Source organism: Phycisphaerae bacterium (assembly GCA_035384605.1).
Lineage (GTDB): Bacteria > Planctomycetota > Phycisphaerae > UBA1845 > PWPN01 > JAUCQB01.
This window is the reverse complement of the sequence record DAOOIV010000020.1, coordinates 1-57,671: the sequence shown is the minus strand read 5'-3', so window position 1 is coordinate 57,671 and position 57,671 is coordinate 1. Positions and strand designations below refer to the sequence as shown.

35 protein-coding genes (1 of these 35 running past the window's edge) are annotated in these 57,671 nt (G+C 61.8%); 23 read left to right on the top strand and 12 right to left on the bottom strand.

Annotated elements, in window-relative coordinates; all coding sequences use genetic code 11:
* Both PLL20_07145 and PLL20_07140 read right to left on the bottom strand, forming a co-directional pair.
* Window positions 1-1,956, bottom strand: partial view of a DUF5696 domain-containing protein gene (locus tag PLL20_07145; GenBank protein HPD29754.1) — the 5' portion only. 393 nt of this gene lie to the left of the window's left edge; 1,956 of the gene's 2,349 nt are visible here — the first part of the coding sequence; it begins with the start codon at window positions 1,954-1,956; its stop codon lies off the left edge, out of view.
* Between the two features lie 211 nt (window positions 1,957-2,167).
* A complete protein-coding gene (locus PLL20_07140) occupies window positions 2,168-4,216 on the bottom strand; it encodes an alpha-galactosidase (protein ID HPD29753.1) in 2,049 nt (682 codons plus the stop codon).
* A gap of 478 nt (window positions 4,217-4,694) precedes the next feature.
* Here PLL20_07140 and PLL20_07135 point away from each other — a divergent pair, with 478 nt between their 5' ends.
* From PLL20_07135 to PLL20_07125, 3 genes are all read left to right on the top strand, one after another.
* Window positions 4,695-6,476, top strand: coding sequence for a cytochrome c biogenesis protein ResB (locus PLL20_07135; GenBank protein ID HPD29752.1), 1,782 nt, complete (start codon window positions 4,695-4,697; stop codon window positions 6,474-6,476).
* Window positions 6,476-8,281, top strand: coding sequence for a cytochrome c biogenesis protein CcsA (gene ccsA / locus PLL20_07130; GenBank protein HPD29751.1), 1,806 nt, complete (start codon window positions 6,476-6,478; stop codon window positions 8,279-8,281). The genes PLL20_07135 and ccsA overlap by 1 nt, the downstream gene beginning before the upstream one ends.
* Before the next feature lie 338 nt (window positions 8,282-8,619).
* Entirely contained in the window at window positions 8,620-11,181 is a 2,562-nt protein-coding gene (locus PLL20_07125; protein HPD29750.1) for a DUF4091 domain-containing protein, read from the top strand.
* A 70-nt stretch (window positions 11,182-11,251) separates the two neighbouring features.
* Here PLL20_07125 and PLL20_07120 read toward each other — a convergent pair whose 3' ends face one another.
* From PLL20_07120 to PLL20_07110, 3 genes are all read right to left on the bottom strand, one after another.
* Entirely contained in the window at window positions 11,252-12,121 is an 870-nt protein-coding gene (locus PLL20_07120) for a carbon-nitrogen hydrolase family protein (protein ID HPD29749.1), read from the bottom strand.
* Window positions 12,122-12,257: 136 nt separating this feature from the next.
* Window positions 12,258-13,733: a glycosyltransferase gene (locus tag PLL20_07115; GenBank protein ID HPD29748.1), complete on the bottom strand. Its 1,476-nt coding sequence runs from the start codon at window positions 13,731-13,733 to the stop codon at window positions 12,258-12,260.
* 258 nt (window positions 13,734-13,991) lie between these two features.
* Window positions 13,992-14,927 carry a hypothetical protein gene (locus PLL20_07110; protein ID HPD29747.1) on the bottom strand — a complete coding sequence of 312 codons (936 nt, stop codon included), beginning with the start codon at window positions 14,925-14,927 and terminating at the stop codon, window positions 13,992-13,994.
* A 563-nt stretch (window positions 14,928-15,490) separates the two neighbouring features.
* On the opposite strand from PLL20_07110, the gene PLL20_07105 reads away from it, so the two are divergent.
* From PLL20_07105 to PLL20_07070, 8 genes are all read left to right on the top strand, one after another.
* Window positions 15,491-16,504 carry a MoxR family ATPase gene (locus PLL20_07105; GenBank protein ID HPD29746.1) on the top strand — a complete coding sequence of 338 codons (1,014 nt, stop codon included), beginning with the start codon at window positions 15,491-15,493 and terminating at the stop codon, window positions 16,502-16,504.
* A gap of 288 nt (window positions 16,505-16,792) precedes the next feature.
* Window positions 16,793-17,743, top strand: a complete 951-nt coding sequence (locus PLL20_07100; protein ID HPD29745.1) for a DUF58 domain-containing protein — start codon at window positions 16,793-16,795, stop codon at window positions 17,741-17,743.
* A complete protein-coding gene (locus tag PLL20_07095; protein ID HPD29744.1) occupies window positions 17,740-19,956 on the top strand; it encodes a VWA domain-containing protein in 2,217 nt (738 codons plus the stop codon). Before PLL20_07100 ends, PLL20_07095 begins: the two co-directional genes overlap by 4 nt.
* A 27-nt stretch (window positions 19,957-19,983) precedes the next feature.
* The gene (locus PLL20_07090; protein ID HPD29743.1) at window positions 19,984-22,356 is read left to right on the top strand and encodes a hypothetical protein; all 2,373 of its coding nucleotides are present in this window, start codon (window positions 19,984-19,986) and stop codon (window positions 22,354-22,356) included.
* Between the two features lie 88 nt (window positions 22,357-22,444).
* Window positions 22,445-24,313, top strand: coding sequence for a hypothetical protein (locus tag PLL20_07085; protein ID HPD29742.1), 1,869 nt, complete (start codon window positions 22,445-22,447; stop codon window positions 24,311-24,313).
* Complete coding sequence (locus tag PLL20_07080) at window positions 24,313-25,362, top strand: terpene cyclase/mutase family protein (GenBank protein ID HPD29741.1); 1,050 nt, start codon at window positions 24,313-24,315, stop codon at window positions 25,360-25,362. Before PLL20_07085 ends, PLL20_07080 begins: the two co-directional genes overlap by 1 nt.
* A gap of 188 nt (window positions 25,363-25,550) precedes the next feature.
* A complete protein-coding gene (locus PLL20_07075; protein ID HPD29740.1) occupies window positions 25,551-25,874 on the top strand; it encodes a hypothetical protein in 324 nt (107 codons plus the stop codon).
* Window positions 25,875-26,099: 225 nt separating this feature from the next.
* Complete coding sequence (locus tag PLL20_07070; protein HPD29739.1) at window positions 26,100-26,474, top strand: zf-TFIIB domain-containing protein; 375 nt, start codon at window positions 26,100-26,102, stop codon at window positions 26,472-26,474.
* A 230-nt stretch (window positions 26,475-26,704) separates the two neighbouring features.
* On the opposite strand, the gene PLL20_07065 is transcribed toward PLL20_07070, so the two are convergent.
* Window positions 26,705-28,489, bottom strand: coding sequence for a hypothetical protein (locus PLL20_07065; GenBank protein ID HPD29738.1), 1,785 nt, complete (start codon window positions 28,487-28,489; stop codon window positions 26,705-26,707).
* A gap of 12 nt (window positions 28,490-28,501) precedes the next feature.
* Entirely contained in the window at window positions 28,502-30,286 is a 1,785-nt protein-coding gene (locus tag PLL20_07060) for a beta-galactosidase (protein HPD29737.1), read from the bottom strand.
* Window positions 30,287-31,015: 729 nt separating this feature from the next.
* On the opposite strand from PLL20_07060, the gene PLL20_07055 reads away from it, so the two are divergent.
* A complete protein-coding gene (locus PLL20_07055; GenBank protein HPD29736.1) occupies window positions 31,016-36,649 on the top strand; it encodes a hypothetical protein in 5,634 nt (1,877 codons plus the stop codon).
* A gap of 44 nt (window positions 36,650-36,693) precedes the next feature.
* Here PLL20_07055 and PLL20_07050 read toward each other — a convergent pair whose 3' ends face one another.
* Together PLL20_07050 and PLL20_07045 are read right to left on the bottom strand one after the other, a co-directional pair.
* Window positions 36,694-37,182, bottom strand: coding sequence for a DUF6125 family protein (locus tag PLL20_07050; GenBank protein HPD29735.1), 489 nt, complete (start codon window positions 37,180-37,182; stop codon window positions 36,694-36,696).
* Between the two features lie 261 nt (window positions 37,183-37,443).
* Window positions 37,444-38,535: a LacI family DNA-binding transcriptional regulator gene (locus tag PLL20_07045; GenBank protein HPD29734.1), complete on the bottom strand. Its 1,092-nt coding sequence runs from the start codon at window positions 38,533-38,535 to the stop codon at window positions 37,444-37,446.
* Window positions 38,536-38,986: 451 nt separating this feature from the next.
* Here PLL20_07045 and PLL20_07040 point away from each other — a divergent pair, with 451 nt between their 5' ends.
* From PLL20_07040 to PLL20_07030, 3 genes are all read left to right on the top strand, one after another.
* Complete coding sequence (locus PLL20_07040) at window positions 38,987-42,037, top strand: hypothetical protein (protein HPD29733.1); 3,051 nt, start codon at window positions 38,987-38,989, stop codon at window positions 42,035-42,037.
* A gap of 222 nt (window positions 42,038-42,259) precedes the next feature.
* Window positions 42,260-42,901: a hypothetical protein gene (locus tag PLL20_07035; protein HPD29732.1), complete on the top strand. Its 642-nt coding sequence runs from the start codon at window positions 42,260-42,262 to the stop codon at window positions 42,899-42,901.
* Window positions 42,902-42,912: 11 nt separating this feature from the next.
* The gene (locus PLL20_07030) at window positions 42,913-43,731 is read left to right on the top strand and encodes a nucleotidyl transferase AbiEii/AbiGii toxin family protein (protein ID HPD29731.1); all 819 of its coding nucleotides are present in this window, start codon (window positions 42,913-42,915) and stop codon (window positions 43,729-43,731) included.
* An 87-nt stretch (window positions 43,732-43,818) separates the two neighbouring features.
* On the opposite strand, the gene PLL20_07025 is transcribed toward PLL20_07030, so the two are convergent.
* Window positions 43,819-44,088, bottom strand: a complete 270-nt coding sequence (locus tag PLL20_07025) for a hypothetical protein (protein HPD29730.1) — start codon at window positions 44,086-44,088, stop codon at window positions 43,819-43,821.
* On the opposite strand from PLL20_07025, the gene PLL20_07020 reads away from it, so the two are divergent.
* The 3 genes from PLL20_07020 to PLL20_07010 all read left to right on the top strand — a co-directional run bounded on the left by PLL20_07020 (window position 44,087) and on the right by PLL20_07010 (window position 47,531).
* On the top strand, window positions 44,087-44,272 hold the full coding sequence (locus tag PLL20_07020) for a hypothetical protein (GenBank protein HPD29729.1): 186 nt from the start codon (window positions 44,087-44,089) through the stop codon (window positions 44,270-44,272). The genes PLL20_07025 and PLL20_07020 overlap by 2 nt on opposite strands.
* A gap of 26 nt (window positions 44,273-44,298) precedes the next feature.
* Window positions 44,299-46,125, top strand: coding sequence for a glycosyltransferase (locus PLL20_07015; protein HPD29728.1), 1,827 nt, complete (start codon window positions 44,299-44,301; stop codon window positions 46,123-46,125).
* 194 nt (window positions 46,126-46,319) lie between these two features.
* Window positions 46,320-47,531 carry an AAA family ATPase gene (locus tag PLL20_07010; protein HPD29727.1) on the top strand — a complete coding sequence of 404 codons (1,212 nt, stop codon included), beginning with the start codon at window positions 46,320-46,322 and terminating at the stop codon, window positions 47,529-47,531.
* 185 nt (window positions 47,532-47,716) lie between these two features.
* Here the strand turns inward: PLL20_07010 and PLL20_07005 are convergent, their stop codons facing one another.
* A complete protein-coding gene (locus PLL20_07005; protein HPD29726.1) occupies window positions 47,717-48,592 on the bottom strand; it encodes an MBL fold metallo-hydrolase in 876 nt (291 codons plus the stop codon).
* A 380-nt stretch (window positions 48,593-48,972) separates the two neighbouring features.
* On the opposite strand from PLL20_07005, the gene nrdR reads away from it, so the two are divergent.
* Complete coding sequence (nrdR, locus tag PLL20_07000; protein HPD29725.1) at window positions 48,973-49,470, top strand: transcriptional regulator NrdR; 498 nt, start codon at window positions 48,973-48,975, stop codon at window positions 49,468-49,470.
* Between the two features lie 378 nt (window positions 49,471-49,848).
* On the opposite strand, the gene PLL20_06995 is transcribed toward nrdR, so the two are convergent.
* Entirely contained in the window at window positions 49,849-50,607 is a 759-nt protein-coding gene (locus tag PLL20_06995) for a methyltransferase domain-containing protein (protein ID HPD29724.1), read from the bottom strand.
* A 395-nt stretch (window positions 50,608-51,002) separates the two neighbouring features.
* Here PLL20_06995 and PLL20_06990 point away from each other — a divergent pair, with 395 nt between their 5' ends.
* The 4 genes from PLL20_06990 to PLL20_06975 all read left to right on the top strand — a co-directional run.
* On the top strand, window positions 51,003-51,905 hold the full coding sequence (locus PLL20_06990) for a deoxyribonuclease IV (GenBank protein ID HPD29723.1): 903 nt from the start codon (window positions 51,003-51,005) through the stop codon (window positions 51,903-51,905).
* Between the two features lie 362 nt (window positions 51,906-52,267).
* Window positions 52,268-53,137 carry a PEP-CTERM sorting domain-containing protein gene (locus PLL20_06985; GenBank protein ID HPD29722.1) on the top strand — a complete coding sequence of 290 codons (870 nt, stop codon included), beginning with the start codon at window positions 52,268-52,270 and terminating at the stop codon, window positions 53,135-53,137.
* Between the two features lie 273 nt (window positions 53,138-53,410).
* A complete protein-coding gene (locus PLL20_06980) occupies window positions 53,411-56,368 on the top strand; it encodes a hypothetical protein (GenBank protein ID HPD29721.1) in 2,958 nt (985 codons plus the stop codon).
* A 280-nt stretch (window positions 56,369-56,648) separates the two neighbouring features.
* Window positions 56,649-57,671, top strand: a 1,023-nt coding sequence (locus PLL20_06975) for an FGGY family carbohydrate kinase (protein HPD29720.1), incomplete at its 3' end; no start/stop codon positions are given.

Below are 57,671 nucleotides of genomic sequence, written 5' to 3'. Positions count from 1 at the left end.
CTGGGGGCTTGCGTTGGGCGAGACATACGGGAGCCCGGCATTGAGGAGGCAATGCAGACGACCGGAGTCGCCCGACGGGATCCCCCAGCCGCCGTCCTCGGTGAGCTCCCAGGGCAACAGGATGGAATCGTGATAAACGAGGTTGAACAGCGGCACCGCGATGCCCTGACCTTGGCCTTGGCCGTAACCCTTGGGAAGCGTGGGGTACGGACCATGATGCACCAGGTCCAGAGAACGAACGAGGTAATCGGCGGGCTCTTCGGAACTGACGACGTAGCCTCGGGCCCGCAAGAGGTCGAAGCATTCGCGCCGGTGACGGGCGCAGTCACTGCGGGTAACGGGGTGGCTGGGCTGATAGCTTTCCTCGAGAGGAACGACCGCGAAGACGTCGAGATAAGCCCCCTTGATCTTGACGCCGTTCTCACCAAACAGATCGTGGTTCCGTCGCACATAGCCCGGCGCAAACCGCGGGCTCAGCAAGGTTTGTCGTCCTCCACTCCACTCGGCGTGCTCGGTGAGGGTGCCGTCGTGGTTGAGCAATGCCAGCTTGTCATCGTACGATGCGGCGCTGAAGTAAAAGTCGCGGTACTGATCGTGAACGGCCAGCAGGTAACCGAGCGAATCGCAGGTGTCTGCCAGCAGACGCATTCCGTTCCAGCCACCCTGCTCGGGTCCAGGCGGCAGCACGTCGGGGTGAGCATTGTCGTAGCCATAGAAGCCCCAGCCATCGAGATGGACGTAGGCCTCGGCAATGCCGGCTACCTTCAGGGCTCGCAGCGAAGCCGCCAGATTCTCGAAAGTCTGTACCCGGTGATTGCTCTCCATTCCAGTCGTGCTGTAGAAACGCGAGCCTTTCATATTGTGGTACAGCGCACCGATGTGAACCACCGGCTTGCCGATCACGCGTTCGAGGTTCGGCGTGCGAATCCGCTTCTCGGCGAGCGAGACGAACTGCCCCGTCTCCTGCACGTGCCGCCGGTATCGCTTGGCCATTCGCACGTAGCCGCCGTTGTCATCGAAGACATAGCGAACCAAGCGCGGATAGCGCAACCGTCCCATGCTCGAGTGCCAGAGCGGCTGAATCCGCGTCGGCTCGCCGGGCACATGAGCGTACTCCGCGCCCGCATCATCGCTGGTCTCCAGGATCGTCTGGACGCCCCTTTCGCCCGCCAGTTGACCCCACCAAGGCATGTACAGCGCGCGAGAGTTTGTGAGGTCGCGATAGCGGATCTCCTGCCGCCAGTTGCCGGGTATCAGAATTCCCTGCATGCGCGGTATCACCGCGACGTCTGTTTCTGTATTGCCGGTTTCGAGCACTTTGGGGAACGCCAGCGTCGCCAGATTGGAGATATCTTCGACCGGGACGATCTCGAACACCGCCTCGTTACCGATCAAATGGACCACCACGTCGATGCGGGCATTCGGGGCGGCAGGAAAAGCCGCGAGCATGATCCGCATGCCGGTGCTGAATCCGGTGTGAAACGCACCGGCTTCTTTGCGGCGCGCCTCCATCAGCGAGAAAGACTTCCCATTGCGCAGCTCGATATCCTTGTTGTCCGCCGGACGCCACCGCCATGCTGTTCCGGGGGTCTTGGCGCACATGGACAAGTCTTTCCTGGCAATCGTCAGGGTCAAGCTTGTGTTCCTCACGCCCCAGTCATTGCTCGTCTCGAAGAACTCGCCCCCGCCGGGCACCGGGCGATCGACGGCGTTGCTCAGCAACCATGTGCGAAGCTCGTCCATCCGGAGGTAAATCGCATCGATCTCTTCACGTGTGGCGGCGCCCTTGGCAATCGCGCCGGCCAGCTCGTTCAACTGCCCGGCCGCGCGATCCTTCAATTCGGGGGGCACCTGGATTGCTCGCAAACCATCCAACTGCGCTCGCAGCACGTTCAACCGTTCAGGAATACCCTGACCAGCCCCGAGCATGCAGAGAGAAAGCATGATCGCCCACATGGATGTCGACCTCCTTCAGGAGTATGCGCGGTCTCCTCGCACCCGGAGCTCTCCGGATGTCGTGCCTAACAACCGTCGGTGCCCGATACCCGATATCATCGTCAAACATGGCCCGCTTGGCCAGGAAGCAGCAATGATAAAGAGGTCGAGAACATAGCGGTCCGCAGAGCCAGCACCTGCCTCGCTCAGGGGGCCGACGAGGGCGTCGGCCCTACTTTGCCGTGCGATACGTGATCAGCTCCGACTTGTGCCTGTCCGGAATCGTCAACTGGTACTGCTTCATAAGGTCCGCGCCTTTGGCCTGCGTTTTCTGCCCGGTCGCCTGGCTGGTTAGTTCATAAACGGCATCCGGTTTCAGGCCGTCGAGGGAGACGTCGGTCGTGCGGTACGGACTCTCGGCCCGGCGGAACGCAAGGATCATGCCCTCATCGAGGTCCGGCCGGTGGTACTGCGAGGCGATCCATTCGTTGCCGCTCCGGGAGTACGGCAGCAACGGGTACCACGCCCCGATCAGCAGGTGCCGCAGGGCCAGGTACCTGTCGAGCAGCTTCTTGCCGCGAGCTTTGTCGAAGTCCGGGCCGTCAGCGATCCAGCCCATGCACAGCGACGAAGCCATCACCGAATGGAACGAATAATCATCCATCCGGTTGATGTGCCCGACGAAGACGTTGTTGGGCAGGTACTGGCTCAAGCCCCAGATCTGGGCCTGGTCGACGTCGTTGTCGAACCAGTAATCGCTGTCCTGGTGAAGGTGCATGCGCATGACCGTTTCGAGGTCGATCCGACGGCCGCCGCTGGCGCACTCCTCGCGAAGGCTGTCGGGCCAGGTGTGGGCGATGCGGTCCCAGTAGGCGTACAGCCCTTCGATGTACTTGATCTCGGTGATGCCCTGGCGGTCCGGCGCGTCGTTGTGCCGCCAGTAGGCCAGCGGATCCATGTTGAAGTCCTGGCGATAGACGCGGAAGCCGGGCAGGGCCATGAAGCCCCTCACGATGTTGAAGAAGTAGTCCTGCACCTCCTTGCGGCCGAAGTCGGCGAGGAAGGTGCGCGGATTCTCGCCGCCGGGGCTGAGCACCCAATCGGGATGCTCCTTGTGCAGCGACGTGCCCGCGACCACGCGTTCGGGCTCGAACCACAGGCCGTAGATCATGTTGTGGGCCTTGGCGGCCGCAGCCACAGGGCCCATGCCGTCGGGATAGGCGTCCTTGCGCGGATCCCAGTTGCCCGCGCCGTTGGGCCAGCCGCCGGTGAACCAGCCGGCATCGGTCAGCAGAGCCTCAAGCCCAAGCGGCGCGTAGGCCTTGATCAGCGAGATCTGGTTCTCGGCGTTGCACTCGTTGAGCCAGCCGCCGCCGCGAGTGAAACAGGTGTTGCAGAACAGCGTCGGCAGCGGTTTTTTGCCGGCCTTCATGGCCGCATAGTGCTTGTAGATGAGTTGGCGGAACCGGGCGTTGCTCTCGCGGGTATCGCCTTCCCAATGGAGCATCAGAATGCGAGGCATCCGCACTTTTTCGCCGGGGAGGAGCTTGAAATGTGTCTTCTCGATACCTGCCGTCAGGTGCAGCGAAGGTGCCTGCGGACTGCTGACGCAGGCGGCCCATTGCCCGGACCATCCGACCGCAACGATCAGCGAGCCGGCCTTCGTTTCGATCTTAAAGAACGGGAAATCCTTGTTCGACGATCGCCCGCCGCCGCCGGACATGGTTTGGGTGGAGCCAGGCGTCAACGTGATCGTGCGAACTTCGAAATCAGTCGGATTCGACGGGGCTCCGTTTGTCCGGCAAAGACGATAGGTCCCGCGATCATCAAGCGGCTGATTGAGGCTCACGTCCAGGGCCTGGATGTTCTCGATGATCGGCGTATCGGCCGTGCCGGTGTTCTCGAACGTCAGCAGCCACTCGATCGCGGGGAAATCTGAAAAGCGAGTCACCTGCCACGCAACCCGCAGGCCGGTGTTGGGATCGGTCCACGCGGTCGCCCGGCCGCGGAGGCAAGCCGGGTCGCTGCTGTTCCCGGCCACCGCCGGCAGCGATTCAGAGGTCCGGCTCTTCCAGACGCGCAAGAGATCGCCGCTCGGCCGATCGTCGTAGGTGAACGAGAAGGGGAATTGCGAACCTGCTTGGGCCGCCGTCTCGATGTCGTCAAGCCACATGGTCGACTCCGCCTTGAAATCCAGGCCGAAAAGGCGTGATCCACCTGCCATCAGCACTGCCATGCCGGCGCCCAGCAAAGGCAGTGGGCAGCGCAACCTGTCGTTCATGGGGTACCTCCTTCAACGATGCATCACTGATCGCCGGAATTCGTGTGACGAACACTCTTGCCGCACTAGCATATCCAAGGGGGCCAGGTTCGCCAGCGTGTGTGATGGGTTGGGCGGGTGCGTTCGCCGGCTGCTCCCTTTCTGCTTCGCCAAGGCTGCGCGGGAGGGGTACGGTCGCGGTTGTGAAAGAGTGATCAGCAATCAGCGCGTGGCCCCAGAAGGGATTCTGGGGCCAGCGAGATTCTGGGGCTAGCGAAAGGGATTCTGGGGCTCGCGAGATTCTGGGGCTAGCGAAAGGCATTCTGGGGCCGGCGAATCCAAGGGGGCTGCGGTCGCCATCCTTGCCTGACCGGCCCTATCGCTGATGGCAGATACGGACTATCATTGGGCATACGGCAGGCCGGATGTGAGACCCGTGGGAAGCAATATGGCCTCCACCGGAGTCGGCCTTGGTCAGAGGTTGCACGAGCGATTACGCATGAGCCATCTGAATCGACCGTACGTTGACGGCCTCTCCTGGCTGCGGGCAGCGGGATCGCTTTGGCTGGCCGCCGTGCTGTTATCGCTGATCAGCGTAGCGATGGCCTGCGCGACGGTGTTCGAATCAGTACACGGGAGCGAGAAAGCCCTTGCCTTTTTCTACAAATCCTGGTGGTTTGAAAGCCTTCTGGGGCTGCTGGCGATCAACGCGGTCGCGGCTCTGGCCGTCAGGTATCCCTTCTCCAGGCGGCAATTCGGCTTCGCCGTCGCTCATGGCTCCATCCTGCTGATCCTGGCGGGGGCGTGGGTGAGCCAGAAGTTCGGGATCGACGGCAGGGTAAGCATCGTCGAGGGCCAGTCCGTCGCCGACATCACCGTACCCCAGGACGTCTTTATCCTCGAAAACCAATCCTCGAAGTTTTCGGTTGAGATCAGCCCCCCACCGCTTCTGGGCGCGGGTACGGCGGAGGTTCCTGGGCAACCTGCGGTTTCCGCGGAATCGGTGCATGCCCAAGTGCTTCAATTCGCTTCGGACAGCGTCGCCCGCACCGAGATGCGCGACGACAACCCACATGCCGGTCTAGCGGTCGAGGTGTCGTTTTCGGAGACGGGCACGGACGAACCGGTGTGGGTGCCGGCCGGGCAGGTCGTCCAGGCAGGTGAAGTCCAGGTAGCGTGCATCGAGATCACCGACGAGCAAGAACTGAAGAAGCACACATCCACCGCTCCGGCAGCCGAGGAGGACGCGACACGCACGGTGAGAGTTGAGTACCGGGGCAACAGCTACGAGTTGAAGGTGGACGATTGCATCGCCGCGACGCAGCCGGTGGGAGACACCGGCATGACGTTGCGAGTTGTGCGGTACCTGCCTCACGCGACGGTCGCCGGCCGGGGCCAGATTACCAACGCGTCAGCCAAGCCGCTGAATCCGGCCATCGAAGCCGAGTTATCGGGTCCGCAGGGAATCGAGAGGCGATTCGCGTTCGCGCGCTTTCCTGACTTTCAGTCGATGCACGGGAATCTCAAGAATCCGGATGTCAAGCTGGTTCTGACAGCCAGGGTGGATGAGGACGTGCACGCGCCGGTCGAGATCCTCGTCGGCCCGGGCGATCGATTGCATGCGAGATTCACGAGCGGGCGCGACAGCCTCGTCCAAGAGCTGCAAGCGGGCACGCCGCTCCAAACGCCCTGGCCGCAGCGCAAGCTCGGGGTATGGCGCATCTTCAAGAATGCCCGTCAGCATCGGACCGTATCGCCTTCCGCGCATCTGCATCCCGAGCCGCGTCCCGCGATTCTCGTGCGACTGGACTCCGGCCAAGAGAGCATGGAGGTCTGGGTGCAGAAATACAGCGATCAGGCGGTGGTCTTCGCCGGGCAGACCTACCGCCTGGGATACGACGACAAAACCATCCCGCTCGGCTTCAAGGTTGCACTCGACGCCTTCAGAATCCGCAACTATCCGGGCACCAGCCGGCCTCGTTCGTACGAAAGCCGGATCACTATCACCGATCCGGCTTCGGGGCGATTGGAGAGTCGGGTGATCAGCATGAACCATCCGACGAGCTACGGAGGGTATACCTTCTACCAATCGAGCTATCGCCAGGCAGGCCAGCACACGGCGAGCGTGCTCAGCGTCTCACGGGATCCGGGGAAGGAAATCGTCTTTGCGGGCTACGGCTTGATGGTATTGGGTGTGCTGCTGGTGTTGATCGACCGGCTCAGGAACACGGCCGGTCAGGCTTCTGCGAGAGCCAATCGGGACGGGAAGGAGGCGGCCTGATGCGATTGCTGCAACTCCTTTTCCTGGCGTCGCTGGCTCAAACAACGGCCCCGGCCTCACCGACGATTCCCAAATCGCTTGACTTCAGCATCATCAGGGCAATTCCGGTCCAGCATGACGGCCGCTGGATGCCGCTGGACACCCTGGCCCGGGACATGGTTGAGTCGGTCACCGGAACAGCCCGATGGCATGGGCATGACCCGGTGGCCTTGCTGCTGGCGTGGACATTCGACTCGGGCACATGGATGGACCAGCCCCTGATCGAAATCAAGAACCCCAAGCTTCGGGAAGCGCTGGAGCTGCCGGGCAACCGAACCGTCTTCTCCTACAACGCGCTGGTCGGTCATCCGCGGTTTCGGCGGCTCATGGATGATCTGGCCATGGTCCAGGGGCGCAAGCTCGACCCGCTGGAATCCAAGGTTCGCGATATCCGGGAGCGGTTGAGCTGCCTGGATGTGGTTTTGGCCGGCCAGGCCATCAACCTGATTCCGCATCCGAATGATCCGCTGGGCGCCTGGAAGCCCATCGAGCTTGTCGCAGGGGATCAGGCCGCCGATGACCCTACCAAGACCGCCTGGGCATCGGTCGGCGGCGCCTTTTTGCGTGGCGACGGTCCCGCCTTTGTTGAGGCTTGCGAGCGCCTTCGTTCGGTACTTGCCTCGCTTCCCGCGGCCTACCGCCCATCGCCTGATCTGATCGCCGTCGAACTACGCTTTAACCGGCTTCACCTGCTGGGACTGTCGTGGAAGATCATGCTTGTCGGCGCCGTGTCTGGACTCGTGGCTCTGGTTCTTCGTAAGCGCACACCGGACGTGGCAGCCATCGCGGCACTGGTCGCGGGGTTTGCGGTACTGAGTTACGGCCTGTGGCTCCGCTGGCAGATTGCCGGGCGGATTCCGGCCTCGAACATGTTCGAGTCGCTGCTGTTCATGGGCTGGGGAACAGGCTTCTTCGGCATCTTATGGATTCTGTTCGTTCGCGACCGAATGGTGTTGCTGACGGCCTCGGTCGTCAGCGCGGTCTCGCTTGCGCTGGCGGATTGTCTGCCCCTCGACCCGTACATCCGCCCGACTCCGCCGGTCCTGATGGACACGATCTGGATGTCCATCCACGTGCCGGTGATCATGGTGTCGTACGCAGTGCTGGCGGTTGCTTTTGTGATTGCCCACGGGCAGATGTTTGTGATGGCCGCGACCCCAGAACGTTCGCAACTCGTGAAGACCATCGATCGTTTGCACTATCTCTATGTCCTGGCCGGCGCGTTTCTGCTGCTCATCGGGATTGCCACAGGAAGCATGTGGGCGGCATCCTCTTGGGGCCGCTACTGGGGGTGGGACCCGAAGGAGGTTTGGTCGCTGATCGCGTTTCTGGCCTACTTGACGATTCTTCATGTTCGGGCCAGCCATGAGAAAACACCCTCCTGGTTGTATCTTTTCGCGCTGGTACTTGGCGCGGCCGTGTTCGGAATGGTTGCGGCAAGGCTTGCCCCGCTGACCATGATGCGATGGCTCGGTCTGGCGTCCGCGGCAGTTGCGGTCGTCGTTTGCGCGCTGGCCAGGGGGCCGCTGGGCGATGCGGTCAAAAGCATCCTGGCTTTCTGGCTGATCATTATGACGTACGTTGGCGTCAACTTTGTTCTGGGCATCGGTCTGCACAGCTATGGATTCGGCACCGGTGCGGTCGTACGTTACCTGTTTTTGTTCGGGGCCATCGACCTGATACTGGTCCTGTTGTGCGTGGGCATTTACTACGCGAGGCGCCGTGTCCGATCAGGGCATGCTCCGAGTTTCACCGGTCAGCAATAGCGAAACCAACGCAAAGCGAGGTCTGTTCAACAATGGGTCATGCGAGTCAATACGAACGTGATGAGTTTTTCGCGCACGTGACGTCCACCGGGCAAGGGCGAATTCGTCGACCGAGACGGCGAACACTGCGATCTCTGGCGGTGATCTACGTTCTGGCGGCAACAAGCGCGACAGTTCGGTCAGCGTCAACCGCCGGGCCCGACGCTGCCAACGAGGAACGTTGCCTTGTCCGAATTCCATGGACCGATCGACGCGAGACCCCGGGCACGGACTTTGCGCAGAGACCATGGACTCGTGCGGCGGTCGTCAGTGGTTTTCTGCAAATAGGCGGACTGAGGATGTCCTCGCTGCCGACGCGGGTGTACGTTTACTACACCCCATCGGCGTTGTGGTGCGGTTTTCGCTGTGAAGGGACTCCCGGCGACAAACTCGAAGCACAATTCACCCAGCGCGATGACAAGGTCTGGCGCGACGACAGCGTGGATCTGATCCTCAACCACGCGGGCGATCCGGAGAAGTCGGCTCATATCTCCGTCAACTGCGCCGCGGTGGTGTACGACGCTCTCGGGGGGGATGCTTCGTGGAATCCTGAGCTTGTCGTCCAGACAACCCGGGACGGCGACGGTTGGTCAGCCGTCATCGGCGTACCTTTCAGGGCTTTGGGCGTGGCGGTTCCGAAGGACGGGGATGCGTGGGCGGTCAACTTCTGCCGGAGCACCTCTGGGCGGCAGTTGAGCTGCTGGGCACCCGTCTTGAAGTCCTACGTCGAGCCCGAACGCTATGGTCGGCTGGTGTTCGGCGGTCGCCGGACGTCGGCCGCACAGATGCATGAACTCGATCCGGTGAACATCGGTCGCAACAGGCCCACGATCGTCTGCCCGGCGGGCAGCACCTTCCGGATCACCGGCTATGACATTCGATATCGCCCGGTTCTCGAAGAGCATGGACCGATCGGGGCGGGCGGGCGGTTCGAGTTTGTTCTGATTGAGGATCGCGTGCGCTCCGTCAGCCTGGCTGTGGCCGACGACGCCGGCACGGAGTTGCTCCGCGGCTTCTATCCGATGCACTCGCCGCAGGTTTCTGAGCGAGCCAGGACCATCGCGGCCCGATTTGCCGAGGCGACACGCATGCTGGCGAAGTTCCGGGCCGAAGCTCGGGCCAAAGCCGAGCCGATCCTGGCCAAGGCACGGCCGCTGGTCGAGGAAGCCACGAAGCCGGCCTCCGAGCCGGAAGCCTGTTCTACTGAGGACTGGCAACGGCTGGCTTCCACGGTCGGCGATCTGACCATGCAGCTTGACGGGGTGACCTGCCATGCCCGCATGCTCGCGAAGATGCCGGAAGCCGAGTTCGCGGTCGGCCTAGAAAGCTCCATGCGTAAGGTGATGATCAAAGACCACCCCTTCGAGGGGGTGTTCGACGATCATTACGAGCTAGCGCTGGCAAGAAACGAGCACGAGGGGTTCCAGGTGGTGGTCATTCCGTTCGGCCGCGACCTGGCGGATGTGACGGTGAGCGTCGGCCCCCTCAAGTCGGCAATGGGACAAGCCTTCAACGGCAGGATAGAAGTCTCGCTCGTCGGACACGTTGATGTCGCCGACAACCCGCCGTATGACGCCGAGCACAAAGGCTGGTGGCCGGACCCGCTGCTGAGCTTTCTGCAAAAAAGCGATGTGAAGGAAGGCGAACACGTGGCGTTCTGGATCGACGTGGCCACACGCGTGGAGACGCAAGCCGGCAGCTACGAGGGAACGCTGACGATCACGGCGCGTGACGCCTCGCCCATCGGGCTCAGGCTTAAGGTTCAGGTCTGGGATTTTGCCCTGCCCAACGGCACCCATCTGCGCAATGCATTCACCTACAACGAAGGCCCCACCGGCAACTTCTACAAAGGCAGATGGAACGACGAGATGAGGTATCGCTACTATGACTTCATCCTCGATCACCGGCTCAACATCGATCATCTCTATCGGCAAGAATCGCCTGAAATCGGTTTGCTCAAGTATGGAGCCGGGCGGGGAATGAACGCCTTCAACGTCGGCGGTGTTTTCCGGCAGGGCAAGGGGGACAAAGACGACCCGAAGCTCTCGCAGTACGTGCAGGAGTTGAAAAACGCCGGGGTGTTCGACAGGGCATACGTTTACGGCTTCGACGAAGCCAAGAGGGAGAAGTTTACCGAAATACGCGAGGTGTTCGGCGAGATCCGCAAGCGTTTTCCGGGGCTGAAAACGATGACCACGGCCGTTGACCGGTCTTTCGGCAAGCGAAGCGGCCTGCGTGAGGTCGTGGATATCTGGGTGCCGCTCACCGACAGCTATGACATCGAGGCGGCACGTGAGCTGCGGCGTGAAGGCCGCGAGATGTGGTGGTACATCTGCGTGGTTCCGACCCATCCGTACGCGAACTGGTTCATCGAATATCCGGCGATCGAGGCCCGCCTGCTGACCGGGGTGATGAGCTACAAGTATGAGGTCGGCGGCTTCCTTTACTACCTGATCAACCTGTGGGAAGGGAACAGCCGTCCGATCTCCAAGGGGCCTTATACCGACTGGAATCCCGGAAGCCTAGTCAACGAAGAGAAGAAGTATACCGCCAACGGTGACGGCAGCCTTTTATGTCCCGGACCCGACGGGCCGCTTTCGACCATCCGGCTGGAGAACATCCGCGACGGTTTCGAGGATTACGAGTATCTCTGGCTGCTGCGGGAGACCCTTGAGCGCATTGGTAAGCGCCCGCCGGCCCCCGCCCATCGGGCCTTTCTGGACCGCGCCGCTGCGTTGCTGAGGGTGCCGGACAGCGTAGTGACAACGACGACCAACTACACGCGAGATCCGCAGGAGGTCATCGAGTTCAGGGCCAGGTTGGCCGAGGCGATTCTCGAAGGGCAGAGTCTTCTGCGTTGATGGGTAGACAGACCCCTCGCCGGCGATTGAGGTTCTGAACGAGCCGCCGGAGGTGTCGCGAACCTCTCTCTTATTCACTCCGCGCGGACGGGTCAGCCGCAGGTTGAGCAGGCGCAGCCTCGAAGAACTCGGGATTCTGCCGGCGCAACACCCGCAGGCCTTCCTGCCAGAAGGCGTGCAGCGACGGTTTGGCCGCTCCGCGCTCCGCATGACCGGAAGAGCTTTCCTTCGGGTGAATGGTCGCCCGGATAACCTGGCCCACCTCAGTCGAAGCCTCGGCCAACACGTTGCCGCTTGGAGCGATGATCCGGCTGTGTCCGTGAGAACCCTCGTCAGCGCCGCCGTCGCCGGAGTTGCAGTGGATAACGCTGATCTGGTTCTCCACCGCCCGGCCAATGACCTGGCAGCGATAGTTGTCCCATTTCTCCCGCGTCTTGGATTCGCAACTGATGTAGATGCCGATCTTCGCTCCCGCCAGGACGGGAATCCGGAATATCTCCGGATATCGCTCGTCGTGGCAGATCATGATTGTGCAGGGCACATCGTCGACCCGAAAGACAGCCAGCGCGTCACCCTCCTCAAAGAGTTCCGGCTTGACCACGTGCATCTTGGCGTATCGCTTGACCAGCCGACCGTCGGGTCCGAACACGAACGCACCGTTGTAGCGTTTTCCGTTTTCGATGTATGCGGAGCCGACAACCGCGTAGATGCCGATCCGGCCGCAAGCCTCCTGTACGGTCTTGAGGGCGGCATTGATCTGCTCGGCCGTCAGCGCGCGAACGATCTGCGAGCCGTAGGTGCTCAACGAGCATTCCGGAAAAACGACGAGACGCGTGCCGGCGGCCGACTCGGTCTCCAGGATGGCGATCATTCGGCGGGCGTTCTCGGCAATGTCCGCCGTGTTCTCAAACTGCACGCACGCGACCTGCATGGCATTCATACTTGATGGTCGGCCGGGCTCTCCTCCATCGGACGCGGCCCGCGCAGACGAAGACAACGCAACGAATAAGCCGACGACAATGCATCCGAAGGTCAACCAGCACGCAGTATTCACGATGCCTCGCAATCGGCGTCTCTCATAAGGTCGTTTTTTCACGCCGGTTCATCTCCTGACGGGCGAGAATCTCGATTGTCCGCAGACGGTCCTTGTAAGTGTTGTACTGATTGGCCTTGAGGATGGGGAGGGCGGCATCGGTGTTGCCCGACCAGCGGCGGCACAGGTAGACGGGCTCCCAGACGCGTCCTACCTCATAGCGGCGGCAGAAACGCAGGCCGACCGCGTAGTCCTCGCCGTAGCTGACGTTCGGCAGCGGATGGCGGCGCAGCAGGCTCGCGTCGAACGCCCGTGGGGCCCCAAAACCGTTGACGCGAAGCACGTTGTTACGGCCATTGTCCCGCGTCCACTCCCGGTGATCGATCAACCCCGGAGGCAGTTCGTTCAGATCGAAGTCCACGATGCGGTACGAACCGACAACCATTGCGTAGGGTCCCTTCTTGAGTTCGGTCACCATGATCGCGAGGGCATTGTGGCCGTTGTAGAGGTCATCGGAATCCAGTTGTACGACGTAGCGCCCGCACCGGGGGGAGGCAACAGCCTCGTTCCAGCAGCCGCCGATACCCAGATCCGTCCGAGTCGGGAGGATATGCACCACGCGGGAATCACCCGCCGCCAGATCGCGGAGGATTTCAGTGGTTCGATCGGTTGAGTGATTATCCACGACGATCACGTTGAACGGAAAAGAAGCCGCTTGCGAGAGCGCGCTCTTGACGGCATCGGCAATGGTCTTTTCACGATTGCGAACCGGAATGACCACGCTGGCTTCAACTTCAAACCGCTCCGACGGCGGCGGCACAGGCTCGAATCGCGGTTCGAGGTACGCGCCGATCCGCTTGAGATGTCCGGTGGCAACCTGCTCGCGCTCCAACTGCACGTCGACGTTGCGGGGGTCGACGTAGGCAAAATGCTCGTCGTGTTGGTTGCGGCTGTGGTCCTCGACGACGGTGTAGAGAGACTCAGGAAGCCGCAGCAACGCGTGATCGATGGACAGCTTGAGCCGCAAGTCGTATTGCGCGGACCAACGGACATCGGCGGGCGGACCGTGGCGCTTTGCGGCATCCTCGATAGCCTTGCGGGACACCAGTCGAAGCGGGCCAAACGCGAAGTCGTCGCGGATGCTGCCGAACTGATAATCAATGGTAGGACGATCGGCGACGCCCGCTTCTTCGTCAACGACGTAGTCGGCATACACGATGCCGGCACCGGTCTGCTCGGCCACGTCCATCATCCGCTCGAGGGCATATTGCCCGAGACGGATCTCGTTGTCACCGTCGACGAAGAGGACGTAGTCGCCGGTCAGCTTCTCGATGGCCGACCGGAGGGCAGAGCCGCTGTCCGGCTGATCGGTCACGATTGCCTCAATCCCGCCGGCCGTCTGGATGCCCGGAGGTACCAGAGCCAACACTCGATCCACGCAGGCGAGCTTGGCGAAGGGGGCAACCAGTTTGCCCAAATCGCACTTGCCCGCCCGTGCCACAACAGTCGTTTTTCCCATTTGAGTTTCCAACATCGCGCCCAAAGGGCGGCAAACCGTCAATGAATAAGCAGTGGCAGCATAATGGGTTTTTCACGGTTCTGTCAATGAAAGCGGCGAGCGAATTGCCGCTGCAATGTGGGCCAGGCGATCTCTGGGACCTGGTCACGTGCGATGGTCATCTGGCACGGGGGCCTGCGTCGAATGGGCAAACCACCTGGCCGGCCGTTGCCCGTTGCCGCAGGGGTAGATCCACTCAAATCTCGTCGTGACGCCGTGTCAGCCCATCGCCTGCTGACCGGCCGGATCGACAGCCCATGTGGCACGGGCATCGCGCGCGGCTTGGATGAAGGCCCGGCGGTAGCGAATGATAAGCACCAATGCCCAGATGCCGAACACCAGCGACACGACTGTGATAACACACCCCAGCGAGGCAAACAGTATCAACCCGACGGGAAACGCTACAACGGTTCCACCGGTGCCGGGACCGGTTGCTCCCCCCGTACCGGCAGCGGGCACGGTCATCGTCGCAAAGGCCGGCCCGAAAGCCATCGTCGCCGCCAGGAACAACATACCCAGAACAGACATGATGACAAAACCCCACATGACGGTTCCGGTCTGAGACGCAAGGTTGTCGTCAGGAATCCGCACCGCCATTCGTTTCGCGTATAAGAAAATGGACACTGTGACGATGAGACCAACCACCGCGGAAGGAAACGCGAGCAGCTTCCAGTAGAGGGACATTTGTGTGACAATCTGGGAAGCCACGGCAAGAACGATATTCAACACTGAACCATAGCGAATAATAGCGCGAACATCGACGCCTTGCGGTTCTGGTTCGCGGGGGTCCGGGGTTGTTACCCTCCAATAGCCGATCAGGGCCACGAGACTGCCGACGATGCCAATCATAGCATAGGCCGGTCTATTCGTGAGTCCTACCGCACCGCCGGCAACCAGGCCGAGCACGAATGCGAGAATGAGACCTGCCACGATCCAGTTCATGCCGCTAGCCAAGGTCTCGACCCAGCCAGGATCACAGAATCGCAGGTAGTCACCTCGCGTCGAGCGGCCGATGGCCGTGCCGCACTCCGGGCAGCGACCGTCCGGGGCGAGCCCGCGCAAGTTGTACCCACAGGAAACGCAGGCGATGTCCACGTCGATTCGCCCGTCAGGTCCCAGACGCAAGTCCACCTGAACATCGGTGAAAGCTGTCATGAAATGTTCTCCAATCGAATTAACCGAGATGCCCGGTTGGGCGCAAGCCCGGGATTGGCCGCCAGCCCCGGCGGGAGGTATTCTATTGTGTGGCCCACGCGGGCTCAATGTTGAATCCCACAAAAGGAACCAAGGGCATCACCTGCCACACCTTGGCACAGAGTACGAATCCGCGTCTTGCAGGGCCGGACCGGTGACGTTCTCGAAAAGCGAGTGATGCACGGGGCGGCAAGCCGCCGGTGGCACCCCCGAAAGGGCGAAAGCCGCCCGGCGGCAAGCCCGTCCCCACAAAAATAAGATGCGAGTCCGAACCCTGGGCGGGAATGGACGCGTTCTGCAAGAGCCGATATGCTAGGCCGTCAGTTGCGAAGCTGAAATTCATCGACGTAAAAGGAGACAGCCGGGCCCGGGAAGGCGTGTGAGAACGGTAGCCGTTTGGGGCTGCAGAAAACGGCAGGTCTGGGTCGCCACTACGACCTTGTCGCAGCCCCACCGACCGGCTTCGTCGGATTTCGCACACATTCCAACCGGTGCGCACGCCCCGCAATCTTGGAGGTACTCTGGTGAGTTCTACAGCAACGTTCGCCGGCAGCGATAAGGAATTGGCGGTACAGCTTTCGAGCGGCTATCAGACCATTCTCTCACAACTTGAGCGCGTCATCGTGGGACAGAAGCAAGTGATCGAGGAACTGATGATCACCATCTTCGCCCGCGGGCACTGCCTGCTGGTAGGGGTGCCGGGGCTGGCCAAGACGCTCCTGGTCAGCACGCTGGCAGACACGCTGGATCTGACCTTCAAGCGGATCCAGTTCACGCCCGACCTCATGCCGACGGACATCACCGGCACCGAGGTGATCCAGGACGACCCGACCACCGGCGAGCGTCGATTCAAGTTCCTTCGCGGTCCGATCTTCGCCAACATTGTCCTGGCGGACGAGATCAACCGCACGCCGCCCAAGACGCAATCGGCGTTGCTTGAGGCCATGCAGGAGCGGAAGATCAGCGTCGGCGGCGTAGACTACAAGCTGGACGATCCGTTCTTCGTTCTGGCCACGCAAAACCCGATCGAACAGGAAGGCACGTACCCGCTACCCGAGGCTCAGCTCGATCGTTTCATGTTCCTGGTAAGAGTCGGCTACCCGACTGATGAGGAAGAAAGCGAAATCGTCCGCCGGATGACCTCGCCCGCGACATTCAAAGCCGAACCCGTGCTGCATCGTGAGGGGATCTTGGCTTTCCAGCAGTTGGTGCGGCGGGTGCCGGCGGCGGATGCCATGATCGAGTACGCCAAGCGGCTGGTGCGCAAGACGCGCGTAACCGAAGCAGACGCTCCCGATTTTGTCAGCAAGTGGGTCACCTGGGGCGCGGGCCCACGCGCGTCGATGAACCTGATTTTGGCAGCCAAGGCTCGGGCAATCCTGCACGGCGAGGCCCATGTAAGCTGGGACGACATTCGGGCGGTGGCCAAGCCGGTGCTGCGACACCGGATCATTCTGAACTTTGCCGCGCAGGCCGAGCGGATCTCGACGGACGACATCATCGAGCAGTTGTTGGCACATGTGGGGGAGAAGGAATAGGGTTTCCGGCTTCGCTCTGCGAGCTGCGCCGGGGCAAAAGCAGGGTTCGGGGTTCAGGGTTCGGGGTTCAGGATAGAGTCTGGAATTCCATAGAGCGCAAAGGGCGAGTCCAGGAATGATGAATGTCGAAATCCGAATGTCAAGGACGAGTGCTCAGTTTTCAGTCGTCAGTTATCAGTTCGTTTCCTTGCAGACGATACTGATCACTGACCACTCCTCCCTTATTCGGGTTTTCTGACAGGGCCGGGTATATCAAAGCCATCGATTTGACGTGGCGGACGCCGCAGAATGGCCGGACGACGCGAAGAAAGACTGACCGATCGCAAATACGTCGTTTTCGACGTGCTCGATCATATCGCGTCGCTGGAGATGCGGGCCAGGGATCTGGTCGAGGGCACGATGGCCGGCTTGCAGCGGAGTCCCTACCTCGGTGCAAGCAGTGAGTTTGCGCAACATCGGGCGTACGTACCCGGCGACGACACGCGGCACGTTGACTGGAAGGTCTATGGGCGGACTGAGCGGTATTACGTCCGGCAGTTCCAGGAAGAGACCAACTTCGTGGCGACGTTTATCCTGGACTGCAGCGAGTCGATGCGGTACGGCTCGGGCAAGGCGAGCAAGCTGGACCATGCCTGCCTGCTGACCGCCTCGCTCTCCTATTTGGCGTTGCGACAGTCCGACGCGGTATCGGTGGCCCTGTTCGATGAGGATCTCATCGCCTTTCTTCCTCCGCGAACTTCGCTCGGCTCGCTCGGGGTCGTGGCATCAAGCCTGGAAACCGTCAGGCCGGAACGGGGCACCAGGCTTGAGACGGTGGTGCCGGTGCTGGTGGAAATGATCGGCCGGCGCGGGATCGTCGTGATCATCTCGGATCTGCTCGATGTCAGCTCTCCCGGCGGCGAGGACGACACGGCCGGCATCCTGCGGGTCATTCAGCGGCTTCGCCATCAGCGGCACGAGGTGGTCGTCATGCACGTGCTCGACCCGCAGGAGCTAAGCTTCGACTTCGGCGGCAGGATCCGCTTTGAGGGGATGGAATCGTTGCCCGCGGCCGTCGCCGAGCCGAATAAGATCCGGGCGGATTACGTGGACATTATCCAGAAGTTTGTTGCTGAGACGAAGATGGCCTGCGCCGGCACGCGATCCGATTACGTGCTGGTGAACACGGCCGAGCCGGTCGATCGCCTGCTGGTCCGGTACCTGACCGCCCGTGGCAAGATCCGGGAGGGCCGGCGATGAAGCTGCTCAACAGCGAGCTGCTGTGGCTGCTGCCGCTGGTGGCCGTTCCGGTCCTGATCCATATTCTCATCCGGCAGCGATTGCCGCGCGTCCGCTGGGCGGCGATGACCTTTCTGCTGCGGGCCTTGCGCAAGAACCGCCGGCGGCTGCTGCTTGAGACGATCCTGCTGCTCATCGTGCGCACCGCCATCGTCGCAGCGATCATTTTCGTGGTCCTGCGGCCGGTGGCCCGAGCGGGCTGGCAATGGTTGAGCGGTCAGCGGCAACGAACGGTCAGCATCATCGTGCTGGATGATTCGGCCAGCATGGCGGCGTCGGACGGCATTCGAACACGGATGGATCGAGCCGTTGTCCGAATCGAGGAATACCTGGATCAACTACCCGCAGGGAGCGACGTCGCGGTCATCCTTGCGGCCGATCCGCCGGTTGATGTCATTCGTCAACCCACGCGCGACATGAACTATGTGCGCGAGATTCTGTCGAGACTCGCCCCGCGAGACAGCACAGCGGTGATTGAACAGGCGATGAGCAGCGCGGCCGACCGGCTCCGCGAGGAGAAGACGCCCAACCGTGAAATCGTGCTCGTAACCGACGGCCAGGCAGCCGGCTGGCAAGAGGATGATGCCAAAAAACGGGAGGCCTTCGCGAAGGCCGGTGAGGTAGGCGAGGTCTTTGTCCTCACCGTCCCCCCGACCCCCGCAGGGGATGCGGCGGTGACCGATTTGACCATCTCGGGCGGCCCCGACGCCCTCATTCCCTCGCTGGCCGCCACCCTGTGGCCCACATCGATCAACGTGCGGCTGACCGCATTCAATACGAAAGAGACGCTGGAGACGGCCATTGACCTCTTCGTTGACGGCCGAAAGGTCACCCGCAGACAAGTCAGCGTGCCGCCGGACCAGGATCTGATCGTCGGCTTCGAGCATCGTTTCAACTCGCCCGGCGAGCACACCGTGGCAGCCCGTTGTGACAGCGACCTGTATGAGCGGAACAACCAGCGATCGATGCTGCTCAAAGTGCGCGAGCGAATCAACGTGCTGCTGGTGGACGGACGACCGGGGCCCGATCCGGCGACGTCGGCCGGCGGCTTCATCCGCATCGCTCTCTGGCCAACAGATCCCCAGGAACGTGAAAGCGTACCGTTCTTCGATGTCCGAACGCTATCGACCGGCAGCCTGGAATCGGTACAAATCGGCAACTTTCCGCTGATCATCCTGGCGGACGTGCCCGCCCTCCCGAGCACGGCAATCGGGCAGATCAAGTCGGCGGTGCGAGAGGGCTCGGGGCTGCTGATCATCGCGGGATCACAGGTCAACGCCTCGAACCTTGCGGCCATGTTCTTCGAGGGAGGCAGCGGCCTTCTGCCGGTACAACTCGGTCCGCCAATCGACTTACAGCCCACCGATCCACCGGTCGGATTGGCGTTGAATGAGCCGCTCGTTCCGGCCCTGTCGGCGTTTGATGACCCGATCCTGATGCAGGCGTTGTCGACGGTGTCGTTTAGAACGGTGCGTCCGGTGGCTTTCGCGCAGGGCAAGAACGTGCAGACCTGGGCCCGCTTCACGCGAGGCGGAGCGGCACTGGTGGCCAACACCTTCGGGCGCGGCCGCGTGGTGTACTTCGGCGGATCGGCCGACCGGCAAGGCGGCGAGTTCCCACTTTCGCCGGCGTTTGTGCCGTTCTTTCAGCAACTAGCCTTCCACCTGACGTTCGGACAGGATGAGCCGCAGCAACCGGCGGGCCGAGCCCTTGAATGGCACCCCGCGAGGACCGACGGCATCACTCTCACCTACCCCGACGGCACAAGCGTGCCTGCGGAGGCCATGGTCGGCGAGGATCCGACCACGGAGCAGCCTCGCGTTCTTGTGCCGTCGGCACAGCGCGGGGGAATCTACACTTTGACATACAACGATGCGACGGGGACTCCGAGACAGGCAAAGAAAGCGGTGAACCTGCCTGCCGATGAGTTCGATCCGGCCATGCTTGCCCTCGCACAATTGCGGGAGAAACCGTCGTTAGCGAAGACGCGGATCATCGGCCCCGACGATTCGATCCGGACGGCCTTGCTCACGGCCAAGCGTGAGGCCGAACTGTCGACGACCGGCATCGTGATATTACTGATCCTGCTGGCCGCTGAATTGCTGCTGGTCAAGTTGTTCGCTCCCAGGCAAGTGGACGCGCAGGCAATGCTGAAGAAAGCGATGGGCTTGTAGGAACACGTAACGAAAGCGTAACAGGAGATGAGCGGTCCGCATTGGTTGAACTGGCTGTTGTGGCCTCAGCAACTTGACGGGCAGTCAAGCGAAGTCTCTCTGCGCGCTTATCCGCTTCTTGGGACGGCGGGAACGATCGCGGCCGGAATCGGGTTGGTCATACTGGCGATCTGGATCTCGCGGACCAAGGGACCAGACCTGTCGCTCCGCAAGCGGACGGCACTGGCGTCGCTTCGAATTGCGGCCGTCGCCTGCCTCGTGCCCATGCTACTCGATCTCTCATTGCAGGTTCAGGTCAGCCACCGACTCAAGCCCACGCTGGCCGTGGCCGTCGACGGATCGCAGAGCATGTCCCTCCAGGACCGTTACGCCACGGGTGGCGCGGGTGAATCGGCGCCCGCAAGCACGCCTGCCGTCGTGTCGGCGTCCGCGCCTGCCGGCGTGTCGCGTATCGACCTTGTCAAGTCGCTGCTGCTTGCCGACCGAGACAGGGAGGGCTCACGACTGGACCGGTTATCTCGCTCGGCCGAACTACTCCTCTTTACCTTCGACCGGACGGCACGCCCCGTGGGCATCAACGGTGAATCGGCCGGCTTGGGCGAGTTGGATGCTTCGGCACCGTATACCGCCCTCACACCGAGCATCGACGGAATAGTTGAGCGACTGCGAGGCCGGCCCACGGCCGGGGTGCTGCTATTCAGCGACGGAGCCAACAATACCGGCGGCTCACCGCTGGCCGCCTGCTCGCGCTGGAAACAGGCCGGCGTGCCCATACACACCGTGACCGTAGGCGACGCCAACCCGCGGGACATCGAGGTGCGGCAGGTCCTGGCGAACGATCTGCTGTTCAGCGACGATCCGGCCACGGTCGTCGTTCGACTCAGACAGCGGGGCTACCAGACGCGGCGTGTGCCGGTCGTTCTGAGAAGCGGATCGCAGGAACTGGGCCGTGCGGATGCCGTATTCGACGAGAACGCCGGCGAAATCAACGTGGCCATCACGTTCACGCCCCGTCAGGCCGGGGAACACACGTTCCGCGTGGAAGTGGCACCGCAACCCGACGAAACCGCCCACCAGAACAACCACCGCAGCTTCGTCGCCCGAGTCACGGCCGACAAGATTCGCGTGCTCTACCTGGAAGGCCGGCCTCGATGGCAATATCGTTTTCTGCGCGACGCGATGAATCGCGACCGCAGGCTCAGGTTACAGATTCTGTTGACGGGAGCCGAGCCGGTGGCGAATCCTCCGCCGCCGCTGATCGCCTCCCTGCCGAACAACCGCGATGCCTTCAAGAACTATGACGTGTTCATCATCGGCGACGTTGATCCGGGCATTTTGACGGCCGAACAGACGGAGTGGATCGGGGCGATGGTCCGCGATGAAGGCGCCGGGATGATGCTGCTGGCCGGTCCGAGCTTCAACCCGCAGGCCTATGCTGAGACGTCATTCGCCGACCTGTTCCCCGTCGAAGCGGCCGAGGAGGCAGGACGTTCGCCTCACAGACCCAGGAGCGGCAAAGATGACCTGTTCGTTCCCGAATTGACGCCTCTGGGACAGACGCATTCGGCGATCCAGCTTGGCGACGATATGGAAAGCAACCTCGAGCAATGGAAGGCCCTGCCGGCCGTCTACTGGTTCGCCCCCGTCCGGAAGGCACGGCCGGGGGCACTGGTGCTGGCGGTCCACCCGACGGAGACGGCCCAAGCCGGACAGAATGAGCGCATGCCGATCATGGCGGTTCAGAACTCCGGCAAAGGCAAGAGCTTCTTCTGCGGCATTGACGAGACGTGGCGCTGGCGGTTCAAGCAGGGAGACCGCGTTTTCTATCGACTCTGGGGCCAGGTCGTTCAATACCTTGGCGCCCCCCACCTCGGCGGAGAGAGCCGCCAGGTGCATCTGTGGACCGATCGAAGCGTGTACAATCGCAACGACACGGCGCTGGTCACGGTGCGGGCCGAGGAACTGGCCGGGACGGAACTGCCGGTGCTGGTAACCGAGAGCGAAGACGGCCGTCAGCAGAAGGTGCCACTGACTCCCTCGCCCGGCGCCGAACACATGTACGAAGCCCGTGTGCCGCTGACCGTTGCGGGGCTGCACAAGCTGTGGCTGGATGGTTACGCCCTTGAGGCTTCGTCGATTGTGGAGGTCCAGGCGCCGCAACTCGAGCCGGCGGAACCGGCGGCCAACCCGGCACTGATGAGGGAAATCGCCGAGAACACTGGTGGGCAAAGCGGCTTGGCCTCGGACATCGACAGAGTGATCTCGGGAATCGATCTTTCTCCGCGTTCGGTCGGCGAACAACGAGACTATCGGCTGTGGGACAAGCCGATCCTTGTTTTGATGCTTGTGAGCCTTCTGGCAGCGGATTGGGTTCTGCGAAGGCTTTGGCAGTTGCCGTGATGATCCAATGAGCACAGCAGCGGTACAAACCGTGAGAGACGGACCTCAGCTTGCGACCCCGAAGGCCTGCCTTTTTCGGATTGTACAAGTGCGGCGCCGCTGGGCGCGGCTCAGGCGGACTCTGGCGGTCAGCACGCTGGCTGTTTGGTTGAGCGGTACCATGATTGCCGCAGTGCTCCTCGATGCGTGGATTCGCGGTCCGCGCTGGTGGCGGGCGCTGCTGCTCGTGCTGCTTGGCACATCCGTTGTGTGGGTTTTGCGTCGCAGCATCATGCCCTTGTGGAAGAGCCTGTCGTTCGATTCGGCCGCCCTCATGATCGAGAGGGCCTACCCGGATCTTCGCGGAAGACTTGTGACCGCGGTTCAACTGGCGGATGCATCCCGCCGGGCAGGGAGCGGCGCGTCAGACGACCTCTATGGCCGGGTCCGCACCGCCGCCGAGACCACGGCACCACTGTTGGCCACAAAGGCCGTGATACCCGGAGAATCGATCGTCAAGAGGTGTGCGGCGGCATGGCTTGGAGTCGCCATCGTCCTCGCCCTCGCGGGATTCAACCGCGAGTCGGCTTCCATCGGCATCAGGCGGGTGCTGCTGCCGTGGGCTCAGGTCGACTGGCCGAAACGAACCCACATACGCGTATCGAGCATCAGTGAGCGCGTGGTCCGGGGCGGAACGCTGATTGTCGCCGGCCGGGTGACCGGCGCAGTCCCGTCGAGCGGAACGCTGCGCGTGCGGGCCGGACGCAGCCCGGCAGATCGAGCATATTTCGAGATTGAAGAAAACGGTGATTTCCGCGTCCAGTATCGGCCGGTGATGCAGGACATCGAGATCTGGCTGGAGATCGGCGACAACGCCACGTCCCCCAGCCGGGTGGCCATGATTCCGCCGCCGGAGATTGTCGCGATCCGAACGGAATGCACCTACCCCGAGTACACGCATCTGCCCCCGCAACAGATCGAGGACGGCAACGTCCAGGTCATCTTGGGGACGCAACTCAGGCTCATCGTCATCGCCAGCAAGTCCATCACCGACGGCCGACTGGCCTGGGAGGACGGCACCTCGGCACAGATGACGCTGACGCCCGCGCCGGGCGCGGAGACGACCTTGGTCGTGCGGAGCAGCCAGTCGTACCGCGTCCACCTGACCGACGCGGACGGCTTCCACAACCCCGATCCGGTCGTCTACCGCATTGAGATGACGGACAATCAGTATCCGCAGTTTGACCGGGTTACGCCGTCCATCGACCGCCGGGCAACTCCGACGGCCGTGCTACCCATCTCCGCGGAGATCAGTGACGATTACGGAGCGGCCATGGTCACACTGCTGTATCGCAAAGGAACGGCGACTGATACCGGCCGTATCGAGCTCCCGCTGAACAGATCCGGCAAGCGTGCCGCCGTGCAATACGACTGGCGACTGGAGCCGCTGGACCTCAAACCCGGGGACTCGCTCACCTGGTGGCTCGAGGCCCGCGATGAAGGCGAACACGCCGCCCGACAGGAATGGCCCGTCTCCCGGTCGCGGAGACTCAGGATCATGAGCGAAGTTGAACTGGCCAGAGCGCTGAATGACGAGCTCGAACAGCTCATGGACAAGCTCTCGCAACTGGAATCGCTCCAGGCCGAATGTGCAGAAGCGGTCAACCGAATCGCAAGCGGCGAGCAGTCGGGACAATCGACGGCCGGGCAGGAACGGACGCGAGCCGAGAAATGGCGACAGGATCGTCTGGCCCGAACCGCCGGTCAGCTTGCCGAGTCGATAGGCCGGGTGGCCGATGACTACGCCGCGTCGCGCATTGGCCAGCAGGAGCGATGGCTGCGACTGCGATCGACGGCCGAGCGGCTTGCGCGACTGGGCGGCACGGACATGCCGGCGATCGTGCTGGCCCTCGAGGATGCCTTGAACTCGTTTCGCGGCGAGCAGCCACCGGCGACACGACCTGCGGAGGCGCGCTGATGAGCAACGGACGCCTGATGATCCTGTTTCTGACGTTGACGACGCTTCTGCCGCCGCGAACGGTCGTGGCGCAGGCTGAGAAGTCGGTCCAGTCGCCTGAACAGCCCGACATGTTCGTGGAGATGACACCCGGATCGGAAGAGGCGATCCGCAGCGCGTTGAAGTTTCTGGCAGGGTGCCAGTTGCCCAGCGGGGCGTGGATGTACGGCAAGGTCGGTCCGAACGTGGGGGTGACCTCGCTGGCCATTCTGGCTTTTCTGGCAACCGGCAACGTTCCCGAGCAAGGCGAATACGCGCCGGTGCTGGACCGCGGGATCGGTTGGGTGTTGGCCAATGCTCAGCCCAGCGGTTTCATCCATTACGCCGACGGGTCCTCACACGGCCCCATGTATGAGCACGCGGCGGCCACGCTGATGCTCAGCGAGATTTACGGCATGAGCGAGCGACCGGAGATTGCGGCGGCGATCCAGGCGGCCGTGCGGGTCATCGTGAACGCTCAGAACAGCGAGGGTGGCTGGCGATATCAACCTCACAGCCGCGACGCGGATATTTCGGTCACCGTCATGCAGATCCTGGCCCTGCGCGGCGCACAGCATGCGGGCATGATCGTGCCGGCCGAGACCATCGAGCGTGCAATCAAATACGTCAAGCTTTGCGCCGACCGCGGCGGCGGCTTCTACTATCAGACGCGGTCCGGCAAGCCGGGTTATGCCCGCACGGGGGCGGGGGTCACATCGCTGGAGGTCTGCGGCGAGTTCGACTGCGACGAAACGCGGCGAGGCCTGGACTATCTCATCGCCAACCTCGGCGCGGACAAGGAAAGGGAGGGCAACTACCACTACGGGATCTACTATGCCGCCCAGGCCGTGTACCAGGCGAAGGATCCCCGCCGCTGGCAACAATGGTTTCCGCCGATCCGCGAGCAGGTGCTGGCACAACAGAGAGAGGGGGCATACTGGGACTCCGAACACGGACCGGCTTACGGGACGACCATGATGGTGCTGACGTTGTCCATCCCCTGCCGTTACCTGCCGATTTACCAGAGGTAGTTGCGGCGATCATCCTCGGCGCACCTACTTTCCGGCCTTGGCAAACCGCGCCGATGCCCAACCGATAGGACCACGCTTTCTCAGAGGTTACGCCGGCTTTTGTTCTCGCACCGGGATCAGGAATCGGATACACTGTTGCGAGACAAAAGCGGCCGGCAGAACGACGGCCCCAAGCGACTGAAGACAGAATGTGTAACATTGCCCCCGTCATCTTGATGATTGTGCTTCCGATGATCGGCCTGTTTTTCTGGGTGCGGGGGCTGATGCGCGCGAGTATCGGCGACGCCGTGGCCGGGCTGGCGATTTTGCTGCTCATTTCGACGGGCATTCTGATCGTGCTTCGCGATTCGGGGGGCTTTGATATCGTCGGATGCATCCTGATCGTTTTCGGAGTCGGAACGGTCGCAACCAGGCCGTTCGCCACAGAGAAGCCGCCCTTCAAGCGCCGGGACCTGATACCGGCGGGCATTCTTTTCGTGATCTTCGGCATACTCGGGCTGATCGCGGTGTGAACGTGGCGGCCGGTGTCGTTTTCGTCCGGTTCGTTCCATGCGCCGGCAAACAAGCCGCCGATGGCGACCCGGGGGTTGGCAACGGGACGCTGCAAGTTGGCAGTGACACACCGCAAGTTGGCAGGGATCCCCAACCCCAAGAGCACTTGTGGTTGCATGCCGGCGGGTAGCAGGCTATTCTCTGGAAGCACGTGCCACCACTGTTGCTTATGAGGAGGCTTGATCATGCAGTGTCCCAAATGCAGCTCGTCCATGGAGAAGGTTACGTACGGCGGTGTCGAAGTCGACCGCTGCACCGACTGCGGCGGACTCTGGTTCGACGTCGGCGAGAGGGAGAAGCTGAAGGCACAAAGAGGTTCGGAGCGAATCGACACCGGAGACCCGGACCGAGCTGAAAAACTCAACAAGGTGGGCAAGATCAACTGCCCGGTGTGCCATACCCAGATGATCAGAATGGTCGACCTTAAGCAGCCACATATCTGGTATGAAAGCTGCACGGTGTGCCACGGGGCATTCTTCGACGCCGGGGAGTTCAAGGACTACAAGGAAAGGACCATTATGGACTTCTTCCACTCGCTGATGGCTCCGGAACGGGAGTAGCGCTTGGCACCGGGCCCGTGCCGCTGTGGGCAGCTCTTTCAGAACCCCGAGCCTGGTCGACGTGGCGACCGCGAGCGAGGGACCTTCCTTTCAAAAGGGACCAGATCACGAAGCGGCCACATTGCACTCCTGGCCGCAGAATATGGCAGGTCTCCGTCACCGAGGCGACCTCGACGCCGCCGTACCAACCGGCTCCGTCCGTTCTTGCACACACGTTTCAGGCGAATCCGCTATTGGTTGCCGTCTGATGCCTGCTCCCGCGCGATCGATTGGTAGTACAACTTGATGGCACGATCATAGCGACGGGGGAAGGTCTCGCGAAAGGCCTGGCGGACGCTCTCCTGTTGTTGCGAAGGCAAGCCGAACAGCCACCCGCCGGCCTGCCGGCCGCCGCCGCTGGGATCGAGGGCCATTCCGGCGGCTCCCGGACCGCTTGGCGTGATCGCCGAAGGAGCAAGCTGGCCAAGCAGTTTCTGAAGCGCTTTGATCATCAGGTCCATGGCCGTGGTCATGGCCTGCAAAGACTCACTTTCCCGCTTGACCGCCTCGGCACGGTCGGGCTTGCTAAGAGCATCCGCTGCCTTACCGATTCGATCAACGGCATCCTTAAGCAGATCTCCCACCGGGTTGACGCTCGCGGCGACTCCCTGAGGCAACATATCCCTGGGCAATTGCGACGCGCTGACGTCAAACGGGACCACGTCGTTGTTGATCGCGCCGGCCAAGGCTTCCTGATCGGGCTTCAGTGAAGGTAATTCGGGCTCGCTTGCGGCCAACCTGGTACGATCCAGTATGGCCGTCTGAGCATCGGCCACGCGGGCCAGCGCCGCCGTCGCCCGAAGGAGCATGGTCACCATTTTCTGGATCTGCTCGACCTGGGCCTTGGACATGCCATGCGGGATGCCGCCGCCTGCACCCTCGATGGCCGCGGCTTCCTGCGTATGTTGCTTGAGACGGGAGAGAATGTCCTGCCACAGCTTGCGGAGATACTCGGTTGCAGCCGCAAGCTCATCAGCGGCCCGCCTGGCGGGTTCCACCGCATCCGAAAGCGGCCCCTGCTCCATCGCGGGTCTGGCCTTGTCGATCGAGGCGGTCGCCTTGCGGATAAGCTGATCGATCTGCGGATCGAGCAAGGCCAGCTTTGCGCCGACTTCAAGGGCCTGACGCCGAATGTCGGTTTCCGTCTTCGCCAGATCGGCCGACGCCTGTTTTGAGGCCGCCTGGGTCTTGGTTGCCGCAGCCACGGCGCGTTGTCGTTCGGTCAGTTCCTCCAAGAGCCGCAGGCCGCGAAGAATGTGTCCCAGCGGGTCGGCGGACGCACCGATCCAGTTGAACTCGGCCAGTTTCTCAGCAGCCCCCTTGTAGCGGAGCGAAGGGGCCATGAAACCCCCGTCGCCGTTCGTGTTGTCCATGTCTTGCGTGCTACCGGCCTTTTGCGAGGCCATTGCGACCATCTCGCGCAGCACCTCGATGACCTTGTTGGTGGAGCGCAAGGCGTTGCTGAGCTGGTTCGCACGGACCTGCCTGCCGGCGTCTTCCATGGTCTGGAGCAACTGAGAATCTGCAGCCTTGGCCAACAGACCGGTGTAGACGGAGTCGGGCTTGATGGTCGCTTTATTCTCCATCCCCTTTTCGAGGCGGCGGTAACGATCGGTCAGGATGTCCTGGCCGTCAAACAGGCGGTCTCGCTCGGCTCGATCCTCCGCGCTCAGTTCCTCCGCTGTTCGGCCCAGGGTCCGCCTGCCCAACTCGCGAATAGCCTCGGCCTGCTTCTGTTCATCGCTCAACAGGGTCTCCAGCGCCAACTGAACCGCCCCGTCCGAGAGCATCACCTTCTCTTCCTGGAGGATACTGCCCAACTCGGCGAGGACGCGCTTCTGCCCCTCAATCGCGGGGACAAAGACGGGAGCAGGCGTCGTCGGCTGCGTGGCCTGAGCCGGGCACGGACGCTCAACGACCACGACCAGGGAACCCGCCAAGAGCAATCTCCCGATAAGGGCATTCTTTTTCGACATCCCGGCTGTCTCCTACCGCTCTGACGCCACCGTTCGGCCGCTGCCCACGCGAACGTCATCCACCGATACCCTCAGCCCCGGCTTGTCCGAGTCAATCTCAACATAGATCGTCACTGTGGTCAAATCCTTCCATTCGGGGAAACTTCCATCGATCGGAAAACTCACCTCGAACCACTGCTCGGCCGGTACGGCGGCCATGAATGGGCGGACTTCACGAAGGTTCTGCAGAATGTCGCCGCTCTCGACACCTATGGACAGTGAAAGCTGAGCATCCTTTTCCCGCGGCTCGGCCAGGACAAAAGCCTTGAACCACCGGTCCTGGGCCTTCACATAGGGGCTGAACCACACGCGAACCCTTTTCTCCGGCGTTGAAGCAGTGAGGCACCGTTCGCCTCCGTGCGGGAACTCCTGCCTGAGCTCCGGCTCGTCGACGTCGTCTTTCCCCGCACCGGTCGCGTCCCATTCCCACTCGTCGAGCAGCTTGAGCACCGGGCCCTCGAAATCAAACACCATCTCACGGCGAGGCCTATACTCTTCCGCCATTCTCTTGTGGGCCCGCAACGAACGTCCGCTCGGACTGATGTTCTTGTCAAGATGACTGGCAAACACCAGGGGCTGGGCCATGCTGATCCACGGTGTTTCGCGAAGCAGGCGCAGTTGGCGGACCGTGTTGAACGCCAGGCTGGTGCCCGAGCCGTGAAGGCTGTACTCGTTGACCCACAGAGGCTTGTCCGCATTGCCGTGTTCGACCATCAGCCGCCGAACGGTGCCGAGCCACTCGCGTCCGAAGGGGTTGCCGTACGGGTGAATGCTCATGGCGTCGCAATGATCTTTGACGCCTTCCTCGTACAATCGCTCGATGAACCACGTTTTTCGATCGGTCACCTTGAGGCCTTCGTTCTCTCTCACGATACGATATCGTCGGCCGTTACGATCATCATTCAGGATCCACCGGCGATCGGGCACCTCGATGCTGATCGTCGCCGAAGTCGAGACCGGCGCATCCGGATGCTCGCCGAACGCCCTGCGGACTGCGTCGGACACACGGCCTTCCACCAACAAAGCGGCCATTGACGCGTCGAGGACAAAGGGTTCGATTGCCTTCTTGTACTCGTAGCTGCCGATGCCGACGCGAGCTTGAGGATCAAGCGACTTGATGATCCGATAGCTGCGTTTGACCAGTTCGGCATACCAGAGCGGGTCGCCGCCGTGCTGAAAACCGATCGGATGCCCCGGCTCGGGCTCCATGAAACGAAAGCCGGCCAGTCCGTCGGGTTCGTTCCAGATCTCATAGTGCTTCACAAGCTCGCCGTAGCGCTTGACGACCTCGGTCAGGTAGCGTTCGTAGTCCGGCCAGAACTCCGGCTTATGCGGAAGACACCCGGCGAGGTTTTCCTGCCCGCGTTCAATCAGAATCGCCTCGACGCCGGGGTGCTGCCACGCCCATCGCGGCGTGGTGGCCACGCAGAGCACGACATGAATACCGGCCTTGGCAACCGCGGGGATTACCGCGTCGGGCATCGTCCAATCATACGTCCCCCGTTCTCGTTCAACGTCGTGCCAGCAGATACCCACGCGCGAGGCCTGCACGCCCCATCCGGCCATTTCCTTGGCCCCGGCCGCCGCGCGTTCGGCGATGTTGGTCCGATGGGGATTGTTGTGCTCCCACCATCCGGACCCGCCGTAGATCATCCCCCAAGGGTCACCCATCCGTGAAACAGGCCGCGTCGCGGCGATACTCTCTGAGGGAGGCACCGGGCCGGCCCGAGCAACCTCAAGAAACACGAAAGTCGTCATCAGGGCCGGCATGCATGACCAGCAGCATCGGCGACGTAACACCCATGGCAGAAAACCTTCTCGGCGGCATAACCCCGTGATATGCCGTGATTTGCCAAGCCGCATCTCAGGGTCTCCGTACAAGCCACGCAGTCTCATCACCTACGCCCCATAACATACGCACACCTCGGCGCGAGTTCGATTGCGGATGCGGCCACCAGAGGATTCCACAGACCCGCAGCGACCCCGAGCAGCAAGCAACCCGGTCCTGGCGACCGCCAAAGCGACTTAACGCATTGCTTTGGAAAAGCTTATACCTGCTATTCCGCCGCGCAGGAAACTTGCCGGATGTTCTACTATCCGCGTTTTGTGAGACAGATAGCCGTCACCCAAGGGGAATTGATCCAGGGGGCAGATCAGAACGGGTTTGTCAGAACCAGGGTTACCCCAAGCATGCTAGGGCAAGTGCGCGAGCCCACGTGTCGATAACTAAATATCATGTTTGCAAGAGGTTGCGAAGAATCCTGAATCGAGAGATCTTCGGACCTCACGGCAAACGCGGCGAGCAAGAAAACGCATCAAAAGACTCCGGGGGGCGTTATCGCCGGGGAATCTTGCACTGCCGCGGCAAGTTCAGCCCGTCCACCGAGGAAGAAGGGACGGGCGGCGTGCGCTGGCACGAGCGCTCAAGAAGAGTATGACCAAAGCGAAAGGAGAATCGTCGGGCGTATCGAGCTTGTTGACAGCCTGATGACCGTGGAATCGAACAACCTCACGTCCTGGAATCCCGACGAACGGCAAGCGCCGCTTGCGCCCGGACGCTGTGCATCATTGGCGATTGTCGTAACGCTGCTGTGCGCGCCTGCGGTCTTTGCCCAGGCAACTGCTCTGCAAATCACCAACATCCCGGATCAAGTGTCTGGCGTTCCATTCCAAGTCATTGTTACGGCCGTTGACGGAGGTGGTATTCCCACACCTGTGACGGTCAACACCACCGTATCGCTCACGCGAGAAGCCGGCACGGGCGCACTCGGCGGCGGCGGTACTCGGACCATCACCGCGGGGACGACTTCGACCACCTACCCTGCGGCAACATGGACCACGGCCGGAACCGGCAAGCAGGTTCGCGCAACAGCGACGGCCGGCGATCTGCTCGCACCCGCCGTGTCGAATTTGTTTACCGTCACACCCGGAACGCCTTACAAGCTGGTCTTCAGCGTTCAACCCGCGAGCTCGACAGCCGGGGTCACGCTCACACCGACGGTCGCCGTTCAGGACGTGAACAACAACGTCGTGACGACGGACCCATCACGCAACATCACCCTCACCATCTCGGTCAATCCCTCGGGAACGACACTCAACGGTACCGTCACGGTGGCGACCAGCAGCGGCCTTGCCGCCTGGACGGCCGTTGAGGCGATGAATATCACCAAAACCGGAACGGGCTACAGGCTTCTCGCCTCTCATGACGGGCCCGCCCTGGCAGGGCCATCACAAACCGTGCAAAGCAACACGTTCAACATCACGCCGGCCGCCCATCACCACCTGGCCTTCAGCACGGAACCGGTCAACGCCATGGCCGGCGAAGATCTGCTGCCGGCGGTGAGAATCCGGGATATCTATGACAACGACTGCACTGCGGCGCCCAATCGATCCATTCAGCTCTCGATCATTACGAACCCAGGCGGGGCGAGCCTCAACGGCACGGTTACCAAGACGACCTCATCGGGCGTCGCCACGTGGACGGCGGTCGAAAGCCTGGACATCACCGTACCGGCGGTGGGTTACCAGCTTCGGGCTACCAATCTCACCGCCCCCCTTCTGCCGGGGGGCGACACCGTCGACAGTGCCGCTTTCGACATCACTCATAACGTGGCGGACCACATGGAGTTCACCACTCAACCGGTCACCACCGCTGCCGGTGCGGCTATCGTACCGGTCATCACCATTCAGGACGTTTACAACAACACCTGCACGACCGACGACCGCAACATCACTCTGGACTTCGCAGCGAACCCCGGCGGTGCCACGCTGAACGGAACGGTGACGCTGCCATCGGTCAACGGCGTCGCCACGTGGACCGCCGCCGAACTCATGAACATCACGGTGGCCGCCAACGGCTATCAGTTGCGGGCTTCTCACGACGGGGCGGCCTTCGCCACGTCCGACACCGTCGTGAGCAACGCCTTCAATATCACAGGCGGAGCTGCGCATCATCTCGGGTTCACGATCCAACCGGTCAGCCCGACGGCCGCAGGGGCCAATCTGCTTCCCGCGGTGACCATTCAGGACGAATACGACAACACCGTCACCGGTGACGACCGAACGATTACGCTGACATTTGCGGCCAATCCGGGTGGAGCCGTCCTCAACGGGAACGTTTCCAAAGTCACGGTGGGCGGTGTCGCGAGCTGGGGAGCCGGAGACGGTCTGAACATCACCGTTGCGGCGAACGGCTATCAGCTACGGGCCTCACACGACGGGGCGGCTTTTGCGGGCTCTGACACGGCGGACTCCGACGCTTTCAGCATCACGGCCACAGCGGCCCATCATCTGGCTTTCAGCGCCGAGCCGGTCAACAGTCTTGCGGGCGAGTCCCTGCTGCCGGCGGTGACCATACAAGACACGTACAACAACACGGTCACCGGCGATGAGCGAACCATCACGTTGGTGCTCATGAACGGCGGCGGTGCGACGCTGAACGGCACCACCTCGCTCCTGACCACCGGCGGTGTGGCCCAATGGACCGCCGGCCAAGCCATGAACGTCACAAAGCCGGGCGTCAACTACTACCTGCGCGCGTCGCACAGCGGCGCGGCTTTTGCCGGTTCCGACACGGCTGACAGCGCCGATTTCGATATTTCGCACAACGTGCCACACCACCTGGCTTTCACGGTGCAGCCCGCCCATACCATTGCGGGACAAAACCTCGTGCCGGCGGTGACCATACAAGACGCCTATGACAACACCTGCGATACGGACAATCGCACGATCACCTTGACGATCTCGACCAACCCCGGCGGCGCGGTTCTCAACGGAACCGCCGCGCTGCTCAGCGTCGACGGGGTAGCCACGTGGACGGCCGTGCAAGCCTTGAACATCACCACTGCCGCAACCGGCTACACCCTTCGGGCCAGCGGCAGCGGCGTCTTCAGCGGCTCCGACAACGTGGACAGCAACGCATTCAACATCACCGCCTACCCCGTGCTGAGTTCGTTCACCGTCGTGCCCGGCGCCAACCCGGTCACCGTGAATAACCCCATTACGCTGACCATCACGGCCCGCGACGTTTACAGCAACCCCATTCCCAACTACGTGACGCTTCAAACCGTGAACCTGACCTCGACCACGGGCGGCGACGGCACCAACATCGACTGGGACAACGGCCCGGCCACGCTGACCGATCACCTGGACGGCACGGCCGACCTGGGGGTTGGGACGACTTTCGACGCCGATGGCAAGATCTTGCTCGACATCACGAATCGGCGAGCCGAGTCCATTACCGTCACCGCTAACGATGCGGTCACCCCGGCCGTCGGCACCAGTGCGGCCATGCAGTGGAATCCATGGTTTCCGCTGTTGCTCCACATCACGCCGCCTGGCATCCCCGTTGCCGGCGTACCGTTCGACGTTGACATCTACGTCACGGACCAATTCGAGAATCTGACGAACGTCACCCAAGACTGCAATATCAGGCTGAGGCTCTCGGCGGGAACGGGGGTTCTGGGCGGGAACATCGACGGCACGATCACCACCGGCAACAGCGGCACGACCATCAGCGGCGTGACCTACGACGTGGCCGAGAGCAACGTCGTGCTGGTGATCGACCGCCTCAGCGGCAACTTCCTGGTTGCCGGCACGTCCGATCCGATCACGGTCACGGGAGCAACGCCCGTGGCCCTGCGGATCAGCGACATCGCCAACCAGACCGCCGGCGTTCCCTTCAGCGTGACGGTCAAAGCCATTGACGGCTTCGGCAATGAGTCGAAAGTGACGGCGGACACCGACATCAGCCTTCAGCTTTTTCTCGGCAGCGGCCTTCTGGAAGGAACTACCACAGGAACAATCACCGCCGGAACCAGTTCGGTGACAATCAACGGCGTTGAACTCAACACCTCGCAGATCGGGGCCGTTATCCGAGCCAGCCGGACCGGGGGCGACGTGCTGGCCGACGGCGACTCCAACGCCTTCCTCGTGTCTCCCGGCGCCCCCAGCAAACTGGCGTTGGACCTCATCGGCAATCAAGCAGCCAATGTGGCGTTTATTGTGACCGCCCATGTTCTTGATGACTACGACAACATCGTCGGCGTAACCACGGACACCGGCGTCACGGTGAGCCTCGCGACGGGAACGGGCACGCTCGGGGGCACGGTTTCGCGAACGATCCCCACGGGCGACAGTTCCATCGTCTTCAGCGTGACCTATGACACCGCCGAGGCGGGCGTCAGTCTGCGGATCGACCGCACCAGCGGAAATGCTCTGGCCTCCGGGGTCTCCAATACCTTCACCGTGAACCCCAGCCCGCCGGTCAGACTGCAGTTCGAGCCCGTCGGTTCGGCGACCGCCGGCTCAGCCTTCAGCGTCACCGTGGCTGCGGTCGACCTGGCCGGCAACGAAGGCAGCGTCGCCAGCAACACGACCGTGCAAATCACGATCAACAGCGGAAGCGGCAGTCTCAGCGGCACGTCAACCGGCGTCATCACCGCCGGTAACGGCAGAGTTACCATCTCCGGGCTCTATTACAACTACGCTGAAACCATCAGCCTCAAAGCATCAAGCATCGCCGGAGACGTGCTCGCCGAAGGGGTCTCGGAACAATTCAGCGTTTCGGCGGGGCCGGCGCAGTGCTTGCGGTTCTCGCAACAACCGACGACCAGCGACATCGGTACGCCGATCCACGTCGCCGTCGAGGTAACGGACGGCATCGGCAACAGAAGGTTCTTCCTGGGCGACGTGACTCTCTCGCTGGTGTCGCCGTCCGGCTGCGGAAGGGAGATCGAGGGCGTCACGACGGTTTCGGGTTTTTCGGGGGTGGCCTCGTTCAGCGTCATTATTCCGCAACCTTGCGACGGATACCGTTTTGCAGCGAGCGCGCCGGGGCTGTCCGGCGCGACCTCGAACCCCTTCACCGTCATCGCGGGCACGGACCTTTCCGGAAACAGCATCTCGCTGCTGATCGGCGAGACCGAGACAATGCTGTCGTTCTCCTATACGGTTTCCGGTCTCTCGAGCGTCGAGCCTTTCACGATTTCATGGGGTCTGAGACGTGACACGACCGATGGCGAGGCCGTCGACGAAGTGCTCGGCAGCATCGTCGCATCCGACACGTTCTATCGGACGCCTGGAAACCATACGATCATGCTGGGCGATATCCGCTCGCAGCTTAACGGGCGTTTCCAGTACGGCGACCGCGTGTTCGTGCATCTCGATTCCGGCAACTCCATCGCCGAGACGAGCGAGAACAACAACGTCGACACGACGACGCCGACCGTCAATCTGGTCAACGAACTGCTGAGACTCAAACCCCGCGGCGACGAGCCGACGGCGGAGGTCACCTACGTGATCGACAGCCCGGCCGATGTTCCCTCCTTCGCCATTCGCATCGGTCTGGATGACGACGGCGACGGGGATATCGATACGACCATCGCTGAGGGCAGACCCGAGGACGCCGACCTGACCCCCGGCGTCCACGCCGTCAGCATCAGTCTGTTGTCGGCGTTCGATGCGGTGCCGATCGCATCAGACGGGATGGTCCTGCTGACGGCTCAGTTGAATCCGGAGCAGGAGTGGGCGGAAAGCATTCCCGTCGACGACAATCTCCGGTCCGCGAGCATGAATTACCCGGTGGATCTGGTGCTGTCGGGACTCGAACACGTGCGGGCACCACGGGAGCGCATTTTCAACGTCAGAATCTCCTACTCGCTGAGCGACATGCCGGTCAGCGAAGACTTCGTCATCGCCTTCTACGCGTCCGTCGATAACAGCAACGCGATCAGCGAGGGCGACATCCGAATCGAGCGCCACACGATCAGCAACCCGGCGGACAAGACTCATGGTCTGCACACCAAGACCTTCCGTGTCACCGTGCCCGCGACGGTGCTGCCGGGCGCCGATTTCGTCCTGAAAGCCCGCTTGGACGACACGGACGCGGTCAAGGAAGTGAACGAGACAAACAATGCGATGGCCATGCCACGATACACGCCGGGCTCGACCCGGCACCTATGCGGTCTGATCGGTTCGGCGCCGCTGACCCTGGCCGTATTCGGCCTGTTGGGCATGAAACTCGCCCTGCCGGCCCGCTTGCGACGACGCAGTTCACATCTGAAAAAGCAGGGCATATCTGGGGCGGTGGGAGGCGGTGGAGACCCGCCGCCGGGGAATTGACCATACGGAAAGTCTCGTTCGCCGGCGACGACCTCGACGTTGCCCTACGAGCACGGCTTGAACCGCACCACGCAGCGCGAGCAGCCGTCACAGATCCGCTCGCCGAATTCGACGACGATGCCCGGCCCGAACTCGGTCGCCCACACGCGGTACTCGGTATCGCAAATGCGGTGACCAACCCTTCCCGCCAGGTGGCGGCGGTTCGATTCTGCCAGGAGATCGTACCAGGGGCAACGGGCCATCGAGATGGTCATCCCGCCGCCCGCGTCGCGGCTCGCCTGGAAATCAAACCCCTCGACCGTCAGCTTGGTCGTGAAGCACTCGCAAAGCGCCTCCATCCCCGACTCCAGGCCGGTCAGCGATTTGAGCTTGCGCGCCTGAATCTTGGGCATGACCCGCCAGACCTCCTCGTCCACATCCAGAGCCGGATCGAAGCCATACCGCTCCTCCATCTTCATGAACCACAGGCCGTCGACTGCGGTGTAGCTGCGCCGGAAGTAGTCGGCCTTCTGGGCGTCGGTCAATTCGATCATGGACATGCGCTCCGATGAGTACCGCGAAAACACGTGCCGCATTGTAACGCCAACGACGACGCGAATCCTCACCCCGCAAGGCCCCGACAGGGATTCAGGTCAGCAGCAGGATCGGCGGTCCTCCTCGCAATCCTCCGGCTCGGCAGCGGAAAAGAGCCGGGAACGGGCTGCTTCAGCAGCCTTTCCCGAAGGGCAGGCGGGCCGACCGCTTGACGTTCGGTTCGCGGCCGTGCACTCGTTCCCCTCCCCCTGTAATAAGCTCTATCGGATCACCGCGACACTCTCTCGCTCGATGATCTCGGGTTGGACGAGGACGCCGGTGGGCTCACTCACTTCACCGTCAACTCGGCGGGCCAGCAGGTTGGCCGCCGCGCGTCCGAGTTCGTGGCCTGGGCAGATGATCTCGGTCATGCGTCCAGCCAGATGCGCAAACTCCGCATACGTGAACAGCGGGTCGATACCGATGACAGAACAATCCTCCGGAACGCGCAGCCCCCTCCGCGACATAGCCGCAAGGACGTCCATGCTCACGCCGCCCGACGTGGCGAAGATGGCCGTTGCCCTGGTGCTTCTGATTGCCTCGATCAGCAAGGCCTCGTCGTGCTGGACGTCCTCTTGGGTTTCGGGATCCCGCCTGGCCAGTCGCAGGCATATCGACCGATAACCGCCGGCCCGCTGTGCCTCACGGAAACCACGGATGCGATCCACGACGCCGGCAGCCTTTCGATGATCCCAAACACACAAGACCTTCCGGTGACCCTTTCCGTAGAGGTACTCCCACGCCAGGCTGCCCACACGACGGTTGTCCAGATCAACGAACCACCGCGGGCCACCTGCCACACCGCGATCGAAAATGCTGATGCACGGTATCCCGGCGTCCTCCCATCGACTCACATACGCACCCCACAGTGCCGGATCGACCGACACGATCATGCCACACAAACCCGAGCGTATGACATGGTCGATCGCACCCGGGTCGCGCATGTACGACTCGGCATCAGGACTGGTGAGCAGGACCGGATAGCGGGCGTGGGCTTGGCCGGCCAGGGTGATGCCCCTGAAGATCTCCCACATGAGCATGGGGCGGACGTTCATGGGATCGGCGATCACGTCGCTGATGAATTGAAACGATACGCCAAAGAACGGGCTTTGGCGCCGCCCTAGCGACACGGCCATCACATTGGGCCGGTAGCCGAGTTCCTTGGCGGCGAGTTGAACCCGCCTGACGGTCTCGGACGCGTACTGCGAGAACTGCGGCTCGCGCTGTCGCACGATGAACGAGGCCGTCGACGGCGACACCCCCGCCCGTCGGGCCACATCCATAAGCGTCGGGACATCTCTGCGTTTCTGCAACCTGCAACCCCGCTTTCACTACGGGCGAATCATACGCCCACCATCCAAGTCGTGCCACGACATCGACTTGCCACTGAATCCGACCCTCTCCACAACCGGAAACGACACGGCCGCGAGTCGTGAAAGATATACCTGATGTGTCATTACAGGTGTACCCAATACATTACTACGTTATATATCTGCCTCGCAGTCGCACCGCCCACAACCTCGCCGAAGCACGCATCAGGCAACCCACGCCGACGCCGTCGCAAAAAAAGCGGCTTCCCGGTGAGATTTCGCTTGCAGCCGCGCAAAACATCGTGTAATCTATAAAACCGGTTGTATTATATCATACAACCGATTGTGTTACAAGATCGACGGTATCATCAGGTCGCGCGCCGACCGGGACATGTGGGAACGGCTGCGTGTGACGCAACCCCATACGAAGTAGCAGAAAGGAGCAATGGAAGGTATGACAAGAGAAGCACTAGGCAAGGTGGTCGCGTGTACGGCCTTGGCCGTCTCATGGCTCGCGGCCGTGCCGAGGGCCAGCGAGGGACAAGCGCCTGACATTTTTCCCTTCGGCCACGAGTCAGATTCCCATGTCGGGCTGTTCGCCTACTACCCTGATCTGGTCTCCTGGAAGAACCCCGATTGGTGGACTAATCCCGACGACGCGCACATGAAGCCGCCCATCGCGCAGATCTTCTGCGATCAGCTAGGCGAACGACGCGGCTGGATCGTGTTCTACGTGCATGAATGGAAACCGACCGGCGGTAAATTCCCAACAAATTCGTCGGATCCAAGGTGGATCGAGCTTCAGAGCGCCCTAGCTTTCGCGTATCAACACCTTAGACTGATACCCATCCTGCGCCTGCACTGGCTGGACAACACAGGAAATTCGGTGGAGGGCTGGCCTCCCGATTGGGATATGGTACCCCGGGGACAGCACTGGTCCGTGCCAGTGGACACTGAGACGTACGACAGTCTGAGAGGCGCCAATCCCGAGGACCCAGGCTATCAGGACATGGCTCTTTTGATGCGTACTGATTACATCAACTGGTGTACGCAGCTTGCCCGTTCACTGCGGAACGAATGTCGGTGGTTCATCATCGGCAACGAACTCAATCACTCCGCCGAGTACGGGGGCAGTCCCCCGTACACGGAGGGCGGGATAGTCCCCCCCTATTGGTACGCCAGCGTGTGGTCCGGTTGCTTCGCGGGCATGGCCCGGGACGAGAATGAACTCGGAGGTCCTACGAAATGCCAAGTCCTGGTCGCGCCGTTGACGCCGCACTCCCCGTCGACGGCTGGCCAGCCGTGGCAGGACAAGTTGCGGGACTACGCAAAGGCGGTGGACGTGGCCTACCGGGGGAAGTTCGGAGATGTCCCTGACCCTGACTCGCTCCTCCCGGGGTTTGCGATACACGGATATCCCGACGGATACGAAAGTTCATCGGGAGACTGCGAAGAGCACCCGATCATGAACCAGTTTTCACAGTATATATCCACGATCGAGACCACGGTGCATGATGACGGTTCGTATCCAATCGCGTACGCGCATGACACGGAGTACATCATCGACGAATACAACTCCTGGACCAGCGCTGACGGTGACACCACCTCCTACCATGAATATTCCATCCGCGGCATTCTCGACCACGTCTCCGAGCTACGCTCTACGTGGGCCCCAAACCGACTGCGTGCCGCCTGCTATTATGCCTACCGCGTCCCGATGATATACATCGATGGCAATCCCCAAGGCACCTTCTACGACTTGGTGGAACCGGACGGTTTATGGCCCCACCCTACTGATATCACACTGAGGTGGAAAAAGACCGGATTCATGCGCCGATACCTGAATTTTGCATTCGACGAACTGGTAGAGTACACCGGGTGTACACCACCATCAGAATGGTGTGGTTCCCAGTTGTTGGTTTTTCCTGATGGGACACCGGTCGTGGGAGAGTTCAACAACGTCTTAGACGGCGACCCCGAGACCTACGTCGCCGCGCGTCTGGACACCTCACCCGACCCCGATTATTGGAAGGGTCCTTATTTGCGTTTCGCTCTATGCCCCTGCGATTTGGAAGCAAGTTACGTGGTCGAGAGCATCAGCGTTAAGATCTATGTCGACAGTGAGGTCACGAACGCCAGCGTCTGGCTCTCTGTCGGTCCAAATGTCCTCGCTGGATTCCAGAACGTGACACTGTACGACGGGTGCATGTTCCGGACGGCGTGCCCCCTCACCGAGCTCTACGATCAGATCCTGGTGGAAGTCGACTGCCACGAAAGCTCGGGCAACACCGGGCTGCAGAACAACATTGGCGTGAGGGAGATAAAGATCGTCAACGCGCCCCCGCCGCCGATCACCGTCAGCGACATCGACGTCGGAGACGTCGGGCAGACGTCTGCCAGTGTCTCCTGGACCACGGAGGTGGCCAGCACCTCGCGCGTGGACTACGGCACGACGACGGACTACGGCTCCTACACTTACGATAGCGCAGAGGTAACCGACCACGCGATAACGCTGATCGGCCTATCGCCTGGGACCACTTATTACTACAAGGTCACTTCAACGTGCGACAACTATGAGGACGGGATCGAGTTCGGCCAATTCACATCCATGCCTGCCCCACCAACTATCGAGCGGTCGCCGGCGACGCTGTCGCCGTCATGCACGCAGGGCAGCAACGCCGCCAGCCAGAGCTTCACGGTCCGCAATAGCGGCGGCGGAACGCTGAGCTACTCGATCACGGACAACATGAACTGGCTATCGGTGACGCCGACCAGCGGTACCAGCACGGGCGAGACGGACACCATCACGGTGAATTACACGACCTCGTCGCTGACACCGGGCACGTACAATGGGGCGATCACCATCACCGCCAGCGGGGCGACCAACAGCCCACAGACCATCCCGGTAACACTGACCGTCACCGCCCCGCCGCCGACGATCACCATCAGCAACATCTACGTCGACAGCATCACGCAGACGTCTGCCAGGGTCTGCTGGACCACGAATGTGGCCAGTACCTCGCGCGTGGACTACGGCACGACCACGAGCTACGGCTCCTACGCTTACGATGGCACGCAGGTAACCGGCCACGCGATAACGCTGACCGGCTTGTCGGCCGCGACCACGTACCACTTCAGGGTCAGCTCAACGCGCAGCGGTTACCGGGGCGGCGTTTCGGAGGATCGCACGTTCACCACCGCCGTGGGCCCCATCATTATCACCAACATCGTGGCAACCCCGCAAACCTTCGGCGCCGTAATCTCTTGGACGACGAACATCCCGAGCACCTCGCTCGTCGAATACCGTAAGGCCGGTGCTGTAGGTGCAGATGGAAAGTGGTACAAACGTGGAAATGAGGATCTGGTCACCGGCCACAGCATCACGCTGGCGGGGCTATCCAGCAACACAACCTACGACTACCGCGTGACGTCGTCGGCAGAAGGATACGAGACCGCAACCTCGACGATACGACAGTTCACCACGCTCTACTGTGGTCCTAACTAGATACCCGCGGCGAGACATGCGCGCCCCTGCGCGCATGTCTCGCCCTCTTTGAGCCTGCTGGTCGTGGCCGACAGAGAGCAGATCGCCTCAGCGTCAGAACTTGTGGGAGCTAGACGGCCGGTGCTTTCTGAAGAAACGGCCCAGGGCGTCACCCGCCGATAATCTAATCTGCTTGCCGCCATTTCTATTGACAATAGATATCATTTATGCTATTCTTCGTATATGGATTATGGCTCGCTGGTGAAGCTGACCGGGACGTTGCCGTGCTTCGACCTGGCACTGCTGGTCCAGTCCTTCGATGACCGGCGGGAGGCGATTCGCGTACAGCTCTCCCGCTGGATGAAACAGGGCAAGCTTATCGGACTGCGTCGCGGCGTCTACACCCTGCCCGACACGTACCGGCGCGCGCCGGTAACACCCGCCAGGCTGGCAAACGACCTGTACCGGCCGTCCTACCTCAGCGGGCTTTGGGCTCTTGGCTTCTATGACATGATTCCGGAACGGGTGGTCTGGTTGACTAGCGTGACTCCGCGTGTTCCCCGTCGCTTCGAGAACCCGTTGGGTGTTTTCGATTATCGGAACATCAAACAGGATTGCTTCCTCGGTTTTTCGTCGCTAAGGCATGGCGGAGAGGAAATCCTGGTCGCAAAACCCGAGAAGGCGCTGCTGGATCATTGGCACCTCACCCCAGGCGAATGGACCAGCGAACGACTTGCGGAGATGCGATACCAGCACGTTGACCGGGTGGCAGAGGATCGACTCAGGGAATACGCGACGTGTTTTCGAAGCCCCCGGCTTGACCGGGCGGTCGAGCGGTGGCTTACCCTGGCCGCTGAAGAGGCAAAGGGCACGGTGACGCTGTGAGAGAGCAGGCGTTGGCAATCGTTCGAGAGGTGACCGATCCCGATCAGGCCCTCAATCAACTGCGGGAGTATCTCCAGACGCTCATCCTGCGGTCGTTTCATGAATCCGAGGCGTTCCGCCCGCTGGCTTTCGTCGGAGGGACCGCGCTTCGCTTCCTGCACGGTCTTCCGCGGTTCTCGGAGGATCTCGATTTCTCGCTGGTCACCGCTGATGGCTACGCCGGCCGGGAGTGGATGTCCAAGGTGAAGCGAGATCTGACCCTCGGCGGGCTCAACGCCGAGGTGACGTGGAACGACCGCAAGGCGGTGCACACGGCGTGGGTGCGACTTCCTGGAATCCTCCATGACGCGGGGCTGGCGGCGATGCCCGATCAGAAGCTGGCCATCAAACTGGAGATCGACACCCGGCCACCGGCCGGGGCACGCTGCGAACGCCGGGTGATCAGCCGACACCTGACTTTCCTGGTTCAGTATTACGATCTGCCATCCTTGCTGTCGGGCAAACTCCACGCAGCCATTACCCGGAGATACGCCAAGGGACGTGATTGGTACGATCTCATGTGGTACCTGTCGCGGCAACCGCCCGTGGAACCGAATCTGCCGCTCCTGCAAAATGCCCTTGACCAGACGCACGGAGTTGGCCGTTACGATGCGAAAGCGTGGGCGACGCTGGTTCGCGATCGAGTTCGTTCTATTGACATGAAACGGATTCAGGAAGACGTCCGTGCATTCCTCGAACGTCCGCTGGATGCCGCCCTGCTGAATAACGAGAACTTGCTTGGACTGCTTCCGACGGAGGGACCCACGGACTGCACGCCCGATCCGCCGTGAGTTCGCAAGAGGAAAGCAGAACAGGTTTGTCTGTCAGCCACGTTATTCAGCCATAATCTCGGTCCGCAAACCCTGCAATTCCTGCTATCACGGCCGTTTGTCAAGCAAGGGCATCGCTGCCTGCCCGGTGATCGGCGGCTTGCAGATCGCCCCCCAAAGGCTGCTGCTCGCGATCGGAACCTCGCAGAGTGCCCAAACACAGGACCCGACCAGTCCCCCAACCATTCTTGCCACGCGTCGCGGATGCTGGTAACTTGGCCCGTCGACGGGCGGCGGCACGACTTTGACGCGGACGATGTGCGAGGCAAACGCGAGAGTCCTGCGGGCCGACCGGTGATAGACAGGTTGAGTGACCATGCCCGATACGACCAAGAAAGACTCGCAACAGCGTGAGCCCAAATCCATTTGGGACAACGATCTGCCCGCGGGCGACTCTCCGCCCAGGCCGCGTGGGCCGTTGATTGCCGCCGCAGTGGCCTACGGCTGCTGGTTGATCTTCCTGTTGGTCATGACGATCCTGCGGATGACATACCACGCGTAGCCCGGAAGGCTCGCAGGCGGCTGTCGATGGTCAAGGACGATACACCCAACCTCGACCCACTCATCCTCGAGCGCAACCTGGCCGCCCTGCGTGAGGTCGATCCGGAACTCGCCCAGCGATTGGCCGATCTGCCTGACGCTTCCGGTCCCCCGCCGATGCCCGCCCGCACTCGCGACGGCAGACTCAGCTTCCGGTTGAAGCAATCTGACGGATGGATGACATGGTTCGGCCGGACCTCGATCCCCGGCGTGCGGGCCGCCGCCCTGCTCGACCGATTCGATGCGGGCAGGGCCAACGTCTTTTTCCCTGGCATGGGCGAGGGCAGCGAGGTCGAAATGCTGCTGCCTCGCCTAGGCGCTCATCGCGCGATTTTTGTCTGGGAACCCGATCCGGTAAACCTGAAGCTGGCCCTGCGGCTGCACGACCTGGCCGCCGCCATCTCAGCGAAGCGACTTGTCCTGATGACATCGGGCCTGGGACAACTGGCTGACGCCCTGTACCAGTGGCTGATGAGGAACCCGGGGCACCTTTGCCCCAACCAGATGATGATGTTTCCCTGGCAGACCCCGGCCGAGATCGCCCCGATTCGGTTTGCCGTCGAGCAGGCGTACCAACGAACCGAGCGGGACCGCCAGACCGCTCTGGCCCAGGTGCACCATCGCTGGCGTACAATGCCACACCCGCAAAGCCCTGCGGCCGGGGACGCTCCGGCACACGTGCTGATTCTAGCCCTCCACGCGCTCGATGAGACGTGGTCGACCGCCGACGCCCTGTCCGTAGCGGCCGCAAAGCTGGGCTGGCATGCCACGGTGGCAGATATCCGAACGCCCGGCGACATGCATTCGCTCGCCCGGGCGCGACGCGTTCTCGAATCGCCTCATGGCCCGCCGAGCTTCTCCATCCTGCTCAATGTCATCCGCGAGCAGGTCTGCGATGTCATACCCGCCGCGATACCCGTGGTCTGCTGGCTCAGCCATCGGGGGGACGTGTTCCATCGTGCCAGGCTGGGTGCGGTGGCGGTCACAAGTCCGGTCCTTCTCAAGAGAGCGCTGGCTGCGGGCATCGACCAAAGACGCTTATCCGTCTGTCCGTTGCCTTGCCTGGGCCCCGTCGAGCTGGACTGCCTTGAAAAGGAACGACCACTGGACGTGCTTCTGATCACCGACGCAGGCCCGATTGACGCTGCCGCGATTGCGCCGCGTCTGCCCGGCTATGCCCAGCTCTGGAAAGGCGCTGCGGATCTACTGGCGACCCAAATCGAAACCTTCACGGACGACCAAGCGGAGCGGATCCTGAGTCGAACCGAGGCGAAAGCACGTGCCCGTATCGACGAGCCGCAGGTGCGCGAGGAAATCCTGCGAAACCTGACCTGCCAGCTTGCTCCCTCGCTCCTGTGCCGCTTCCTCGCCGGCCAACTGAAGGCAAGCGGGCTCTCATTCCGTATCCATGGACCAGGCTGGACAGCCGCTTTTCCGGAGCATGCCAGCCCGCCTTTGACGACGATTCGCCAAAAGGTTGATGTGCTTCGCTGCGCCAAGGTTGTTATTCACGCCGATGTGACCGGCCTGCTGACCGGTGATGCGCTGCTTGCGGCCGGGTGTGGAGCCGCCGTGATCGCCCGCCGACATCCCTCGAACACCTTGCCGGGGGGCCTGGAGACGCTGCTCGCGCCCGACCACGAGGTGCTGACTTTCCTGACAGGTCGCGAGCTCATCCAAGCGGTGCGCCGCTTGCTCGAAGACGCGGCGTGCCGGTGCGACCTTGCCGCCATGGCTGTGCGACGATGCCTTGCAGATCACATGCCAGAAGCACGTCTTGAAACCCTGAAAGCTGCCGCAACCTCCGTATTCTGATCTTGCCTATCTTAACCTAACCTTTTGGTCCGAAAAAACTTCTGGTCGATCGGCGCGGCGGTAAAGTTTTGCGCAACATGCGACCGATAAAAGCGCAGGTGTCGGCTCAGCGAGCCGCGCTGTGGAACTGCGGTCCGGGTCAAGGCGGATGCCTGGAGAGTTTCATCTGTACTCATTGGAAGGCTGCAACGACCATGAGAACCATCGCCATCGCCAACCAGAAGGGCGGTTGTGGGAAAACCACAGTTAGTATCAATCTGGCCGCTTGCCTGGCTCGGGAGGGTCGCCGGACGCTACTGGTCGACATGGACCCCCAGAGTCATTGCGCTTTGGGATTGGCCGTTCCCGAAGACCAGATTGAGGTGAGCATCCACGATGTCATGATGCATCGCAACAACGGAGATCGCATCGAGATCACCCGCTGTATCTGGCAGATTACGGCCAACTTCGACCTAGCCCCCTCGACCACCGCGCTCTCGGAGTTTGAACTCATCGGACCAACGCTGCCGGACGCGGAACAGAGACTGGGCGACGCCCTGGTTTCGGTCAGTGACAAGTATGATTTCGCTCTGGTGGACTGCCCGCCACATATCGGTCTGCTGACACTCAACGCTTTTCACGCGGCGAGCGAAGTGATCATACCCGTGGACACCGGGTATTTCTCGCTTCAGGGGCTGACCAAACAGCTCGAAACCCTTGAGGCCATTCGCAGCACACGCCAGAGCCCGCTTGAGATTCGCGTCCTGGCCAACCTTTACGATGTTCGCACCAAACTGGGCCGCGAAATCCTCAACGAGCTGAAACGCAAGTACGGACACCTGATGTGCCACACGTTCATCAACTTCAACACCAAGCTTCGTGAAGGAGCCAGTTTCGGACAGCCCATCACGGAATACGACCCCAACAGCATGGGTTATCGCGATTTTGCCCGCCTGGCCCGCGAGCTGATCTCGTCCGGCGGCCCCGAGATGGTGCCAACGGCGATTCTGCGACAGGCCGACGATCTGGCGGAGCGCGCAGAGAAGCTCTTGGCAACCAGCAAGCCGCTCTTCGGAAAGGGCGAGCTCAGCCAAGCCGGCGATGCCACGCCCGCCACCCCTGAGGAAGTGCAGAAGAAGATCGAGGGCATTTACGGAGTCCACAAGACTAACGAGGGCGTTTTGTTTGCGACCGAGGCCCCTGGGGCCACCAGTGTGGCCATCGCCGGTGACTTCAACAACTGGCAGCCCGGAGCGACGCTCATGGAGCGCAACGGCGACGGGAACAGCTTCGTGGCGCTCCTGCCATTGCCGCCGGGTCGCTATCGCTATCGGTATGTGATCGACGGCCAGTGGAGAAGCGACCCGAACAACGAATATGTCGAATCCAACCCCTTCGGCGAGCTGAATTCGGTCGTCGAAGTATGATCGTCAACCCCAATGCCCAGCCGGCGGCTCGCCATGCTCCCGGAGAAATGGCGAGCCGTTGTATTTCCGCTCGGGCTGACCTCCCCAGCCACAAACGCTGCCCCTCCTGCCGCCCACGGTCATCCCGCCGAACGGATCAGGTCCGAAGACCCAACCACTTCCGCGAGGACCGCTATCACTGAGGGTCAAGCCTCCTCATCAGCCTGACGGCTCCGCCGTTGCGGCGGGAGATCCATGAACAGCGTAAGCCGTTCCAGATCGACGGGCTTGAGCAACTTGCGGAGATATCGCTTGGCCGCACCGATGCCCGTTCGACGGCTCATGTGCATCAGCACCACGTGCGGGCTGCGAACCCGCTCGAAGAGCTGAGGCAGGTCGTCGATATGCGTGTGCCGGCCCTGCCGAGCGCGCTCGAGATGCTCGGGCTCGAAAAACGTGCACTCGAAGATCAGCACCTCGGCGTTGCGAACATGATCCCGGTCCAGAAATGAGCCGATGGCCGAATCGGAGCAGAACGCCAGCCTCGGGATTTCAAGCCGGTCTTCCACAATTCGCCCCGACCGCTTCAACTCGGCGATCTGCCGGCCGGAAAGGGCGGCGAACTCGGGCTTGAGTTTCTTACGAACCTCGACGAGCGAGAAACCCAGCGTCGGCCCCGGATGACAGACCCTGAAAGGGCGGATGACCAGGGACCGGTGCAATTGAAAGTCCTCGTCCTCATCAACGCCGACGATTATGCCAGGGGAAACGTGCCCCTCGATACGCCCCCAGACCCCAAGAAGATCCTCAATGGCCGGGACCAGCTTGTGATGGACCAAGACCGTCCCGGGAGCGTTACCCTGGAAATGGCGCTGAGAAAAGTAGTAGGCCAGTCCTGCCGCGTGATCCATGTGCCCGTGGGACAAGCAGATATGGTCAATTCCGATTGCCTCACGGGGGGCCCGGCCGATGTCAAAAGCGACGTTCATCTCGGGGGCAATCAAGATCGTCTCCTCCCCCGCCAGGCTGAAGCCCTGGAGACGAACGCCGCCAACGGTCTTCTCAATCAGTCTCGAAGCCATTCGCCCACTATGCCCACAAACGCCGTTTTTGCCAAGGGGGCCCTAAGCAGCAGATAGTCTTTGGAGTGTGCGAGGAACTCGCCGGGGGCATTCTGGGAGTACAACAAGCCGCTGGTCGGACCATGCGGAGGAGACGGGCAGACGAGATGCCAGTAGCACGTCCGCCGAGATTATCTCGCACTCACGAGCCGACCGATTGTCACTGGCGCTTGCGTTTTTTGCATCGGCGGCTATATCTTGGGCCGCCAAATGTCGTTATACTCCAGATCTGGTGCCTGCCCTGGATGACATCGGCCGAGTGTCTGGAACGCACTGGCGGCCCGGGGCCGGATCGGTTCGCGGACGCAACAGGCCCCCTTGGTGACTTTGGGCATATAAGCATGCGCTGCCCGTACTGCAAGGAAATCAATCAGGACAAGGTCATCGACTCGCGTCTCAGCGAGGGCGGCGAGGTCATTCGTCGTCGGCGAGTCTGCCAGTTTTGCCACAAACGATTCACCACCAAGGAGCGGGTTGAAAACGAGGTCCGGCTTCTGGTTATCAAGCGCGACGGCACCCGGGTTCCTTACGATCGGTCGAAAATCCTCGCGGGCCTGCAACGGGCGTGTTACAAGCGGCCGGTCGATGACGACTCCCTAGCCAAACTCGTTGACGCAGTGGAGGATGCGGTCTTCAAGGAGCATGACCGGGAAGTCAGCAGTCAGACCATCGGTGCCATCGTCGCCGCGAAGCTGCGCGACGTCGACCCCATCGCCTATGTTCGCTTCGCCAGCGTCTACCGCAGGTTTGCCGATCTCGGCGAACTTATCGACGAGGCCAAGAGCGTCTACGATCGCAGCCGCAACGACGTCCCCGGTCAACAGAGCTTGTTTGAGTGAATGACGTGCGTGATTCCGGACCGGAAAGGCGGAAGTCATTGTCTTCCCGGGCGTGTCTGTCACATACTACTACCGATGGTGCACGAGCGTAGGGAAAGGGTAGTGTGTTTGCGAAAGGCAAGCACGAGCACAAGACCGCGCGTCGGCTCGTGCTCGTTTTTCGCCGCCCACGTTATTTAGCGTCTCCCCCAGAGACGTCCTGCCGGTTATCTCAAGAGAATCCGATTCCGTCCTCCCCTGTTGCTTTGCAGAAAAGGAAACACCCGCATTGCCGGTTTGTGAGTCTCTTGCGTCGCGACCAGGTGTGCGTTTTGCGCGCATCTTTTGGTTGCGGCGGAAAGCCGCCTTGGGGAGCGAAGGTCTCGTTTCCGGGGCGCGTCACGAAAACCTCGTGGGTCTAAACGGTACGGTGTTCCCCGATTTAGCCGTTTCCCCGTCCGTGATCCTCTCGCACACATATACCGACACGAAACCCGTGCTGCTTTTCTCCACGATTTCCAACCCGCTGCGAATCATCATTCCTTCCAGTATCCAATCCAGGGTCGAGAACTCCGTCTTGATGTGTTGTATCGTCCGTTGGGCCATCTCGTCACCTGCTTGTGACCGGACTCCATCCACCACCGTCTTGAAGAAGACATCGTAATCATCGGTCGTTGAAGGAAAGACAACGTCGCGCAGGTAGAGTCGCCGTCCCGGACGAAGGCTTCCCGTTATCACATCTAGCGCTCGCGACTTCCAGAAATCCGGAAGGTGGTGCAGCGCCAACTGGGTGATGATTCCGTCCACTGGATGATCCGGCCGGAAGCCGGAAAGAAACCCGCCCTTTTCGAACGTCACGCTGCTGACGCCGCGTTGCTCCGCTTTCCGGCGAGCATATTCCAGCATGGCTGGGGAGACATCACTGGCATACACATGCCTGACCGCCGGGGCAAGAGCGAGGGCGCATTCCCCTGTGCCGGTCCCGATCTCCCACACGATCGAATCCGACGAGAGCAGCAGGGCCCTCTGGATGTCCTTCACCTCACCGCCCACGTCGCGCAGCGTCTGCATGCGTCGGTCGTAGACCCGCACCTCGTTCTCGTCGCGATAGTCCGTGCCGACTTGAATCGTCTCATCATATTGCCACGGATTGTTCACGAGAGATTCTCCTTGCCGAAGGAGGCCGAAGAAGATCCGCGTCACACACCGGCCGGGCGATCGGGCCGTGGCGCTCTTTTACGGCCCCTTGCGACCCTCAGAGGCTACCCACGGCGTCTCGGCTCCTCCGTTCCTGCTGAACCGCCGACCGCCTCCCTACGGACACCCCCGCCACCTGCCAGCACGAAACCTCCATATTATTTCCGCAGGCTGTCGGACACAATTGCAAAGAACCTTGTTCGTGAGCCGGTGCTCAGTTGTCATTCTGCCGGTGCATCCTACAATCTGCGAAGAAAAGCGATCAACTCTCGGCGATTAGCGATAGACAGGGCGGGAGCATGTGCCGACGGGGACGTCGGCACCACAATCCACGCCGAACGAAGGACGTGAGCCGAATGGCGAAGAGAGAATCCAACGTACCGGCCGGCCAGCGTCGCTTCGGAGCTCACATGTCCATCGCCGGCGGCGTACACGCGGCTTTTCGCCGGGCGGTCGAGGTCGGATGCGACTGTTTCCAGGTATTCGTCAAGAATCAGCGGCAATGGAGCGCTCCGGTCCTGACGGTCGAGGCGGTCCGCTTGTGGGAGGCGGCCCGAAGCAGGACGGGGCTCGGCCCGGTCGTGGCCCATGCGACTTACCTGATTAACTTGGCCTCGCCCGACCGCGCCTTGTGGCGGCGCAGCATCCACTCGTACACCGATGAGCTGCGCCGTTGCGAACGGCTGGGGATTGTCGGGCTGGTGGTGCATCCGGGCTCACACAACGGCCGAGGAGAGGGCTGGGGTATTCGCCGGATCGCGGCTGCACTGAACGTCATTCACGCTCGAACGGAAGGCTCGCGCACAAGAACCGTTCTGGAAACCACCGCCGGTCAGGGCACCGGCATCGGCTGGCGATTCGAGCACCTGGCCGGGATCATTTCGCAGACTGATGCCCCCCACCGTATCGCTGTTTGCGTCGATACCTGCCACCTCTTCGCCGCGGGGTATGACCTGACAACCGATGCGGGTTATGCGGAAACCTTCCAGGCATTCGACCGCATCATCGGCCTTGACCGCTTGCTGTGTTTCCACATGAACGACTCGAAGAAGCCGCTGGGCTCGCGCGTTGACCGCCACGAACACATCGACAAAGGCCGCCTGGGCCGCAGTGCTTTCCGCCGCCTGGTCAACGACCCGCGTTTCTTGGGCCGTCCGATGATCTTGGAAACGCCAAAAGGAGCCGACACTCGCGGTCGGGATTTCGATCGCGTCAACTTGCGTTTCATACGGTCGCTGCTGAGAGAACCCGACACCTGACCCAACGTTCGACAAGCACTTTAAACCGTTCGAGGAGCAGTCTTTGCGATCGTCTTCAGCGTCCGGCCTGCAATCTTGCCGCCAAACCCCCAACTATGGCATAGGGATCAATCTGCTGAACGCCCTCTTTTTTTCTTGACACTCGGCCCGCCGCCGCATTATTATCTGTTTCGCCTTTGGCGGCTTCGGCGGCCGAAAAAGGCGGCTCACATCGGTATCCGGTCAGTTCGGACGGAGACGTCAAATGGGGAGAGTTGAGGACGAGATCCCAACTATCAAAACCTTGCAGTGGGTGTGAACGGCACCGCGCGTGCGGCGCCGGGGATGTGGAGTTTCTGTTTTAGAGAGAGAGGAGCACGCAAATGTCCGGTACACGAATACAGGTTGGCACTGCCATCCTTGTGGGGATGCTCTTGCTGGTCTCACCAGCAGCCGGGGGTGTCCGCTACTCGGAGCAAGGCGGTATCCAACAGATATGGATCACCGCGGATGCCTTCACCGCCCGCAGCATGAGCGACGGGACACCCGACTACTTCCCGGATCCGAAGGCCAATGCCCCGCTCAGTGGCAGTGCCTACTACTTCGGCAAGGATGTCAATCACGCCGGCAGTTGGTCGCACAGCGGCGGCTATCAGGAGGACTGGTGGGTTCAATACGAGATTCCGAAGAGTGCGTTGCCGGCCCACTTTAATCTGACGGGGGATTGGGGCGTCTGGTTCCGCAGCCAGATTGCTGATGCGGCTGAGTACGGTGGGACGCCGGGTGGAAATCCTGACATGTTCTGGGATTCCGACTGGTTGTTTGTAAACGGTCATCCCTCCGACCTGAATGTCAGCAACCCCACAGAGGCCGATTGGCAGGCGGCCCTGGCCGGCAGAGCCAATGATGACGACCGCGTTCTCCAGAACTTCATTTGGGTGGATCCCGACTACATCGGCGGCGTCCGGCCCAACTGGACCTGGCTGAACACTGAGCAACCCGACGATCGGGATTTCCTGGCCAAGACCTTCAATCTGGTCGACGATAAGATCACCTTCCGGCTGTACGAGCGGGAAGCCGGTGTCTATAACGGGCGGATCGACGTGATCTGCTTTGCCAGAACCGGCCATCCAGACAAACCGGGCTTCGTGGACTACGTGCCGACGGACGCGGACTTCCTGGCATCTGTGCCCGAACCGTCATCGCTGCTGCTGCTGCTTGCGGGCACGATGTTCCTGAGAAGGCGGTCGTAGCCGAGCCTGTCCGGTACAACCCGGATGGTTGTGAGCAAATCCCGATGATGAGCGACAGGTGGGCTGCAGTTACAAGTGATCACTGCAGCCCACCGATCGCCACGGGTCGGAGCCTGTGATCCGGTCGGTTCGCTGCGTTCAGGAGCAAATCTGTGCGGCAAGAGTCCGCAGCGATTAAGCCGGCAATCAGGCCCGTGCCCGAGCATAGCTCGGGCCGGTAGCTTCGCAGAGAACAGATTTCAGAAAAAACAGAAGACAGTGGAGGATGTGCCCATGCGCAATACGATCCTGGCCGTGGCGGGGCTGGCGCTGTGCTTGCCCGCGTTCGGACAGACAAATCTGCTGGTCAATCCCGGCTTTTCAGACCCGGTCGGACCCGGGGCCTGCGGCCCCGAGCGCGGCTGGCGAGACAAGACACACCCGACAGGCTGGCAATGCAGCGACTGGAACCGCTTCAGCCGCTGGTTTGCCAAGAACGAGGAAAACGACTGGGAACTTATCAACCTCTGCCCTGGAGGACCGAACGCGGACGGTTATTACGGAGCCCTCGAGAACGCCGACAAGCTGACCGCTGCCATGTACTTATACCAGACGGTTGCCGTGGAACCCGGCAAGACATATCGGCTTTCGGGTGTGTGGGCCGCGATGTCCAGAATGCGGGCCGATGGTCGGTGGACGAAAATGCGCGCCCACGTTCAACTCATCGACGGCCCCGTGACGGGAACGGTGCTGAAGGACCGCTCCGTCATCGTCGGCGACCGCTATAGTTTCCCCTTCTTCGGCTGGGAAGAGTTCACGCCGTTGATCGCCACCCCCACAACCGCCGAGCTCACGGTGAAGATCTGGGCCGAGCAGTTGGCCCCCGCGACATGGTCTCACATGGAAGCGATCGTGGTGGACGACCTTGTCCTGGCCGAGGAGACCGACTGCACGCTTCAGCCGGAGATAGACAGCCCCACAAACGACGCCGGCGCCGCCGTCGGCGTCATCAGCACCCAGACCGGCGATCGCAGTGTCCCCCGAGCCAGTACGCAGACTCTGACTATCACGGGCTTGAACTTCACGCCCGATCAGATGGCCGTCAAACTCAAGCGGAAGGGCTCGGCAGATATCGTCGGCACGATCACCAGTTCGACGGCGACCAGTATCGTCGCCGATTTTGTCCTGCCTGCCGACATGGCCTTGGGCCCCTGGGATATCGTGGTGACCGGTCCGGGCTGCGTTCCGGCGGTCGCCCCGGGCGCGCTGGAGGTCTACCTGCCGGCTTTCAGCAACGGCAGTTTCGAGAGCCCGGCGGCACCTGCTTGCACCCCCACGCGGACGCCGGATTTCCCGACGGACTGGCTGGCCTGTGATTCCGGTCACTGGCGGCACGACACCATCTGGGGCGATCTTTATGTCCCCAATCCCGACATGCGGCAGAACTTCCTCAACCTCAACGGCTATACCATCGGGAACAACCCCTTGTCCTGGACGCCCACCTGCCCGGCGGACGGCAATAACTACGGTACGATGGCCCGGTTGACGGCAGGGATCGATACGAGCCGCAGTGCGACGGCGTTTCAAACCTTCAGTGTCACGCCGGGTCAAACGTACACTTTCAGCGGGCTTTTCGCCTGGAAAACGGCCCTGGGTATTGCCCGAATGGGGCTTCTGGACGGCGACAGCTCGGTGCGCATTTCAAACCTGACCACCTCGCCGACCAATAACAAGATCCTGGTGAACGTCACCTCGGGCACCAGCTTGTCCAACTGGAAGTTCGCTTACTATAGCGCGGTCGCGAACACACCCCGAATGACCGCTTTCTTCTTCTGTGAACAGAAGGACGTCACCAGCACCGAAATCTCTCTCCATGCCGACGCGCTCTCGGTCAAACCGTGCGTGGACAGCTTCACCCTCAACGGCACCATCACCCCGTCGCAAGGCGAATCCGGCAAGGTGGTGCAGATCACCGCCATTCCCGGGAGCGGCCTGGTATCTTCACCGGAACCTCCGGTTGTGATCCTGGTCGGGCCGGCGGCAATCATGGCCACAAACGTGCAGGTCGTCGGGGGAACCAGCATCCGCTGTCAGCTTGATCTGACCAATGCCCCCGTGGGCACCTACAACGTCGTGGTTATGCAACAGGGTTGCGTCAACGACACTTCATTGCAGAACGCGTTCCAGGTCGTCCAACCGTATGCGGTCCAACTCAACAGCATCAGCCCTGCCCATGCGACAAACGACGGACCCGCGGTGGTGACCCTTACCGGCACGAACCTGGAGGGTCTCAACGGCATCAAGCTGGTACGCGACACCGGCGGCAGCGAGATCATCGGCACTCTCGGCCCCGCCGGCTCCAACCAGACCGAGCGGACGGCCACGTTCGACTTGAACGACAAGGAAATGGGTCGTTACAACGTAGTGCCCATAGTGGTTGGCGGTGCCACGCCGCTGTATCGAGCATTCCTGGTGGTGGCTGCCGCGCCCTCCAATCTCAGTTTCGAGATCGGCACTAATCCCAACGACCCGCCCGGCGGTCCCTGCGTCAACGGGACCTATGACCGCTCGCGGGCCTTGCACTGGGACACGGTCCCGGCCGAAATCAGCTGGATGCGGGATACTCGCGTCTACTTCTCGGCCCCCTGCCCCCAGGAAGGTGATCACTATGCGAGTTTCACCGCATACGACACGGTCGTCTTGCGGGCTTTCCAGACCATCAAGGCTTCGATAGGTCAACGGGTTGACGCCTCCGCATACCTGTACAATAAAATAGCGGATACCTCCATGTCTCACCCCACCCGTCTGATTCTGCTTGACGGTGACGAGAACGGCACTGAGTTGGCCTCCGTTGAGGTGGTATCTCCCATGGCAACCTGGCAGCAGGTCCAGGTGAGCGGCACGGTCTTCAGCGGATTGGCCACCGTAATGGTCGAGACGATAGGATCCGTCGGCCGTGCCGTGAGCCACGTCGACAACGTGGGCATTGCTCTGGTTGGAGGCTGCTCGCCGGTCGAAGTCGACGCAGACAACGACAGCGATGTGGATCAGGCGGACTTCGCGGCCTTTCAGGTGTGCTTCGCCGGGGAGGGTGTGACGACGTTGCCCGATGCGCCTTACTCATGCAGGTGCTTCGATCACGATCGCGATCTCGACGTGGATCTGGCGGACTACATGGCGTTCGAACGTTGCTCGACGGGACCCGGCATACTGCTGGACGTGCACAACCCGCCCGAAGGGTGTGTGCCTTGAGCCGTCGGACAGGGATTCGCGGGGGTTGGGCAAGCCGTTGAATGCCGCCTGACCGGCTGCTGCCGTTGAAACACGTCCCTCTTTGCCGGGGTCGGTCGGTACCGGACGGCCACGGCAAAGGGGGCGTGGGTTGCTGAAATCGTCGGCAGGGGTTTGTCGCCTTCCACGTGTCCTTGTCTGAACCGCCGGCGTGCCTCTCTTGACACTTTTCGCTGCCGCCGCTTCAATTCCATCGGCCGCTGATCATACTGCGGTCTGCGAGCACCTAGCGAGGAATACCATGGCCAAGGTCAAAGCATTCGCACTCGGTTTGGATTTCGGGACCAATTCGGCTCGGGCGTTGATTGTCGATCCGGCCAACGGGAAGGAGGTCGCCACGGCCGTGGCGGGGTATTCGAGCGGCGAAGCCGGCATCATCCTCGACCGGCGTGATCCGAACGTCGCCCGACAGCACCCGGATGACTGGCTGACGGCGATGTGCAAGTGTACGAAGGACGCCCTCAGGAAGGCCAAGGCGGTCAAAGGCTTCAAGCCCGAGGGAATCATAGGGATCGGCGTGGACGCGACTGCCAGCACACCCCTGCCGGTGGACGCGACCGGCGAGCCGCTGGTCCGGCAAAGAAGATTCGCCAAGAACCTCAATGCCCTGGCATGGCTGTGGAAAGATCACACGTCGTTTGCCGAGGCCGCCCAGATCACCGCCGCGGCCTCGAAGGAACACCCTGAATACCTCGCCAAGTGCGGCGGCACATACAGCAGCGAGTGGTTCTGGTCGAAAGCGTTGCACTGCATCCGCGTCGCACCTGAGGTCATTCAAGCGACGGCGGCGTGGGTCGAGCAGTCGGACTTCATCCCGGCCGTGATCACCGGCAACAAAAACCCCGCCGAATGGAAACACAACATCTGTGCCGCAGGTCACAAGGCGATGTATCACGCGAGTTGGGGCCTGCCGGCCGCGGACTTCCTCGATCGGATTGATCCGGCTCTCGGCGATCTGCGGCGGCGCGGAACATATGAGAAAGCCTACTCCTCGAACGAGCGGGCCGGCATGCTGTGCCCGGAGTGGGCGGCCAAGATGGGCTTGCCCGCGGGCATTCCGGTGGCCGTCGGGTCGATTGACGCTCATCTGGGCGCGGTGGGCGCGGGCGTCAAGCCCGGCTCGCTGGCCAAGATTCTCGGCACCAGTTCCTGCGACATGATGATCCACCCGAACACCAGCCCTCTGCCCGACATCCCCGGCCTGTGCGGGATCGTGGACGGGTCCATCGTCCCCGGCTACTTCGGCCTGGAGGCCGGCCAGTCG

Excerpts from the sequence above, each read along its gene's own strand:
- PLL20_07140 (HPD29753.1), bottom strand. The coding sequence starts at position 4,216 with ATGAACGACAGGTTGCGCTGCCCACTGCCTTTGCTGGGCGCCGGCATG.
- PLL20_07135 (HPD29752.1), top strand. The coding sequence starts at position 4,695 with ATGAGCCATCTGAATCGACCGTACGTTGACGGCCTCTCCTGGCTGCGG.
- ccsA (HPD29751.1), top strand. The coding sequence starts at position 6,476 with ATGCGATTGCTGCAACTCCTTTTCCTGGCGTCGCTGGCTCAAACAACG.
- PLL20_07125 (HPD29750.1), top strand. The coding sequence starts at position 8,620 with ATGTCCTCGCTGCCGACGCGGGTGTACGTTTACTACACCCCATCGGCG.
- PLL20_07120 (HPD29749.1), bottom strand. The coding sequence starts at position 12,121 with ATGAATGCCATGCAGGTCGCGTGCGTGCAGTTTGAGAACACGGCGGAC.
- PLL20_07115 (HPD29748.1), bottom strand. The coding sequence starts at position 13,733 with ATGGGAAAAACGACTGTTGTGGCACGGGCGGGCAAGTGCGATTTGGGC.
- PLL20_07110 (HPD29747.1), bottom strand. The coding sequence starts at position 14,927 with ATGACAGCTTTCACCGATGTTCAGGTGGACTTGCGTCTGGGACCTGAC.
- PLL20_07100 (HPD29745.1), top strand. The coding sequence starts at position 16,793 with ATGGCCGGACGACGCGAAGAAAGACTGACCGATCGCAAATACGTCGTT.
- PLL20_07095 (HPD29744.1), top strand. The coding sequence starts at position 17,740 with ATGAAGCTGCTCAACAGCGAGCTGCTGTGGCTGCTGCCGCTGGTGGCC.
- PLL20_07090 (HPD29743.1), top strand. The coding sequence starts at position 19,984 with ATGAGCGGTCCGCATTGGTTGAACTGGCTGTTGTGGCCTCAGCAACTT.
- PLL20_07080 (HPD29741.1), top strand. The coding sequence starts at position 24,313 with ATGAGCAACGGACGCCTGATGATCCTGTTTCTGACGTTGACGACGCTT.
- PLL20_07075 (HPD29740.1), top strand. The coding sequence starts at position 25,551 with ATGTGTAACATTGCCCCCGTCATCTTGATGATTGTGCTTCCGATGATC.
- PLL20_07070 (HPD29739.1), top strand. The coding sequence starts at position 26,100 with ATGCAGTGTCCCAAATGCAGCTCGTCCATGGAGAAGGTTACGTACGGC.
- PLL20_07065 (HPD29738.1), bottom strand. The coding sequence starts at position 28,489 with ATGTCGAAAAAGAATGCCCTTATCGGGAGATTGCTCTTGGCGGGTTCC.
- PLL20_07060 (HPD29737.1), bottom strand. The coding sequence starts at position 30,286 with ATGACGACTTTCGTGTTTCTTGAGGTTGCTCGGGCCGGCCCGGTGCCT.
- PLL20_07055 (HPD29736.1), top strand. The coding sequence starts at position 31,016 with ATGACCGTGGAATCGAACAACCTCACGTCCTGGAATCCCGACGAACGG.
- PLL20_07050 (HPD29735.1), bottom strand. The coding sequence starts at position 37,182 with ATGATCGAATTGACCGACGCCCAGAAGGCCGACTACTTCCGGCGCAGC.
- PLL20_07040 (HPD29733.1), top strand. The coding sequence starts at position 38,987 with ATGACAAGAGAAGCACTAGGCAAGGTGGTCGCGTGTACGGCCTTGGCC.
- PLL20_07035 (HPD29732.1), top strand. The coding sequence starts at position 42,260 with ATGGATTATGGCTCGCTGGTGAAGCTGACCGGGACGTTGCCGTGCTTC.
- PLL20_07020 (HPD29729.1), top strand. The coding sequence starts at position 44,087 with ATGCCCGATACGACCAAGAAAGACTCGCAACAGCGTGAGCCCAAATCC.
- PLL20_07025 (HPD29730.1), bottom strand. The coding sequence starts at position 44,088 with ATGGTCACTCAACCTGTCTATCACCGGTCGGCCCGCAGGACTCTCGCG.
- PLL20_07015 (HPD29728.1), top strand. The coding sequence starts at position 44,299 with ATGGTCAAGGACGATACACCCAACCTCGACCCACTCATCCTCGAGCGC.
- PLL20_07010 (HPD29727.1), top strand. The coding sequence starts at position 46,320 with ATGAGAACCATCGCCATCGCCAACCAGAAGGGCGGTTGTGGGAAAACC.
- PLL20_07005 (HPD29726.1), bottom strand. The coding sequence starts at position 48,592 with ATGGCTTCGAGACTGATTGAGAAGACCGTTGGCGGCGTTCGTCTCCAG.
- nrdR (HPD29725.1), top strand. The coding sequence starts at position 48,973 with ATGCGCTGCCCGTACTGCAAGGAAATCAATCAGGACAAGGTCATCGAC.
- PLL20_06990 (HPD29723.1), top strand. The coding sequence starts at position 51,003 with ATGGCGAAGAGAGAATCCAACGTACCGGCCGGCCAGCGTCGCTTCGGA.
- PLL20_06985 (HPD29722.1), top strand. The coding sequence starts at position 52,268 with ATGTCCGGTACACGAATACAGGTTGGCACTGCCATCCTTGTGGGGATG.
- PLL20_06980 (HPD29721.1), top strand. The coding sequence starts at position 53,411 with ATGCGCAATACGATCCTGGCCGTGGCGGGGCTGGCGCTGTGCTTGCCC.